Annotated in this window: 52 protein-coding genes, 1 tRNA gene and 2 pseudogenes (2 of these 55 cut by a window edge); 5 read left to right on the top strand and 50 right to left on the bottom strand. The window is 35.0% G+C overall.

Going from position 1 to position 57,671, the window contains the following annotated elements:
- The 11 genes from JHK64_RS04445 to JHK64_RS04395 form a co-directional block, all read right to left on the bottom strand.
- On the bottom strand, positions 1-119 hold the 5' end (the start) of the coding sequence (locus tag JHK64_RS04445; RefSeq protein WP_199567796.1) for a metal ABC transporter permease. The gene continues 718 nt to the left of window position 1, outside the view; 119 of the gene's 837 nt are visible here — the first part of the coding sequence; its start codon is at positions 117-119; the stop codon falls past the left edge of the window.
- On the bottom strand, positions 116-844 hold the full coding sequence (locus tag JHK64_RS04440) for a metal ABC transporter ATP-binding protein (RefSeq protein ID WP_199567795.1): 729 nt from the start codon (positions 842-844) through the stop codon (positions 116-118). The genes JHK64_RS04445 and JHK64_RS04440 overlap by 4 nt, the downstream gene beginning before the upstream one ends.
- A 216-nt stretch (positions 845-1,060) precedes the next feature.
- Entirely contained in the window at positions 1,061-2,332 is a 1,272-nt protein-coding gene (locus JHK64_RS04435) for a cell division protein FtsQ/DivIB (protein ID WP_199567794.1), read from the bottom strand.
- 11 nt (positions 2,333-2,343) lie between these two features.
- Positions 2,344-3,417: a UDP-N-acetylglucosamine--N-acetylmuramyl-(pentapeptide) pyrophosphoryl-undecaprenol N-acetylglucosamine transferase gene (locus JHK64_RS04430; RefSeq protein WP_199567793.1), complete on the bottom strand. Its 1,074-nt coding sequence runs from the start codon at positions 3,415-3,417 to the stop codon at positions 2,344-2,346.
- A gap of 1 nt (position 3,418) precedes the next feature.
- Positions 3,419-4,774: a UDP-N-acetylmuramoyl-L-alanine--D-glutamate ligase gene (murD, locus tag JHK64_RS04425; protein WP_199567792.1), complete on the bottom strand. Its 1,356-nt coding sequence runs from the start codon at positions 4,772-4,774 to the stop codon at positions 3,419-3,421.
- A 122-nt stretch (positions 4,775-4,896) separates the two neighbouring features.
- Complete coding sequence (locus JHK64_RS04420; RefSeq protein ID WP_199567791.1) at positions 4,897-5,157, bottom strand: DUF3165 family protein; 261 nt, start codon at positions 5,155-5,157, stop codon at positions 4,897-4,899.
- A gap of 22 nt (positions 5,158-5,179) precedes the next feature.
- Positions 5,180-7,030, bottom strand: a complete 1,851-nt coding sequence (gene typA / locus JHK64_RS04415) for a translational GTPase TypA (RefSeq protein WP_199567790.1) — start codon at positions 7,028-7,030, stop codon at positions 5,180-5,182.
- 186 nt (positions 7,031-7,216) lie between these two features.
- Positions 7,217-7,609 carry a rhodanese-like domain-containing protein gene (locus tag JHK64_RS04410; protein WP_199567789.1) on the bottom strand — a complete coding sequence of 131 codons (393 nt, stop codon included), beginning with the start codon at positions 7,607-7,609 and terminating at the stop codon, positions 7,217-7,219.
- Positions 7,610-7,618: 9 nt separating this feature from the next.
- A complete protein-coding gene (locus JHK64_RS04405; protein WP_199567788.1) occupies positions 7,619-8,590 on the bottom strand; it encodes an ROK family glucokinase in 972 nt (323 codons plus the stop codon).
- Positions 8,580-8,789: a YqgQ family protein gene (locus tag JHK64_RS04400; RefSeq protein WP_199567787.1), complete on the bottom strand. Its 210-nt coding sequence runs from the start codon at positions 8,787-8,789 to the stop codon at positions 8,580-8,582. Before JHK64_RS04400 ends, JHK64_RS04405 begins: the two co-directional genes overlap by 11 nt.
- Before the next feature lie 119 nt (positions 8,790-8,908).
- Positions 8,909-9,442, bottom strand: coding sequence for a Dps family protein (locus JHK64_RS04395; protein ID WP_199567786.1), 534 nt, complete (start codon positions 9,440-9,442; stop codon positions 8,909-8,911).
- A gap of 111 nt (positions 9,443-9,553) precedes the next feature.
- On the opposite strand from JHK64_RS04395, the gene JHK64_RS04390 reads away from it, so the two are divergent.
- Entirely contained in the window at positions 9,554-10,072 is a 519-nt protein-coding gene (locus JHK64_RS04390; RefSeq protein ID WP_199567785.1) for an A24 family peptidase, read from the top strand.
- 298 nt (positions 10,073-10,370) lie between these two features.
- Here JHK64_RS04390 and JHK64_RS04385 read toward each other — a convergent pair whose 3' ends face one another.
- From JHK64_RS04385 to JHK64_RS04310, 16 genes are all read right to left on the bottom strand, one after another.
- Positions 10,371-11,603 carry a dihydrolipoamide acetyltransferase family protein gene (locus tag JHK64_RS04385; protein WP_199567784.1) on the bottom strand — a complete coding sequence of 411 codons (1,233 nt, stop codon included), beginning with the start codon at positions 11,601-11,603 and terminating at the stop codon, positions 10,371-10,373.
- Between the two features lie 14 nt (positions 11,604-11,617).
- Complete coding sequence (locus JHK64_RS04380) at positions 11,618-12,649, bottom strand: alpha-ketoacid dehydrogenase subunit beta (RefSeq protein WP_199567783.1); 1,032 nt, start codon at positions 12,647-12,649, stop codon at positions 11,618-11,620.
- Positions 12,650-12,667: 18 nt separating this feature from the next.
- Positions 12,668-13,591: a thiamine pyrophosphate-dependent dehydrogenase E1 component subunit alpha gene (locus JHK64_RS04375; RefSeq protein ID WP_373880455.1), complete on the bottom strand. Its 924-nt coding sequence runs from the start codon at positions 13,589-13,591 to the stop codon at positions 12,668-12,670.
- A 180-nt stretch (positions 13,592-13,771) separates the two neighbouring features.
- Complete coding sequence (gene lpdA / locus JHK64_RS04370) at positions 13,772-15,112, bottom strand: dihydrolipoyl dehydrogenase (protein WP_199567782.1); 1,341 nt, start codon at positions 15,110-15,112, stop codon at positions 13,772-13,774.
- A gap of 296 nt (positions 15,113-15,408) precedes the next feature.
- Positions 15,409-15,876 (bottom strand): VanZ family protein, encoded by a 468-nt coding sequence (locus tag JHK64_RS04365; protein WP_246450900.1) that lies wholly within the window; start codon positions 15,874-15,876, stop codon positions 15,409-15,411.
- Positions 15,877-15,993: 117 nt separating this feature from the next.
- On the bottom strand, positions 15,994-17,058 hold the full coding sequence (rlmN, locus tag JHK64_RS04360; protein WP_199567780.1) for a dual-specificity RNA methyltransferase RlmN: 1,065 nt from the start codon (positions 17,056-17,058) through the stop codon (positions 15,994-15,996).
- Positions 17,055-17,645, bottom strand: a complete 591-nt coding sequence (locus tag JHK64_RS04355) for a YutD family protein (protein ID WP_199567779.1) — start codon at positions 17,643-17,645, stop codon at positions 17,055-17,057. The genes rlmN and JHK64_RS04355 overlap by 4 nt, the downstream gene beginning before the upstream one ends.
- A gap of 198 nt (positions 17,646-17,843) precedes the next feature.
- Entirely contained in the window at positions 17,844-18,884 is a 1,041-nt protein-coding gene (locus JHK64_RS04350) for a SepM family pheromone-processing serine protease (protein WP_199567778.1), read from the bottom strand.
- Entirely contained in the window at positions 18,862-19,362 is a 501-nt protein-coding gene (gene coaD, locus JHK64_RS04345) for a pantetheine-phosphate adenylyltransferase (protein ID WP_199567777.1), read from the bottom strand. Before coaD ends, JHK64_RS04350 begins: the two co-directional genes overlap by 23 nt.
- Entirely contained in the window at positions 19,352-19,891 is a 540-nt protein-coding gene (rsmD, locus tag JHK64_RS04340; protein ID WP_199567776.1) for a 16S rRNA (guanine(966)-N(2))-methyltransferase RsmD, read from the bottom strand. The genes coaD and rsmD overlap by 11 nt, the downstream gene beginning before the upstream one ends.
- A gap of 223 nt (positions 19,892-20,114) precedes the next feature.
- Positions 20,115-21,062 carry a carbamate kinase gene (arcC, locus tag JHK64_RS04335; protein WP_199567775.1) on the bottom strand — a complete coding sequence of 316 codons (948 nt, stop codon included), beginning with the start codon at positions 21,060-21,062 and terminating at the stop codon, positions 20,115-20,117.
- A gap of 14 nt (positions 21,063-21,076) precedes the next feature.
- Positions 21,077-22,411 carry a dipeptidase gene (locus tag JHK64_RS04330; RefSeq protein ID WP_199567774.1) on the bottom strand — a complete coding sequence of 445 codons (1,335 nt, stop codon included), beginning with the start codon at positions 22,409-22,411 and terminating at the stop codon, positions 21,077-21,079.
- Between the two features lie 20 nt (positions 22,412-22,431).
- The gene (locus JHK64_RS04325) at positions 22,432-23,925 is read right to left on the bottom strand and encodes a YfcC family protein (protein WP_199567773.1); all 1,494 of its coding nucleotides are present in this window, start codon (positions 23,923-23,925) and stop codon (positions 22,432-22,434) included.
- A 76-nt stretch (positions 23,926-24,001) separates the two neighbouring features.
- Positions 24,002-25,015: an ornithine carbamoyltransferase gene (gene argF / locus JHK64_RS04320; RefSeq protein WP_199567772.1), complete on the bottom strand. Its 1,014-nt coding sequence runs from the start codon at positions 25,013-25,015 to the stop codon at positions 24,002-24,004.
- Between the two features lie 17 nt (positions 25,016-25,032).
- Positions 25,033-26,262: an arginine deiminase gene (arcA, locus tag JHK64_RS04315; protein ID WP_199567771.1), complete on the bottom strand. Its 1,230-nt coding sequence runs from the start codon at positions 26,260-26,262 to the stop codon at positions 25,033-25,035.
- Between the two features lie 258 nt (positions 26,263-26,520).
- Complete coding sequence (locus JHK64_RS04310) at positions 26,521-27,201, bottom strand: Crp/Fnr family transcriptional regulator (protein WP_199567770.1); 681 nt, start codon at positions 27,199-27,201, stop codon at positions 26,521-26,523.
- A 202-nt stretch (positions 27,202-27,403) separates the two neighbouring features.
- Here JHK64_RS04310 and JHK64_RS04305 point away from each other — a divergent pair, with 202 nt between their 5' ends.
- Positions 27,404-27,880: an arginine repressor gene (locus JHK64_RS04305; RefSeq protein WP_199567769.1), complete on the top strand. Its 477-nt coding sequence runs from the start codon at positions 27,404-27,406 to the stop codon at positions 27,878-27,880.
- Positions 27,881-28,144: 264 nt separating this feature from the next.
- Here the strand turns inward: JHK64_RS04305 and JHK64_RS04300 are convergent, their stop codons facing one another.
- From JHK64_RS04300 to JHK64_RS04265, 8 genes are all read right to left on the bottom strand, one after another.
- Complete coding sequence (locus tag JHK64_RS04300; RefSeq protein ID WP_199567768.1) at positions 28,145-30,790, bottom strand: valine--tRNA ligase; 2,646 nt, start codon at positions 30,788-30,790, stop codon at positions 28,145-28,147.
- A gap of 376 nt (positions 30,791-31,166) precedes the next feature.
- Positions 31,167-31,421 (bottom strand): DUF1912 family protein, encoded by a 255-nt coding sequence (locus tag JHK64_RS04295; protein WP_199567840.1) that lies wholly within the window; start codon positions 31,419-31,421, stop codon positions 31,167-31,169.
- 111 nt (positions 31,422-31,532) lie between these two features.
- Positions 31,533-31,603 (bottom strand) — tRNA-Thr (locus tag JHK64_RS04290).
- Between the two features lie 117 nt (positions 31,604-31,720).
- A complete protein-coding gene (locus JHK64_RS04285) occupies positions 31,721-32,257 on the bottom strand; it encodes an Asp23/Gls24 family envelope stress response protein (RefSeq protein WP_199567767.1) in 537 nt (178 codons plus the stop codon).
- Between the two features lie 48 nt (positions 32,258-32,305).
- On the bottom strand, positions 32,306-32,851 hold the full coding sequence (locus JHK64_RS04280) for an Asp23/Gls24 family envelope stress response protein (RefSeq protein ID WP_199567766.1): 546 nt from the start codon (positions 32,849-32,851) through the stop codon (positions 32,306-32,308).
- A 12-nt stretch (positions 32,852-32,863) separates the two neighbouring features.
- Positions 32,864-33,055, bottom strand: a complete 192-nt coding sequence (locus JHK64_RS04275; RefSeq protein ID WP_199567765.1) for a DUF2273 domain-containing protein — start codon at positions 33,053-33,055, stop codon at positions 32,864-32,866.
- An 18-nt stretch (positions 33,056-33,073) separates the two neighbouring features.
- The gene (amaP, locus tag JHK64_RS04270) at positions 33,074-33,661 is read right to left on the bottom strand and encodes an alkaline shock response membrane anchor protein AmaP (RefSeq protein ID WP_199567764.1); all 588 of its coding nucleotides are present in this window, start codon (positions 33,659-33,661) and stop codon (positions 33,074-33,076) included.
- A gap of 17 nt (positions 33,662-33,678) precedes the next feature.
- On the bottom strand, positions 33,679-33,918 hold the full coding sequence (locus tag JHK64_RS04265; protein WP_199567763.1) for a GlsB/YeaQ/YmgE family stress response membrane protein: 240 nt from the start codon (positions 33,916-33,918) through the stop codon (positions 33,679-33,681).
- A gap of 363 nt (positions 33,919-34,281) precedes the next feature.
- Here JHK64_RS04265 and JHK64_RS04260 point away from each other — a divergent pair, with 363 nt between their 5' ends.
- Positions 34,282-36,891: a transglutaminase domain-containing protein gene (locus JHK64_RS04260; protein ID WP_199567762.1), complete on the top strand. Its 2,610-nt coding sequence runs from the start codon at positions 34,282-34,284 to the stop codon at positions 36,889-36,891.
- Positions 36,892-36,943: 52 nt separating this feature from the next.
- Here JHK64_RS04260 and JHK64_RS04255 read toward each other — a convergent pair whose 3' ends face one another.
- The 3 genes and pseudogenes from JHK64_RS04255 to JHK64_RS07490 all read right to left on the bottom strand — a co-directional run.
- Complete coding sequence (locus tag JHK64_RS04255) at positions 36,944-38,311, bottom strand: MATE family efflux transporter (RefSeq protein WP_258511718.1); 1,368 nt, start codon at positions 38,309-38,311, stop codon at positions 36,944-36,946.
- 1,531 nt (positions 38,312-39,842) lie between these two features.
- A pseudogene (locus JHK64_RS07580) lies at positions 39,843-41,807 on the bottom strand (family 20 glycosylhydrolase); the annotation flags it as partial.
- A 657-nt stretch (positions 41,808-42,464) separates the two neighbouring features.
- A pseudogene (locus JHK64_RS07490) lies at positions 42,465-45,923 on the bottom strand (glycoside hydrolase family 2 TIM barrel-domain containing protein); the annotation flags it as partial.
- A 326-nt stretch (positions 45,924-46,249) separates the two neighbouring features.
- Here JHK64_RS07490 and JHK64_RS04245 point away from each other — a divergent pair.
- Positions 46,250-46,798 (top strand): NADPH-dependent FMN reductase, encoded by a 549-nt coding sequence (locus tag JHK64_RS04245; RefSeq protein ID WP_199567760.1) that lies wholly within the window; start codon positions 46,250-46,252, stop codon positions 46,796-46,798.
- A 103-nt stretch (positions 46,799-46,901) separates the two neighbouring features.
- Here JHK64_RS04245 and JHK64_RS04240 read toward each other — a convergent pair whose 3' ends face one another.
- The 5 genes from JHK64_RS04240 to JHK64_RS04220 are packed head-to-tail and all read right to left on the bottom strand — an operon-like array spanning position 46,902 to position 51,329.
- Positions 46,902-47,306 (bottom strand): PTS sugar transporter subunit IIA, encoded by a 405-nt coding sequence (locus JHK64_RS04240; protein WP_199567759.1) that lies wholly within the window; start codon positions 47,304-47,306, stop codon positions 46,902-46,904.
- A 16-nt stretch (positions 47,307-47,322) separates the two neighbouring features.
- A complete protein-coding gene (locus JHK64_RS04235; RefSeq protein ID WP_199567758.1) occupies positions 47,323-48,150 on the bottom strand; it encodes a PTS system mannose/fructose/sorbose family transporter subunit IID in 828 nt (275 codons plus the stop codon).
- On the bottom strand, positions 48,137-49,027 hold the full coding sequence (locus tag JHK64_RS04230; RefSeq protein WP_199567757.1) for a PTS mannose/fructose/sorbose/N-acetylgalactosamine transporter subunit IIC: 891 nt from the start codon (positions 49,025-49,027) through the stop codon (positions 48,137-48,139). The genes JHK64_RS04235 and JHK64_RS04230 overlap by 14 nt, the downstream gene beginning before the upstream one ends.
- Before the next feature lie 29 nt (positions 49,028-49,056).
- Positions 49,057-49,539, bottom strand: coding sequence for a PTS sugar transporter subunit IIB (locus tag JHK64_RS04225; protein ID WP_199567756.1), 483 nt, complete (start codon positions 49,537-49,539; stop codon positions 49,057-49,059).
- Between the two features lie 23 nt (positions 49,540-49,562).
- Complete coding sequence (locus JHK64_RS04220) at positions 49,563-51,329, bottom strand: glycoside hydrolase family 35 protein (protein ID WP_199567755.1); 1,767 nt, start codon at positions 51,327-51,329, stop codon at positions 49,563-49,565.
- Between the two features lie 200 nt (positions 51,330-51,529).
- Between JHK64_RS04220 and JHK64_RS04215 the strand changes: the two genes are divergently transcribed.
- Positions 51,530-52,240, top strand: a complete 711-nt coding sequence (locus JHK64_RS04215) for a GntR family transcriptional regulator (RefSeq protein WP_199567754.1) — start codon at positions 51,530-51,532, stop codon at positions 52,238-52,240.
- Between the two features lie 30 nt (positions 52,241-52,270).
- On the opposite strand, the gene JHK64_RS04210 is transcribed toward JHK64_RS04215, so the two are convergent.
- The 7 genes from JHK64_RS04210 to JHK64_RS04180 form a co-directional block, all read right to left on the bottom strand.
- Positions 52,271-53,443, bottom strand: coding sequence for an SIS domain-containing protein (locus JHK64_RS04210; protein WP_199567753.1), 1,173 nt, complete (start codon positions 53,441-53,443; stop codon positions 52,271-52,273).
- Between the two features lie 35 nt (positions 53,444-53,478).
- On the bottom strand, positions 53,479-54,198 hold the full coding sequence (locus JHK64_RS04205) for a GntR family transcriptional regulator (protein WP_199567752.1): 720 nt from the start codon (positions 54,196-54,198) through the stop codon (positions 53,479-53,481).
- Between the two features lie 139 nt (positions 54,199-54,337).
- A complete protein-coding gene (locus tag JHK64_RS04200) occupies positions 54,338-54,745 on the bottom strand; it encodes an NUDIX domain-containing protein (protein ID WP_246450895.1) in 408 nt (135 codons plus the stop codon).
- A 207-nt stretch (positions 54,746-54,952) separates the two neighbouring features.
- Positions 54,953-55,726 (bottom strand): nucleoside phosphorylase, encoded by a 774-nt coding sequence (locus JHK64_RS04195; RefSeq protein ID WP_199567751.1) that lies wholly within the window; start codon positions 55,724-55,726, stop codon positions 54,953-54,955.
- Between the two features lie 83 nt (positions 55,727-55,809).
- A complete protein-coding gene (locus JHK64_RS04190) occupies positions 55,810-56,775 on the bottom strand; it encodes an FAD:protein FMN transferase (protein ID WP_199567750.1) in 966 nt (321 codons plus the stop codon).
- Between the two features lie 90 nt (positions 56,776-56,865).
- The gene (locus tag JHK64_RS04185; protein ID WP_199567749.1) at positions 56,866-57,234 is read right to left on the bottom strand and encodes a DUF3021 family protein; all 369 of its coding nucleotides are present in this window, start codon (positions 57,232-57,234) and stop codon (positions 56,866-56,868) included.
- A gap of 199 nt (positions 57,235-57,433) precedes the next feature.
- On the bottom strand, positions 57,434-57,671 hold the 3' end of the coding sequence (locus JHK64_RS04180) for a GDSL-type esterase/lipase family protein (protein WP_199567748.1). 344 nt of this gene lie beyond the right edge of the window; the window shows 238 of its 582 coding nt (coding positions 345-582); its start codon lies off the right edge, out of view; the stop codon is at positions 57,434-57,436.

Here is a 57,671-nt window from a genome sequence, read left to right as displayed (position 1 = left end):
GATCTTAAAATAATAAAACAACCAACCGCTCCTGACACGATACCAACAACAATAGCTGTCACTAAAGCATTCTGTAAAAAATGATAAGATTGTAATCCATTAATAAAATTTTCAATCATGACTTCACCTCACCTTCAACAATAATTGATTCGCCATAAGCGGCTTTTAGGTTAGACATAGTGTAAACATCATCAACGTCTCCATAAGCAATTAACTTTCTATCAAGAATAATTAATTGGTCGAAATATTGATTGACTTTACTTAAATCATGATGAACAACTAAAATGGTTTTTCCTTCATCTTTTAACATCTTGAGAATATCAACGATGATACTCTCACTGACAGAGTCGATACCAACAAATGGTTCATCTAAAAAGATATAATCTGCTTTTTGAATGAGACATCTTGCAATCAACATTCTTTGGAATTGACCCCCAGAAAGACTATTAATTGGTCTATCTGAAAATTCTTCTAATCCCACTTGTTGAAGAGCTATTGCAACGTCTTGCCAATCTGATTTAGAAAGGTATTTGAATAATCCTATTTTTTTATATAAGCCAAGCCCCACACATTCTTTAACAGTCATGGGGAAACTTAAATCAATTTGACTTTTTTGTTCTACATAAGCTATTTTCTTTAAAACTTGCGCGCTATCTTGTCCGTCTAGTTTGGTATGCCCTCCGTGTTCTACAAGATTTAACATCGCCTTCATCATTGTTGATTTGCCAGCCCCATTAGGACCAATAATCCCAATAATGCCTGTTTTATCAATCGTTAATGAAAGATGTTCTAAAGCAAGATCGTTTCCGTCATATGATACGGTCAAATCTTCCATAATTATCATTATTAATCTCCTTAATGAGCTAACAATAATTACAATCAATTCAATTATACCTATCTTTTTTTAAAACGTCAACTTGAAGTCAAAAAGTAGTACGAAGAGATAAATCACAAAAATAGAAAATTTGTTTCTTCATTTGCTACTAAGCAAATCATACATCTCATTTAAGTGCAAAAAGAAAAAGACAACTTGGTTGTCTTTTCATTATTCACTCATCGTTTAATTCGTTGGTTCTATAGCCTGATTCGGATCTTCAGTTTCAGATACTTCTTGACTTGTTTCATTATTAACTGCTTCTTCGGCTTCAGCAGCAGCTTTCTCTTCCTCTTTTTTAGCGATATTTTCAGCTTTAACTTGGTCTGAGAGTATTTCTAAGTTCTCATTTGTTGCATAAACACCTACTTCCATGTCTATGATGCTAGCAACTGGAACTTGTTGAGCAATATCATTATATAAAGGCATTTTAATATCTAATTGAGATAGAGGAACTCTTACTTTATTACCATCTCGCATTTTGACATCAAGTAAGTCTTTGGTGGTTTTTGAATTAGCTAATTGAATGGTCTCAATATTATCAACAAGCTCCCTATCTAATTTCGTTAACTCTTTGACAAGTAAGGAAACATCTTCTTTTTGAACTAGATTAACCAGCAAGAACTGCTCGGGCATTTGAGCTTTTGTGATTGTTGGCATTATCTCACCTGTCTCTATCACTGGTTGATAGCCTGACTCAACTTGCTGATAAGCAACGATACGATATTCTGAAACAGTAATAGTAAATCGATTTGGAAATTGGTAACTAATATTAGCACTTTTAACCCAAGGATTCCCCTCAATTACCGCTTTTTCATACTGTTTTTTATTGATAATTAAAGAAAATATATAATCACTATCTTTAATTCCAGAAGTTGCATAAACTGTTTCTTCATTGGTATAAGTCATACCAGCTACCGAAATCTGTTTTTGCTTGCTGTAAGGTGTGCTCATGAAAATTGAAAATAGTAATAAAAGAGAAAAACCGATTAAAATAGGTAGGGCTTTTTTAATTTTTTCATCTAAAACAAAAGCACGCTTAGAAAGAATTTTATCAGATTTGTCATCACTCTTATCTAGCTTGTCCTCTTTTTTTAGACTAGGAAATAAAATTGTCTTTTCTTCCTCGATAGTCTTATTCTCTATAGGAGCTATGTCTAAGGGAGTCTCATCATTTGCAACAGACACTTCTTTTTTATCAGATAATTCTTTTTTGAGAATTTCTTCAGAGGATTCTTTTTTCTCATCATCATCCGAGTGTTCTGTCTCTGCTTCTTTTTCTTGTTGTCGTTTTAGTTTGGCTTTTTCAATTTCTTCCTTCTTTTTTTGAAGTTCTCGTTCTTGTTTTTCTTTTTCCAATCGTTCTTTTTCTTGTTTACGTTTTTGAAACTCAAGATTTTTTTTCTGCCACTCTGTTAAAACATCCTCTTTTTTAGGGGTTTCTTTTTTATTTGACATCTATTTTTCCTTTAGTTTTTTTCTGACATGTCTTTCATTAAGATCTGATAAAAATCCTCTAATGAGGTAGTTTCTTTGCTATTTTCCATCGTTTTCACAAAATTTTCTTGATGGCTTAAGATAAATTCCACTTGTTCATAAAAAGTTTGTTCTGTCAGCTGATTTTCTGCTAATTGTAGGGCGTAGCCTTTATTTTCAAAATAAGCAGCATTTTCTAATTGGTCACCACGACTGGCCTCTTTCCCAAGAGGAATGATGAGGTGAGGCTTTTTCATAGCCAATAGCTCAAAAATAGTGTTGGAGCCACCTCTTGTCACAACAAGATCCGCCATTGCCATCAAACCTTCATAGGTGTCAGTCACATAGTCAACACGGTAAAGATTAGGACGCAATTGATTCAAAGACTTATCCCCTGATATATTAATGACATTATATCGTTTTGTTAGTTCCTTCTGATGAGTTGAGATGAAATCATTAAAAACCCTAGCTCCTGCAGAACCTCCGATAAATAAAATTGTTTTTAAGGTAGGACTAAATTTTTCTTTTACCTCTTTAAGAAGAGGAACCATCATAGGGGTTTTTTGAGAAATCTTCGTGATGGCACCAACATGTTTTAATTTTGCAGAATGATGTTCTTGTTCGAAAGTAGTATACATCAAAGTAGCCAATTTATAGGCAATTTTATTGGCAAGTCCCATTGATAAATCAGATTCATGGACATAGATAGGAACTCCGACAAGTTTCGAAGCAATTACTGGTGGCACTGAAACGAAGCCTCCCTTAGAAAATAATGCCTTGGGTTTTATTCTCAATAAAATAACCACCGATTGTAGAATGCCCCAGAAAACTTTGAAAAAATCTGCCAAATTCTGCCAAGAAAAATACCGGCGTAGTTTCCCCGTTGAAATACTATGAAAAGTCACTTGATTTTTAAATGGTTGCAATTGTTCAAATTCTACACCATTTCTATCACCAATATAGTGCACCTCAAAACCATCTTTAATCAGCTGTGGGATTAATAATAAATTTAAGGTCACATGGCCGACTGTTCCTCCACCAGTTAAGACTATTTTGGGTTTAGTCATTTCAAACTCCTTTTAATTCGTTAAAAGCTGCGATAAATTCATCACCACGCACCTCAAAGTTATCATACATATCCCAGCTAGCATTGGCTGGACTCAGTAAAATAGTATCTCCATTGCTTGCAATGTTAAAAGCTATTTTTGTCGCATCTTTGACGTCTTTTGCTTGAACATAAGGAATGTTTGCTAATTGTGCCGCCTTTATCATACGAGGGGCTGACTCCCCAATTAAAATCATGACTTTTAAGCCAGTGATATCTTCTACTAGTTCATCAAACTCATTACCACGGTCTAAACCACCAGCAATAAGAAGAACTTTTTCATTGTTAAAACCAGAAAGAGCCTTTTTTGTTGCTAAGATATTGGTTGATTTGCTGTCATTATAAAAAGAGATACCTTCAATGCTACCAACAGACTGTAAACGATGTTTGACACCACTAAAATGCGATAAGGCTGTGACAATCGTTTGAGTTGGCACTTCAAGTAATTTAGCAACAGCAATAGTTGCTAAAGCATTTTCAACGTTATGCAAGCCTGGAACGCCTAGTTGGTAAACTGACATGATTTTTTCTGTACGGAAATAAAGACTATCTTCTTTCAGATAAGCCCCATCAACTATTTCTTGCGTTGAAAAAGGAACCACCTTTGCTTTTGTGGTATCAGCCAATGTTTTTAGTAAGTCTTGATTAACATTTAAAACGAGAAAATCAGAAGCTGTCATCTCTTTTTGAATAGCCCATTTGGCTTTAACATAATCATCAAAAGAACCATGATAGTCCAAATGCGTTGGCATAATATTTGTCATCACAGCAATATGAGGTTTAAACTCTTTAATCCCCATCAACTGAAAACTCGATAATTCCATGACTAAAATATCATCTTTTGAAACTGATTGCGCCACTTCACTGGCTGGAAAACCAATATTTCCAGACAGATAAGGCGATTGCCCAGCTGCTTTTAAAACCTGTTCAATCATTGTTGTTGTGGTGGTCTTCCCGTTTGAACCTGTAATACCAACAATTGGAGCTTCTGAAATTAAATAAGCCAGTTCAACCTCAGTATAGATAGGAATTTCTTTACTCATGGCTAGTTGAACCATAGGATTAGCATAAGGAATCCCTGGATTTTTAACGATGAGACTGAAGTCCTCATCTAATAACGCTAAAGGATGATGACCAGTAATCACCCTAATACCTTCTTCTAAAAGAGATTTGGCGCTAGAGTTGTCCTCAAGAGGCTTAGCATCATTAACAGTGACAATGGCTCCTAATTTTGCTAATAAACGTGCTGCTGCTTCTCCAGAACGAGCCAAGCCCAAGACTAAAACTTTCTTATTCTTAAATTGCGATACTTGTTTCATTTTTCTTTCCATTCATTCTTGACGTTGTTTCTATTTTACCTTTAATCAGCTACTTTTTCAACACTTATCAGATAAGCATAACTGACTGTCTTGTTCTTATATTAGACAGATTAAAAAGATAGCTACTGGCTATCTTTTGTTTCTATTTTACTTGACAATTTGACCACATCTTTTACGATGTAAAAACCAGCAACCAGCATACCAAAAATCACATAGACTTCTGGTGGTGATTCCATCAGTTTAATCACACCCATTCCTATGACGAAAATAGCAAAAGAAATAATCGCAACTATCATAATCATATTCATGGTGTTTTTTATTGTCTTAGAAGCGACAAATAGGTAATACAAAACAATCAAAATAGCAATTATTAAGTAAAACATCTATTTCTCCTTCCAAATGATATTATTCTTCTGATTCTGAATTTTTCTTCTTTTTAGAAGCTTTGGCGCGAAGGTTTTTATCAAGAATTTGTTTACGAAGACGAATAGATTCTGGTGTGACTTCCATGTATTCATCATCATTTAAAAATTCTAATGACTCTTCAAGCGTTAAAATACGTGGTGTTTTAATAACAGATGTTTGATCTTTAGTGGCTGAACGAACATTTGTCATTTGTTTTGCTTTGGTAATGTTAACAGTTAGGTCATTATCACGAGAATTCTCTCCGATGATCATCCCTTCATAGACTTCTGTCCCTGGATTTACAAAGATAGTACCACGTTCTTCAATGGCCATGATAGAGTATGTTGTTGCTTTACCTGCATCAATAGACACAAGAGCACCACGATGACGACCACCAATTTCAGCACGAACAAATGGCATGTAACTGTCAAAGGTGTGGTTCATAATCCCATAACCACGTGTCATTGATAGAAATTCTGTTGTGTAACCAATCAATCCTCTAGCTGGTACCAAGAAAATCAAACGTGTTTGACCATTTCCTGTTGACTGCATATCAATCATTTCACCTTTACGTTCTGATAATGATTGAATGACTGATCCTTGGTATTCTTCTGGCGTGTCAATTTGCACGCGCTCAAACGGTTCCATCTTAACACCATCAACTTCTTTGATGATAACTTCTGGACGCGACACTTGTAGCTCATAACCTTCACGTCTCATAGTTTCAATTAAGATTGATAAATGCAATTCACCACGTCCTGAAACCGTCCATTTGTCTGGAGAATCAGTTGGGTCAACACGAAGAGAAACGTCAGTTTGTAATTCTGCTAGTAAACGCTCTTCTACTTTACGCGAAGTGACAAATTTTCCTTCACGTCCTGCAAAAGGAGAATTGTTTACCAAAAAGGTCATTTGTAGAGTTGGTTCATCGATATGAAGAACAGGTAACGGTTCGACAACATCAGTTGGTGTCACTGTTTCACCAACGAAAATATCTTCCATTCCTGAAACGGCAATCAAATCACCAGCTTTTGCTTCTTTGATTTCACGACGTTCTAAGCCAAAGAAACCAAATAGTTTTGTTACTCTGAAGTTTTTCGTGGTGCCATCTAATTTTGATAGGGTAACTTGATCACCGACTTTTACAGTACCTCTAAAGATACGACCAATCCCAATACGACCAACAAAATCATTATAATCTAGTAGGGATACTTGAAATTGTAATGGCTCATCAGAATTGTCAATAGGTGCTGGAATGTGTTCAATAATAGTATCAAACACTGGTGCCATCGTTTTTTCTTGATCATTAGGGTCGTCTGATAACGATGATGTTCCATTAATGGCTGAAGCATAAACAACAGGGAAATCAAGTTGCTCATTATCAGCACCAAGTTCGATAAACAACTCTAAAACTTCATCAACAACTTCTGCCGGACGAGCTGATGGTTTATCAATTTTGTTAACAACAACGATCGGAATTAGGTCTTGCTCCAACGCTTTTTTCAAAACAAAACGGGTTTGTGGCATCGTACCTTCATAGGCATCGACAACTAAAACAACACCATCAACCATTTTCATGATACGTTCCACTTCTCCACCAAAGTCAGCATGCCCTGGGGTATCCATGATGTTGATACGTGTGTCATTGTATAAAACAGCTGTGTTTTTGGCTAGGATAGTAATCCCACGCTCTTTTTCAATATCATTTGAATCCATTGCGCGTTCATCTAGAGTTGTTCTAGCATCTAGTGTTTTTGATTGTTTTAACAATTCGTCAACAAGTGTCGTTTTCCCATGGTCAACGTGGGCAATAATAGCAATGTTACGAATGTCTTCTCTTAATTTGGTCATATAATCCTCTGTATCTTTTAATTTCAACTCATGAATTATAACATAATTTCGCTCAAATAACAGTGATAAGGTCGTTGTAAATGTTTTCAGAAACCATAAAACTTCTTTTAAATCCTTTCTTAGGCTTAAAAAAATTAAAAAACAAGAGAGCACAACTCACTTGTTTTTAATGATTTCTTAATCATTTTAACCTTTTTTCTTTTTTCCATCCCAGTAATCATAACCAAATTTCAGGACATAAATCTCTTGATAACCTGCTTTTTTCAGTTCTACAACTGCTCGACCAACTCCTTTACTACGATTACTATCATATAACAAGACTGGTTTATCTTTTCTTAAAGCTGACAGGGATGTTTTAAACTGAGTGATTGGAAAATTTCTAGCTCCTAAAATGTGCTCGCGCTTAAAGACAGATGGTTCTCTAATATCAACCAATTGTCCTGTTCTCATCAAGATAGTAAATTCTTCATTTTCGATAAATTTAGAGGCTTTTCTAATTCTAAAGTAGTTCCAAATGGTCCAGCCAATAAAACCGATTACCCCAATCCAAAGTATAATCGTCACAATATTATTATCCATAATTCTCCTTTATTTTTCCATTAATTGACTGGCTAGGCTACCAGCACCAATAATGCCAGCATCATTACCAAGCTCAGCCATTTTAATCTTGGTTGATTGTCTGACTTGAGGGAAGGTAAATGTCTCAAAGTATTTTTCAATGCGAGCACGTAAAAATTCTCCAGCTGCAGAGACACCACCACCAATCACAATACTATCTGGGTTTAAAATATTACTAATATTAGCTGTTGCAAGGCCTAAATAAAAACTCACTTTTTCAACAATACTATTAGCAAAACCATCGCCAGCCTCAGCAGCAACAAAAACATCTTTACTTGTCACTTCCTCGCCATTATCAAGTGCAAGCTTAATCTTTGAGTCGCCCTCATATGCTTCAGCCAATTGGCGTGCCACGCGAACAACACCAGTCGCTGAGGCTACTGTCTCAAGGCAACCATGGCTACCACAAGTGCAAAGAAAACCATTGGTAGGCTCAACGATCATATGACCAATTTCGCCTCCTGCACCAGCAACACCATGAATGAGCTTCCCGTCAGTGATAATACCACCACCAACTCCTGTTCCAAGAGTCATAAAAACAACATCCGAATGGTTGTTTCCAGCTCCGACCCAACGTTCTCCAAGAGCTGCAACATTAGCATCATTATCAATTGCAAAAGGAATGCCAATTTCCTTTTCAATTACTGAGCCTACTTCTTGAGTCTTTGACCAGTTAAGATTATAGGCCCCAGTCACCGTTTTCAACTGACGATCAACAGCGCCAGGAGAACCCATTCCAATACCAACAAAATCTTCTTTGGTTAAGCCATATAGTTCCAAACGATGTTTAATGGAAGCAATAATATCAGGAACAATATGTTTACCCTCTTCCAAGATATTGGTTTCAATAGCCCATTTTTCTTGAACTTCACCTTCAAGTGTTAAAATACCAAATTTAATAGTGGTTCCACCTAAATCAATTCCTAGTAGCTTATTTGCCATGTTCCTTTTCCTCTTCTATCCTGTGCTCTCGCCTTAAAATCAATTCAGCAATCAGGTAATCTTCTTTTTCAATTAAGCCATTATCATAGAGTCTTTCCAACTCAATTTTCATCATCTCAATATCATAAAGTCTTTTCCCAAGATACACAAAAATCCCAAAATGCTTTAATAGCTGTTGCACATCATAAAGTGTTTTCATATACTGATTTTATCAAAAAGAACCTATTTTTTCAAGATGTAATGCAATCGGTTTCTATAACATAATTTTGTAAACAACAAAAAGCCTAGGATATTTATCCTAGACTTTTTTGATTGTAATTATCTAATTCCTGGCTTATTCCCAAGTTCTGCTTGAAGCATCCACAATGTTTTTTCAGCGTCTGTTTGAGCTGCAACATATAAATCATTTGAAGGATCATCACCTTCTTCATCAGTCACATCTAAACCTACTTGGTAAAGGTTAGCTAAGTAGCTATAAACTTCTACCAAACGATTCAAGTGATCTTCGATGGTTTTATCAAAAGAACCAGGCACTTCTTCTAATTTAGAATTTTCATCAAATTCTTTAAGAGTAGAATAAGGTGCTCCTCCGATAGTAATCAAGCGTTCACTAATTTCATCAAGATGTTCATTTAAACCATCCATTAATTCATCCATTTTTGGATGAAGGTGGAAGAAACCTCTTCCTCTCATATACCAGTGAATTTGGTGAACAATAGAAGCTGCTTTAGAAAGGTCTGCGACTGTTTGATTTAAAACAGCCTTTGTTTTAGCATTACTAACAGTTCCTTCTTTTTTTGTGACATTATGAACGACTGATGCATAAATTTTTTCAACACTAATTGTACTCATATTTCTCTCCTTATTTAGAATTATTATTATTTACATTTTTTATTGTAACGCTTTTCTGATTAAAAAGCAACTGTTTTGATTGTTTTAGAACTATTTTTCGAATAAAGAATTATGACCTATTTCACCAAGCAATTACACCACTGGCAAAAAGGATTAATCACTAAAAAAACTAAACCTTTAAAACTAAAAATGGACTTATTAATGCTATTCGCTGGATTAATAATTACCATCTTAGCCTATAAATGGACAAGCACAAGCTTCACTAACACTCATATCGCAATCATTGGCTTTAGTTTATTACTCAGTTTTTATGATATTTTTTATCAGGAATATCCTTTAATCATTTGGATGATATTAACTTTGAGTACACTCCTTTTTTATCCTATAACACTGACTGCTTTTATTTTATTTTTACTAGCTCTTTTAGCAGAATTTCGGGATATTAAAATAGGAAGTGGTGATTTGTTTTATCTCAGCACTATCAGTTTAACCATCACCATTTGGCAACTCTCTTGGCTCATTCAACTGGCAAGTTTAATGGGAATAGTAGTCATTTTCTTAAGTCATAACAACAAAAAAATCATCGCCTTTATTCCTTTTTTGACATTGGCTTATTGCCTTGTTCTTTAAATCATAAAAGTTATTATAAAACATCTTTCGCACTGCCAAAACAGTTGGATAAAAGAAAAATCTATTAAGACCAATCTCCTGATTTGAAAAAAGAGGTTGGTTTTTTGATGATATTAAAGATTAGTGTCGTGTTAAATGTCATGTCGTTTTTGACCATAGTAAAACACTCCTGATTTTATTAAAATTCATCAGAAGTGTTTTCTAGAGTCTCATTTTATGGATGCGATACCCTTAATCATTTACCCTACGTCAAGAACTAAATCTCATTGGAATTGTCATAAGCATTCATTCCTTTTGATTAAAATAGCAGTTGGTAAGGATCTTCTAAATAGTCAATAACACTTGCCAAAAACTCTGCAGCAGGTGCCCCATCAATAATTTGATGGTCAAATGTTAGACTGAGTGGGAGATAAGATTTTTTAATCACTTGATCATTTGAATCTAAATCCAGTTGTTTTTGGCTTTGTCCAACTCCTAAGATAGCAACTTCAGGTGAATTAAGAATTGGAGTGAAATATTCAATACCTGCTGATCCTAGGTTAGTAATTGAAAATGTTGAACCAGAATAAAGGTTTGAAGGAAGTGTGCCTTTACGAGCCTGATTTGACAAATCTTTAATGGACTGACCTAATTCTGATAATGTCATTTTATCAGCATTTTTAATGACTGGTACAACAAGTCCATCATCAAGTGAGGTAGCTATACCAATATGAATTTCCTCGTTGTTAATTAATTGACCATTAGCATACCAAACATTGATATTTGGATGATTTCTCAATGCTTTAGTAACTGCCTTAGTGAGTAATGTTGTTATGCCAAGTTCACCATTTTCTAATGGTGTTTTGACACGTTCTTTAATTTCTACACGAAAATCAAGTAATGAGGTAATGTCTGCTTTTCTGTGTATGGTGAGTTGAGCAGCATTTTGCAGACTAGACATCATTCTTGTTGCAATCGTCTTACGCATGCCCTCTAGACCAGAACCGTAAACGTAATCATTTCCGGTCTGAGCTTGTAAGATAGTGTCTGAACTTGTTTTTTCGCTTGGTTTAAAGTTCTCAACATCCCTTCTTGTGATACGACCATTTCCGCCAGTTCCAGGGATTTCTTCAATCCTATAGCCTTTTTCTTTAGCAATTTTCTTTGCTAAAGGGGTAATGAAAATACGATCTGAACCTGAACCTTTGCCTGCTACTTCTTTGGCTGTATTAGAGGTTGTTATATCTTTTTTAGTTGACTGTTTTTCAGTTTCTACTTGCGATTCTTGTTTCTCTTGTGCTGAAACTTCTTCCCCTTCTTGTCCAATGAAAGCTATTGGTTCTTTACATTTGACAGTGTCTCCTTCATGATAAAGAATCTTTAAGACCGTTCCAGATGCTGGACTTTCAACATCACTGGTTAATTTTTCTGAACTAATTTCTAAGATGGGTTGTCCAGTTGAAACAGTATCTCCTTCTTTAACTAACCAATTGTCAATGACACCTTCTGTCATGGTTAGTCCAAGTTTGGGCATTACTACTTCTTTAGCCATAATGTACCTCCCTTCTATGCTTTCAAATCTTCAATGAGTTCAGAAGCAATAGTTAATACTTTTTGAGCATCAGGGATATACATTTGTTCAAGATTTGAAGCAAATGGAACGGGTACATTTGGAGCACAAACACATTTAATTGGGCCATCCAAATAATCAAATGCTTCATCCGTAACAACAGAAGCAATATCAGTTGCAGTGTTGTTATGAGGATTAGCTTCATCAACCACAATTAATCGGCCAGTTTTCTTAACTGATTCAATGATAGTTTCTTTGTCCCATGGAGCAACTGTTCGAAGATCAATAACTTCAACTGAAATACCATCTTTTTCAAGCATATCAGCCACTTCAAAAGCAACATATAACATTTTACCAATGGTGACAATTGTTAAGTCCTTCCCTTCTCTTTTTACTTCAGCTTTTCCAATTGGAACAGTATAATAGTCCTCTGGCACATCACCTTTCATACCATATAAGGTTTTATCTTCTGAGAAAATAACGATATTATCGTCTTCAATAGCTGATAACAATAATCCCTTAGCATCATATGGTGTTGCTGGAACAACTACCTTGATTCCAGGTATTGAACCAAAAAGACCATAGTATGAGCCTGAGTGTTGAGCTGCTGCAGACGCCCCTGCACCATGCATAGTTCTGACAGTCATTGGAACTTTTGCCTTGCCACCAAACATATAGCGCATTTTTGATCCTTGCCCTAATAAAGCATCAAAACAAAAACCGATAAAGTCATTAAACATTAATTCAGGGACTGGTCGTAAACCTGTTAAGGCCATCCCTACAGAAGCAGACATGTAACCATGTTCTGATATTGGGGTATCAATGACACGATCACGACCATATTTAGGCATTAAGCCTTTAGTGACGCCCATAACACCTCCCCAAGCCTCTTGATTTTCATTTTCAAGATGATTTACCGTGATACCACCAGCTATATCCTCTCCAAGTAGAACCACAGTGTCATCTTTTGCCATTGCTTGATCAAGTGCTTCATTAATGGCCTTCATAAATAATATTTGTCTAGACATTGTAAATCCTCCTTCATATTATTCTGCAAAGACGTCTTCTAATAAGGCTTCTGGTTTAGGAATTGGACTTTCTTGGGCAAATGCAATAGCGGCTTCTATATCATCTTCAGATTCTTTCTCAATTTCTGAAAGCTCATCTTCTGTGAGTAAACCTTCTTTCAAAACATAATCCTTGAAAACATCTAAAGCATCTACATCAGCCCAGTCTTTTTCAAGCCCTTCTGGAGCCTTATATTTCTGTTCATCCCCTTCAAAGTGTCCATAATTACGGTAAGTTACCGCTTCAATTAAAGTTGGACCTTGACCACTGCGAGCGCGTTCAATAGCATCCTTAGCAACCTCATAAACAGCAAATAAATCTTTGCCATTGACACGAACGCCAGGCATATTATATGCTAAAGCTCTTTCAGCAATTGTTGGGGAACCAGATGAATACCATTGAGGTGTTGATTCTGCAAATATGTTGTTTTCGTTAACGAAGACAACAGGAAGTTTCCAAATAGAGGCCATATTCAAACATTCATGGAAGTTTCCTTCATTGGCTGCACCTTCTCCAAAGAAACATACCGCTACACTATCCGTTTTCAGATATTTATTTCGCATGGCAGCTCCGATAGCTAATCCAAAACCGCCACCAACCATTCCGTTAGCTCCTAGAATTCCCTTATCTAAATCAGCAATATGCATGGAGCCACCTTTACCCTTACCGAGACCAGTAGATTTACCAAAAATCTCTGCCATCATCCCTTTAAGGTCTCCACCTTTTGCCACGCAATGACCATGGCCTCTGTGTGTTGAAGTAATATAATCTTCATCTGTTAGACTGGCACAAACGCCGGTAGCAATAGCTTCCTCACCAGCATATAAATGAACAAATCCTGGAATGTCCCCAGCTGCAAAGAAGCGACGGGCACTCTCTTCAAAATTGCGGATATCCCACATTGTCTTATAGATGGATTTAATTTTTTCTTTTGGGATATCTCCTACTTGTAAATCATCAACAGTTTTAATGGTAACATCAAACGTTTCAAACGTATTCAGTTGACGTTTTGACGCCATCAACTCTTTTGGTAAGTCTTGATAATGTGACATCATAAATCCTCCTTCACAAATACTCTAGATTTATTGGGTAACGACATTTTTTGAGACTTCTTGAATAAGTTCTGAGACTGTAGGATGGGCAAAAATAGATTCAACGACCTGGTCATAAGTAGCTTCAGTATCTTTCAAAAGAATGAGACTCTGCAACAAATCCGTGCTATGAGGTCCAACAATAACAGCTCCTAAAATTTGATGGTATTTTTTCTCTGAAATCAGTTTGACAAATCCTTTCGTTTCATTTGAAGCAATAGCTCGACCATTGTAAGAAAAAGGAAGTTCCTTAACAATTGGATCATAGCCAGCTTCTTTGGCTTCTGCTTCTGATAAGCCAAAAGAGGCTACTTCAGGATTGGTATATAACGCTCTGGGAACTGATGTTTGATCAAGTACTTCCTCGGCATTTCTTAAAATGGCTTTAACAGCCTTGATGCCTTCTTTACTAGCAACATGAGCCAACATGTACGATTCAATGAGATCGCCAATAGCATAGACGCCTGGCTGAGAGGTTTCATAATAATCGTCCACTTTTACAAATTGTCGGCTGGTTAACTCTAGCCCCATTGCTTGCACTAAATCAAGGTTAGGTTTACGTCCAGTCGCAACTAGTAAATGACTATAAGCAATTTCTTTAGACTCTAAAAGTACTTTATCCTTTGTAATCATTTGAATTTTGGCACGCTCAAAAATCTTAACACCCAAATGAGATGTTAATTCTTTTTTGATGATTTTACGAGCAGCGTCATCCTCTGTTAATAAAATTTCTGGAGCCACTTCAACAACTGTTACATCAACACCTAATGGTGCCATGGCAAAGGCTAATTCAATAGCAATAACACCACCGCCAATAATAACCAATTTTTGAGGCAATTTTTTGACATCAAAAAAAGTATCAGTTGTTAGATAGGAAACCTTATCAATACCATTGATTGGTGGAACATAGGGATGACTACCCGTTGCTAAGATAATGTTTTTCCCTGAAAACAGTTGGTTATTGACTTTAAACTGTTTCTCTTTGACAAATTCAGCTTCTCCTTCAATAAAATCGATGCCTAAGCCTTTGAAGGTTGAATGAATTCCTGCTTGTAAAGTTGATACAACCTGATTTTTACGATCAACTAACTTTGAAAAATCAATCCTCCTTATTTCTGAATGAATACCAAATTGCTCGGCTTCCTTAAATGTTTGAAGCCAGTGACTGTGTTGTAAATAGGTTTTGGACGGGATACAACCTACGTTTAAACAGGTACCGCCTATTTTAGAGCGCTCAATAACGGCTACCTTTTTCCCATTTTTAGCTGCTTCTTCCGCTGCTACATAACCACCTGGTCCTGCACCTATAATTAAAATGTCATATTGTTTCACTTTTTCACTCCTTTCTTAAAGTAGCAAAAAATAGAAAACGTTTTCTTCAATTTAATTATAGCACTCTAAAATATAAATTCAAAAAAATAGCCCAAATTATTGAGTCAAGGACAAGAAATTGTTTATCTTATATAATCACTCTATTTTTTGTGTTTAAGCAGCTGAAATAGTTGTTTAGTAGATTGAGAACTGTGTATTTCCATTTACTCTCCTAATCCGTTTCATTTAAATCTTGATATTCTTTGATAAAACAATTAATCTTCTTTAAAAAAACATGTCATCATAAAAAACCTCTGTTAAGACAGAGGTTTTTTATGACGTTGATGCTGATGTTTCATCCAATTATAAGTAAGCAGAGCTAATAAACCACCAAGGGTATTGGTCCATAAGTCATCAATTTCAAAAACACGATTAGCTTCAATTAAAATATCTAAAAGGATTTGAGTCAATTCAATTCCTAAACTGAGTAGAAAACTAAGTAGAGCAATTTTTTTAACTGATCCTAATTTGGGGAACAAAAATAAGAGTCCTAAAATAAGTGGATAGAGCAAGAAAACATTGGTGACATTTTGAAAAATAATCCAAAGAAATTCCCAAACATTATTTGCTTGGCCAGCATTAATTAAGGAGTTAAAAGGTGTTAAAAGAACTACAACACGACCATAATGCTCTATTCCGGGTGTTTCAAAGCCTGAAATGTTGATTTGAGGGGTAAAACAAAGTAGACCAATGAATAGAGCGTAAAGACCCACCAAAAAGAACATCAAAAGACGATAGTTTGGTTTTAGAGTAAAATTCTGATCAAATGCCTTTTTCAAAATTTCTTTCCTCCTTTGTGACTGACACGACATCAACTATCATTTTTTTATATCAGGTTGCCATTATACAGCCATCTCTTTTTTCATTGTTTTTGATCTTAATTGACCACAGGCTGCATCAATATCTGTACCATGTTCTTGTCTCACCACACAATTAATGCCATGTTTTTTTAGAACATCATAAAAAGCCGATACTCGATTTTTGGGACTTCTACTGTATTGATCATGCTCTGACACTGGATTATACGGGATTAAGTTGACATAGGACAATTTTTTAATGTCTTTTAATAACTGACTCAACTCAGTTGCTTCTTTAACACTATCGTTGACTTCATTTAACATGATGTATTCAAATGTCACTCGACGATTGGTTGTTTGAATATAGTAATGAATGGCATCAAATAATTTCTCAAGCGGAAAAGCGCGATTAATCTTCATAATGCTAGTTCTTAAGTCATTATTAGGGGCATGAAGAGAAACAGCTAAGTTCACTTGAATCCCTTCATTAGCAAACTCTTTTATTTTGTGTGCTAAACCAGAGGTTGAAACAGTGATGTGACGAGCACCAATAGCAAGCCCATTGTCATCATTAATCGTTTTTAAAAAGGAGAGGACATTTTTGTAGTTGTCAAATGGTTCGCCAATCCCCATCACCACGACATGGCTCACGCGCTCACCTAGATTTCTGTCATCAAAGTATTTTTGAACCAGCATGATTTGAGCAGTTATTTCTCCACTTGTTAAATCTCTTTGTTTTTTAATGAGACCACTCGCACAAAACGTACAACCAATATTACAACCAACTTGTGTTGTCACACAAACTGATAAGCCATAATGTTGTCTCATCAATACTGTTTCAATCAACATGCCATCCGGTAATTCAAACAAGTACTTGACAGTACCGTCAGAAGATTCTTGAACAATTTTTTGAGTTAGTGGGTTAAGACAAAACTGCTCCTTTAATTTATCAATGGTAACCTTAGAAACATTTGTCATTTCGTCAAATTGTTGAATACGTTTACGATACAACCAATCCCATATTTGTTTGGCACGAAACTTTTTTTCACCGTTATCTAATGCCCACTTAATCACTTCTTCACGGGTGAGCCCATATATAGAAGGTTTCATTTGTTATTTCCTTTTTTCCTGATAATAAATTCATTGTCTCCATTTTTTTGAGACTTCTCTTTTTGTTGATTTTTAACCTGTTTTTTGCGTTTTGTTTTCTTTAGCTGAAAATTTTGATTTTTGGATGATTCTTTTTGATTTTTATTTGTTTGAGAAGCCTTGGAATTTTGATTTGATGATTTTTTACGTCTTGGTCTACGTTTTCTAGGACGTCCTTTGAATTCTTCTTTAGGCATCTCTTTTGGTTCTTTATTTTCTAAAACAAAATAAGCACAACCAAAACTACAATACTCTTTTAAATAGTCTTCTAAACGACTAATTTTCAAAGAATTGGTCGTCTTCTTATCATCTTTATAAAAGCCTTTTAGACGAAGTTGGTCGCTCGCCCAATCCCCAACAATGTAATCATATTTCAGCATTAATTCTGAAAAACGTTGGCTAAAACTGGTTGTGTCAAAAGCATTTTTGAAATTTTCAAGCATGGTAAACTGAATCTCATCTGATTTCACGATATTATCAAATGACACAAATTGAGGACCGGGAAATTTATTGTAATTAAATAATTCAGGGTCTACTTCTTTTCTCATAATCTTCCTTTCGTTTTAATTTTTGTAGGTCATTTTTAACGTTATTATTTAAGGATAATTTATTTTTCTTAACCTAATCATTATACACTATTTTTCTTTTTTTGTAAGTGAAGACAAAAGATTAACAACATATTTGATGATATAACTACCTAACAAAAACGAAACACAGAATAATTTATTTCTGCATTTCGTTCACTTTTAATGTTCTCTTAAATATGCAATCGCTTCTTCCACTGTCTTAACAGGAACAATTGTCATGTCTGTTTTTAATGCCTTAGCAGCTTCTAAAGCTTCTTCATAATTGGTTTTGGCGTCAGGGTTTATTTTTTTGAGTTCATCAGGCACTGGATTGTTAGGAGCAAAGAAAATGCTAGCACCAATCTCATCAGCAGAGACAACTTTTTTATCAATGCCACCAATATCACCGACAGAACCATCTTGTTCAATGGTTCCTGTTCCAGCAATAATACGTCCCTTTCTTAAATCCTCATCAATGAGTTGGTCATAAATATCAAGAGTAAACATCAAGCCAGCACTAGGTCCACCAACACCTTCAGTGTTAAAGGTTACTGGAATTTCAGTATTAACTTCAGTATGATCAACTAAACCAATACCGATACCATTTTTACCATTTTCTAGTTTTATAATTTTACCAGTAGCACTTTCCTCATTGCCATTTGACGTGTATTGAACGGTAACATCATCACCAATGCTTAATCCACCCACATAGTTAATCAAATCTTGTGAAGACTCAAAGCTTTTACCATTAACACCTGTTACAGTATCAGCAAGATTGAGGACATTTTTAAAGGTTGAATCCTCAGAAACACTAAGAACATAAACCCCTTGATAGTCTAATTTAGCTTCTTTCCCAGCCAACTTTAAGGCTTGGTAAATGGCACTATTTTGTGAAGTCTCCATGTAAAACTGATTGATACGCCAGTAGTCTTCTTGACTATAGCCACCGGTTGTCTCTTCAATACTTGTAATATCTGCAAAAGGTGTGAGCCAAGAATAGATAATTTGTGCAAGGCTAGCACGACTCACAGTTACCGCAACAAAGTTATAAGAACCTTCATCATTATCATCTGTTTCATTAACGGTTAAAACACTTCTAATATCATAAGCACCACCTGGGGTTTCCATGTAATAAGGAAGAGGAATCGCAACCGCACCAATCATAAATAATACTGTAAAAAGAGTAACGAACCACCATTTAAATTGTTTTATTGTTTTCACTAATTCTCTCCAATTCTTCTACGACACTATTTGGGACAAACTGAGAAATATCTTGCTTAAAGTGCAATAATTCTCTCACACGACTTGAACTAATCGATTGCAAACTAGGTTTTGATAACAGATAAACCGTTTCAATAGTTGAAGACAGATGATGATTAAAAAACTCAAGCCCCATCTCATAATTCAAATCTTCAGAATTTCTTATCCCTCTAATCAACACACTGGCACCAATTTTTTTGGCAACATCAACAGTTAAGGTATTACTAGACGTTATCACTATGATATTATCAAATTCTGCCAAAGCATTGACAAGCATCTTTTCTCTTAGCTCTTTAGAAAACAAGGTGGTTTTTTCCTTATTGTAAAACAAACCAACATAGAGTTTATCAACTAGCTTTGCTGCTCTTTTAATGACATCAATATGACCCGTTGTGACTGGGTCAAATGTGCCTGTATATAATCCTATTTTATCTGACATAAACGGTTACCTTACTAATTCCATAAGTTTTTTGTTTCCAAATTCCAAAATCACTAACTTCTTTTGGTAGTGATACAGTTTTATCTGTTTCACAAACAATCATCACATCTTTTGAAAGAAGACCTAGCTCTTCTAGTTGAGAAATCGTCTTGACAATCTCTTCTTTAGCATATGGTGGGTCTAATAAAACTAAGTCAAATTGACCATCTAATTGGGCTAATGCTTTTTTAGCATCCATCTTTAAGAGTTTCAATTGGTTTTTAGTCTTAGTCATTTTAATGTTTTCTGCAATGACTTTTTGAGCACGATAATCTTTTTCTACCAAAACTGCTTCTGACATGCCTCTTGAAACAGCTTCAATGCCTAAACTCCCACTGCCAGAAAAAAGATCCAAGGCCCTACCACCGTCAAAAAAGGGACCAATCATACTAAAAATAGCACCTTTGACTTTATCTGAGGTTGGTCGCGTGGTTTTGCCATCTAGGGTAATAAGTGGTCTACCACGAAATTGACCAGCAATCACTTTCAAAATATTACCTCCTGATACTATTTTTTCTTTGATAAGACGATTGATTAGTCTTTGTTGTTTATTATTTTACCATATTGGATTAAATTCAGCTTAAAAATGTTTTTGTTCTCCAAATTATTTCTTTCAAACTCTCAAATTTTCATTTAAAAGAGAAATGAAAGTTTTTTATTTCATCAAAAAAGCCCTTCCTAGAAAAGAAGGACTTTTATGGTAATTAAAGTTTTCAATCTTTAACAACTTGTGTACCACCATCTCCTGTTAAAACATTTTCAATATTTTCAAGAGAGGTGATAATCGCTTTACCTTCAGGATAGTTTTCAACAAAAGCAATGGCTGCTTCTACTTTAGGTAACATACTACCTGGAGCAAATTGATTTTCAGAAATGTATTGTTTCATCTCTGAAACTGTTACAGTTTCTAATTTTCTTTGATCAGGTTTATTGTAGTTAACATAAACATTATCAACACCTGTCAAGATGACAAACAAATCGGCTTGAACCAATTCAGAGAGTGTTTGACTAGCAAAATCTTTATCAATAACTGCCTCAACACCTGTGAGTTTATGAGTGTCAGTATCTTCAACAACTGGGATACCACCACCACCTGCACTAATAACAACAATACCAGAGTCAACTAAAGACTTAATGACATTAGCTTCTTTAATACCAACTGGTTTTGGTGATGGCACCACCTTACGCCAGCCACGTCCAGCATCTTCTTTAAAACTAGCTTTAGTTTCAGCTTCTTGTTTTTTAGCTTCTTCTTCGGTTAAGAAAGGTCCAATTGGTTTAGTTGGATTTTTGAAGGCAGGATCATCTTCAGAAACAATCACTTGAGTGACAATGGTTGCCACTTCTTTTTTAATGCCTTTTTCTTGTAATTCATTGACAAGAGCATTATCCAACCAAAAACCAATACTACCTTCAGTCATTGCCACACAGGTATCTAATGGCATAGCAGGATTTTTTTCAGAATCAGCTGCAGCTTGTTGTAGTAATAAATTACCAACTTGTGGACCATTGCCATGAGTAATAATTAAATCATCACCATTTTCAATAAATTTAACTAATGATTTTGATGTTTGGATAAGAGCTTCTTGTTGCGCTTTTGCAGAAGCATCTGTTGAAAGAATAGCATTTCCCCCTAGGGCAACAACTATTTTTTTTCCCATATAAAATTCCTCCATTATAACATTAATAAACGATAAATAGCTTCAGCATAAATTGACATGGCTTTGTATAAATCATTCAATGGAATTCTTTCGTTTTCCTGATGTTCTGTTAATAACGTATGAGGGAAGGCTGCTCCAAAAGCAACACAATTTTTCATTGTTCTAGCAAAAGTAGCGCCCCCTGATGACATAGCAGGAGACATATCCCCAGTCATATCTCTATATACAGACAACAATGTTTGAACCAATTGACTATCTAGTGGGACGTAAAGAGGTCTAACATAGTCAAATTCTTCATAAACTAAACCGTATTGGGCCACCGTTTCTGATAATTGTTTCACTAATGCATCTTTATCAGCTAAAACAGGAATTCTCATATCTATTCGAATTTCTGAATGATTTTCATCAATCGTTAAGCCAGCTACATTAAATGATAATTGTCCTGAAGGTTCATCTTCAATTTTACCAAACAATTGACTACCTGTTCCATCATGTCCTATATGAGTTAGTAAAAAATCAATGGTAGAATGTGTTTGTATTGGAGACAATCCCTCAATCAATCGAATGATAGCATTAATTCCATCACCAGCATCTTTGGAGTGTTTTGACTCTCCTATCACCACAACAGTATCATCTGTTGTCTCATAAGCATAGCCTAAACGAGTTAGGTTTTCGATTAATTCTTTTTGATTTTCACCACTATAGCTAGCTTTCCCTGGAACGACATTGAAAGCTTCACCCAACTCTAATGAAAGATCTGAGCTGCCTTTTCCAGTAATTTTGACTTGTAACAAGCCTTTTTCAGCGTAAGTTAGTGGGAAACTTGAATCGGGTGCAAAGCCCATATCAGCAACTTCTTCAATCTCATTGTAGCGAGCCATACAACGCCATAGTGTTTCTTCATCAGTTCCATAAATGAAACGAATCCGTTTATTAAAAGGTACCCCTGCATCCAACAAGGCTTTTACAGCATACATAGAAGCTACTGTTGGACCTTTATCATCTTGTGACCCACGTCCAAATAATTGATTGTTTTCAATAACTGCTTCAAATGGATTAGTCTTCCACTTACTTAAATCTCCTGCAGGAACAACATCAAGATGACAGAGAATAGCTATTAATGTTTCTCCTTCACCTATTTCTGCATAACCATAATACCCTTTGGGATCAATATAAGTTTTAAATCCAAGATTGTTAGCAATACCTAATGTGGTTTCTAGGGCTCTTTGAATATCTTTTCCAAAAGGTGTTCCATCTTCTCCTTCATTTAGAACTGAAGGAATTGCAATTAATTCTTTTAGAGTCTCCACACATAATTCTCTGTGAGTATCGGTAATAAAATCAGCCATAACATCACCTATTTTCTAAATTAGAAGAATGTAGCAACAACTAAGATAAGCATACTTAGTACGACAATTGCTGCAATAAGTTTTCCAATATATTTCCACCAAGTAGTGATGTCCACACGACCCAAAGCAAGACCACCCATAACAATACCTGAAGTTGGTGTGATAAGGTTTAAGACACCAGATGCTGCTTGGAAGGCAGTAATGATTAAGTGAGTTGGTACTTTAGCAAATTCACCCAATGGACCAAGGATACCCATAGTTGCTCCAGCAAGACCTGAAGTTGATGGAATTAAGAATGACATAGGTAAGTAGAAAATATAAGTCAATACAATAAAGACTTGAGATGATAGGCCTTTAAGTCCTTCTTCACCCCAATGAAGAATAGTAGCTGTGATTTGACCATCATTCATAACCACTTGGATACCACGAGCCACCGCACAGATAAGGGCAACGCCTAATAAATCTGCAGCACCGTTTAAGAAAGCTTTGAAGAATTTATCTTCACCCATTTTTGAAACAATACCAACAAAAACAGCCATGAAAATAAAGAGCATGGTAATTTCTTGGAAGTACCAATCTCCTAAAGGAAGAGAATGACCAAAGAACTGACCAAACACAGGTAAGCCTGTTAAGAAGTCGTTAATGGCTTCAAAGATATGAATACCAAAACCAGACCATGGAATCAAACTAAGAATCATGATAAGGAAAGTGATAACAAAAATCCAGAGTGTTTTTCTTTGACTCTTTGTTAACTCTGATTGTACATCAGCTGGTTTGAAATGTTTTAAGTTTTCTTCACGTTGTGCATATACGTATGATTTGCTTGGATCTTTTTCGATCTTACTTGCATAATTATAAACATAGAAAATAGAAACTGCAAGAATAACAACGAAAAATACCACACGCCAAATAGCACCATCAGCAATGCTAACTCCAGCAGCATCAGACGCAACACCTGTTGCAAATGGGTTAACTGTAGACGCCAAACATCCTACCTGTGAACCAATCAAAATGATGGAAACAGCAGTAATTGTATCAAATCCTACTGCCAACATCACAGGAATCAGTAAAGGATAAAAGGCCATTGTTTCTTCACCCATTCCGTAGGTAGAACCCCCAAGAGCAAAGAGAATCATCAAAACAGGGATGAGCATTTTTTCTTTGCCTTTGAAGTTTTTAACTAAAGAAGCAATCCCTACGTCAAGAGCACCTGTTTCAGTAACAACACCTAAAAAGGCACCAACCATAAGGATAAAGAAAGAAACTTCAATTGCTCCACTAGTGATGCTATTACCAATCATCCCAACAACTGGAGCCATAAGAACTTCATAAAATCCTTGAGGATTTTGTTCTACAGTTTCGTAAGTACCAGCTATTAAGTTTCCAGTTTCCTCACTAACTTGATACTGACCAGCAGGAATAATCCAAGTTAAAATCGCCATGAAAGCAATTATAAGGATAAGGACCGTATAAGATGATGGCATTTTAAATGCTTTTTTAACTTTTTCAGTCATAAATTTCTCCTATCTATAGAAAAACTGCTCTGGTCCTGATTTCAAGAATCAAAACCAGAACAGCTTAATCTGTAAGTTATACTTTTGGAATAAAGAGATCTCCTAAAGTAACTGCCATAACGGCTTTAATAGTATGCATACGATTTTCTGCTTGATCAAATTGACGAGCGTGTTTACTTCTAAAAGCACCATCTGTAATTTCCATACTATCAATACCATGTTCTTCTTTGATTTGTTTACCATATTCTGTTTCTGTGTCATGGAATGCCGGTAAACAATGTAAGATGATGAAGTCTTTATTATCAACAAGTTCTAATAACTCTTCATTAATTTGGTAAGGTTGTAGCAAAGCAATACGTTCTGCAAATTTATCTTCTTCACCCATTGACACCCAAACATCTGTATAAAGCACATCTGCATCTTTTACTGCAGCTTTAACATCAGATGTGATTTTAACAGTTGCACCAGATTCTTTGGCATATTTTTCAGCCATTTCAACTAATTCTGGTTCTGGGAAAAGAGATTCAGGAGCAGCAATAGTGACATTAACACCAAGGATAGCACCAGTGACTAATAAGCTATTTGCAACATTATTACGACCATCACCACAATAAACTAAGGTTAATCCTTCTAGCTTACCAAAGTTTTCTTTAACAGTGAGATAGTCAGCTAACATTTGTGTTGGATGCCATTTATCAGTTAATCCGTTCCAAACTGGTACACCTGAGAATTTAGCCAAATCTTCAACAACTTTTTGACTAAAACCACGGAATTCAATACCATCAAACATGCTACCAAGAACAATGGCAGTATCTTCAACAGATTCTTTTTTACCTAATTGAATATCATTTTTACCAAGATATTCTGGATGAGCACCTAAATCAATAGCTGCAGTTGTAAAAGCAGCGCGTGTTCTTGTTGAAGTTTTTTCAAACAAGAGAGCAATGTTTTTGCCTTCTAAGTAACGATGCCAAACATTACGTTTTTTCAAATCTTTCAAATGTGCTGAAAAATCGATAAGATACTCTAATTCTTCACGGGTATAATCAATTTCCGCTAAAAAACTTCTTCCTTTAAATACTGATGTCATTAGTTACTCCTTTATTATTAAATATCTTCACGAATAATTGGCATTGACATACAACGTGGTCCACCACGCCCTCTAACCAATTCACTTCCTTGGATTTTATGTAATTTTAATCCCGCTTCTTCAAGTTTTTTGTTTGTCACAACGTTACGATCATAGACCACAACTTCACCTGGTGCAATAGTTAGTGTATTTGAACCATCATTCCATTGCTCGCGAGCAGCTGCAACTAAGTTTGAGCCACCACAACGAATAAGAGTGACTTTTTCTAAGCCAAGATTCTTAGCTAGGATATTTTCTAAAGTATCCTTTTCTTCAGTGATACGAACGCTTTCTCCTTCAGGCACTACTGAGAAGACACGCAAGCCCCCTTCGATTTCTGGGTGAATAGTGAATTTATCATAATCAACCATGGTAAAGACGGTATCCAAATGCATAAATTTACGATTATTTGAAATTTCAAAAGCTAGAATTTTCTTAAATCCTATATTAGATGAAAAGATATTTGCCATTAATTTCTCAATAGACTCTGCATCTGTTCTTTGAGAAATACCAACTGCTAAAATATCTTTTGAAAGAACTAACTCATCTCCACCTTCAATACGAGTGGTTTCTTTACGATCATAAACAAATGGAATATCAGCGTCTTTAAAGCGTGGGTGATATTTGAAAATGTATTTAGCATACAAGGTTTCACGGTTTCTTGTTTCAGAATACATGTGATTCAATGAAACACTATTACCAATTGTAGCAAATGGATCTCTAGTGAAATAGAGGTTTGGCATTGGATCAATCGCAAATGGATAATCAGATTCTACTAAATCTGCTAATCCCTTATCAGTAATTTCTGGTAATTCTACTTTTTGAATACCAGCCATTGTTTTATTAATCAACTCTTGATTATCAGTGATATCAAGCAATAACTTACGAATACCTTTTTTGGTTTGTTTTCCTCTAACATTAGCTTCTGAGATGTATTCATCAATAAATTCTTCTTTGATTTCTTGACTTGTTAACGACTCAGCCGCTAATTGCTCTAGATACAATACTTCTACACCACAGTCTCTTAACACTTGTGCGAAATTATCGTGTTCTTTTTGTGCTTGTTCTAAAAATGGAATATCATCAAACAATAGTCTTTCAAGATAGTCAGGAACTAAATTTTCTAATTCTTGCCCTGGTCTATGAAGAAGAACTGTTTTTAATTTTCCAATTTCAGAATATACATGAATTGGTCCTCGTTCAGTCATTGATAGACTCCTTTCTTTTTTTGCAGTGAATTCAGCTACATAAGAACAGTGTTCTTACTTATTTACACTCTTATTGTAATCGTTTTCAAAGTTAAAAACGTGGTCTTTTTAACATAGTAAACGTGATATTTTTAACACAATTCGAAGATTAAATGGAAGTTTATCAAAATTAGAAACTCTTTACTAGAATAATTCCCGTTTTTATCAAAAAAAATAATAATTATTATTAATTGAAAAAGTGATATTTTTTAAAAATTCTTATTTAATATACTTCAAAAAGTAGTCTTTATCCAAATAAGACAACTTTTTATGCTCAAAATGGATAATATTGTTTTCCTTGAGTGGTTTGAGAACATGACTAACTGTCTCTCTAGTTGTACCGCTCATATTTGCAATATCAATAGTTGTGATTGAAAACGGTAAATCCATTTCTTCTGTGCATTTATCAACCAGTAAAAAGGCAAGAGTTTGAATGACTCGATCTTTGGCACTTGATGTCACCATATTCCTTATTCTAAATTCTTGAAGGTGAATCAATTTAGACAATTTTTGACACAACATTTTCATTTGATATTTATTACCCCAAGAAAAGGACTCATAGACTTCTCTTGGAAAACAAATATATTCAATAGATGTAATAGCAACAGCCGAAAAATGATAAGTTTTATCTAAAAAAATACCACCATAAGGAAATATAGTATCTGTGTTGACATAATCAATATAGATAAAAGACCCTGATGAGTCACTTTGCTCTAACTTGACATGCCCTTTTAACAGAATATACATCTTTTCCAACGGATCTCCATCAAAAAATAAGATTTGATCCTTGGGAACCTTATGGTAGGCCATTGTTGCTATGAGTTGATCGAATTGAGAAATGGATAGGTATTTAAAATCATCCAATTTCCTCAAATGTTGGTAGAGTTCTTTTCCAACCATTTCTGACTCCTTTTCATTTTTGTGCAATCTATTATCATCTATTCTTATCATTATTATAACATAACAATTTGTATTCGTCTTTGGAAATCAGTATAATTAAAAATTTATAAACTCATACTATTGTCATAAATAAGAGTTTTCTGTTATAATTAAGTTAGTAGTAACTTGTAAACATTTTCATTTATTTAGAAAGGATATTATTATGAATAAAAAGGAAATACGACACCAACTTATTTTATCCCTCATTTCTGAAAATAAAATAAATACGCAGCACCAATTACAACAAGAACTCAAAAATAAAGGTATCTCTGTCACACAGGCAACCTTATCTCGAGACATGAAAGATTTACATTTGGTGAAAATTTCAGATGAGGATTCATACTATACTGTTCACAGTATCGCGCCGGGACGTTGGGAACACCGCCTTCGCTTTTATATGGAAGATGCGCTTGTGATGTTAAGACCTGTCCAACATCAAGTCATTCTTAAAAGTTTACCCGGTCTTGCGCAATCATTTGGATCAATTCTTGATGCTATGCAACTTCCAGACATGGTTGGTACTGTTTGTGGTGATGATACTTGCTTAATTGTTTGTGAAGATGTTGAAGGAGCAAAACGTTGCTTTGAAAAACTAAGTGAATTTGCACCACCTTTCTTCTTCAGTAATCAAATTAATTAAACACTAAAAGCTATCAACAAATTGGTTGGTGGCTTCTTTATTTATTTAAAATTAATACTTGTAATCATTAAATCGTTTTAATACAACATTCATATCTCTACAAAAAAGATATAAAAACATATTTTAAAAGTCACCTTTTAAGTAAAACAATATAAAAATATCTTATAAATGATGGCGAAATTTTCTCAATAAAAAAGGATAAAAATAATGATTTTTATCCTTTTTCTTAATCTTATTTACTCATTAACTTTTAAAAGAAAGGTGTTATTGTAATTTTTTCATTTCTTCAATACGAGTCAGAGTGGCATCGTATTTTTGTTGATAGTCAGCTTGTTTTTGACGTTCTTTTTCAACAATCTCAGGTTTGGCATTAGCCACAAATTTTTCATTGGATAATTTTTTGCCAACCATAGCGAGTTCTTTTTGCCATTTTGCCAGTTCTTTATCTAAACGCTCTAATTCTTCATTAATGTTTAATAAATCAGCTAACGGTAGGAAAATTTCAGCACCGCTAATCACACTAGACATAGCAAGTTCTGGCGTTTCTAAACTAGCACTAATTTCCAAATGATCTGGGTTGGTAAATCGTTTGATATAATTTTGATTGGCATTAAAAAAGTGTTCTAGATTAGCATCTGTTGTTTTAATCAGAATCGTAATTGGTTTACTTGGTGCCACATTAACCTCACTACGAGCATTACGAACAGAGCGAATGAGGTCTTTAAGACTTTCCACACCTTTATGAGCAGACTCGTTTTCAAAGATTGAATCAACAATTGGGTAGCCTGCTGTCACGATAGAGCTCGTTGAAATGTGTTCAAAGAGAGTCTCTGTAACAAACGGCATGATTGGATGAAGAAGACGTAAAATCTGATCAAGTGTGTAAAGTAAGACTGAACGTGTCACCGTTTTTTCTGCTTCATTATCACTATAAAGCACTTCTTTGGTTAGCTCAACATACCAGTCTGCAAATTCATCCCAGATAAAGTTGTAAAGGATATGCCCAGCAACACCAAATTCAAATTTATCAAAGTTTTCAGTGATCTTACCTATTGTTTCGTTGAGATTATGAAGAATCCAACGATCAGTCACATTACCAGCCTCTTCTTTGGCGACTTTTTTAACAGTTATTTTGGCTTCCTCTAGGGTTAAACCTTCATTATTCATTAAGATATAACGTGAGATATTCCAAATTTTATTAATGAAGTTCCATGAAGCATCCATTTTCTCGTAGCTAAAGCGAACATCTTGTCCAGGTGCAGAACCGTTTGACAAGAACCAACGTAAAGCATCTGCCCCGTACTTGTCAATAACATCCATTGGGTCAATCCCATTACCTAGAGATTTAGACATTTTTCGTCCTTGTTCATCTCTAATTAAGCCATGAATTAAGACATTTTTAAATGGTGCTTCTTTGGTGAATTCTAAACTTTGGAAAATCATTCGAGATACCCAAAAGAAAATGATATCATAGCCTGTTACAAGTGTTGAGGTAGGGAAGTAGCGTTTAAAATCATCGTTTTCTTCATTAGGCCAACCCATGGTTGAAAATGGCCAGAGAGCCGAACTAAACCAAGTATCAAGAACATCCTCATCTTGAACCCAACCTTCTTCTTTTGGTGCTTCTTCACCAACGTAAATCTCTCCAGCTTCATTATACCAAGCAGGAATTTGATGCCCCCACCAGAGTTGGCGTGAAATAACCCAGTCATGAACATTTTCCATCCATTGTAGGAAGGTATCATTAAATCTTGGTGGGTAAAAAGTGACTTGATTATCAGTAGACTGATTTTGAATGGCTTGTTTGGCTAGTTCATCCATCTTGACAAACCACTGAGTGGATAGACGTGGCTCAACCATGACGCCTGTTCTTTCAGAGTGCCCAACACTATGAACACGTTGTTCAACAGCAACTAGATTGCCTAATGCTTTTAATTTTTCGACAACTGCTTTTCTTGCCTCAAAACGATCCATACCAACAAATTCACCAGCTAGTTCATTCATTGTCCCATCATCATTCATCACATTGACTTGAGGAAGATTGTGACGTTGACCAACCAGAAAGTCATTCGGGTCATGTGCTGGTGTAATCTTAACAACACCTGTTCCAAATTCAGGATCAGCATGTTCATCAGCAACAATCGGAATTTTCTTATTAACTATCGGTAAAATAACATGTTTACCGATTAATTCCTTGTAGCGTTCATCAAAAGGATTAACAGCAACCGCCACATCACCAAACATGGTTTCAGGACGAGTCGTTGCCACTTCAAGGGCACGAGAACCATCTTCAAGCATATAGTTCATGTGGTAAAAAGCACCTTCAACATCTTTGTGGATAACCTCAATGTCAGATAAAGCTGTACGCGCTTTAGGGTCCCAGTTGATGATAAATTCACCACGATAAATCCATCCTTTTTGATAAAGGGTGACAAATACTTTTCTAACTGCTTCTGAAAGTCCATCATCTAAAGTGAAACGCTCTCTAGAATAATCTAAGGATAGACCTAGTTTACCCCATTGTTCTTTAATCGTTGTGGCATATTCATCTTTCCACTCCCAGACCTTATCCAAGAATTTTTCACGCCCTAAATCATAACGTGAGATACCATCTTCTGCAAGACGTGCCTCTACTTTAGCTTGCGTAGCAATCCCAGCATGGTCCATTCCTGGTAACCATAGGGCATCATAGCCTTGCATACGTTTTTGACGGATAATAATATCTTGTAAAGTCGTATCCCAAGCATGGCCTAAATGCAGTTTACCAGTAACATTTGGCGGTGGAATAACAATAGAATAGGGTTTACTTTCTTTCTTTCCAGAAGGCTTAAACACAGACTCTTCTAACCATTTCTGATAACGTCCAGCTTCAACATCGTTTGGTTGATATTTCGATGATAATTCTTTCACTCTCAACTCTCCTTTATTTTTTTAGAATTTAAGGTTTATTTAAGCTAGGATGATTATACTATAGTCATCCTAAAACTTTTCTTTTTCATAAATCTCCCTGAAACAACACATGACTCATGTGTTGTTTCTTTTTGTTTAGAAAAATAAATAAAAAGTCCCTATCTTAACGATAGGGACGAATAGTTATCCGCGGTACCACCCATATTCGGGCATGGCCCGCTACTTTTAGTTATTTCATTCATCACTCAGCAACTAGCTCTGGTTTTTCTGTGCGGGGTTCTCAGCAAGACCGCTCTCTGTAACAGATGATAGCAAAGCACCTCTGATGTCCTTATTCTAACAAACAGGAAAGAAAATAGCAAGTCCTTTATCTGTTTTAATAATGCCTTTTAGAAGAAGAATGGTCTGGTAAATCATGAAAATCTTTTCTTTGATGATAATTGGCAAATTTACCTTGTAAAAATCGATAAGCATCTAAGCGACTCTCATAACGGATAATAGCTTCTTTAGCTTTGTCATCACCGTAAGTATCATAAACATTTTCACTTTCAGTTTTTGCCATATCATTAACCATAACTTGAGTATTTAACCATTCTTCAAATGCTTTTAAGAATTCTTGTTCGTATGTCATCACTTTTTGCCTCACTCATTTTTATTTCTTTCATTATATCAAAAATAATCATCAAAATAACACTTCATCTCATAAATGAAAAACAGCCAGAACTTCTGACTGTTTTCTTTCTGCCACCACCGAGAATCGAACTCGGAACGGAGCATTACCATTGCTCTATTATACCATTTAACTATAGCGGCTACCTCAATATAATACTATATTATCTCACTAAAAGCAAGCCCATAAAAGATTATTTATTCTTATTTTACAACACAAAAAAAAGAAGATGATAAGTCACCTTCTTTTTATTATTGCTATTATTCAACACGTGATTTAGCTAAGGTTTCTTTGACATTTTCTGTTCCATCAACAACTGCATCTTTAGCTTTATTAGCTGTATCAGATGCTAATTCACCAGTTGATTGTGCTACGTTAGAAAGACGATCTTGAAGAGAAACTTTATTCTTTTCAAATTCTTCTTTTGTTTGAATATCAACAACATTGATATTAACTTCAACAACTTCAAGGTGAGTCATTTTTTCAACGTTCTTAGAAATAACTGCTTTCATTTCATCAGCAATTTTAGGAATATCTTTATCATATTCTACAACAATGTTCAAATCTACCGCTACTTGCTTTTTACCAACTTCAACATTTACACCATCTGTGATTGACTCAGAGTTAACTAATTTTTCTTTTAGATTTGAAAAGAATCCACCATCTACTGATAGTAAACCAGCAACTGTTTTAAGGGCATGACCAATAATTTTTTTGATGACTTGATCTTCATAAGATACTTCACCTTTTAATACTGGTGCTACTGTTTGTTTAGTTTTATTTGTTTCGTTTGCCATATATTATCTTCTCACTTTTCTTTTTTATAGTTTTGTTAATTAGTTTTATTATAAAACACGTGGTTCAGCAGATTCAGTTGCCTTTTCTAAACTACCACTAACTCCTGATTTTATTTTATCAAATTGTTCTGAAGTTACTTCACCTGTAGCACTTGCTACACCAGAAACACGGTCTTGTAAACTAACGGAATCAGCTTCATGCTGTTCTTTAGTCTTAATATCAACAACTTTAACATTGACTTCAACAACATCCAAATCAGTCATTTCTTTAATTTCTTTTTCGATAATTGATTTAATATTTCGATAAACTGTTGGCACATGTTTTTGGTATTCAACAATAATGTTCAAATCTACCGCTACTTGTTTAGTACCAACCTCAACATGAACACCATCTGTTACTGATCCGGTATTAACTAATTTATCCTTGAGATTTGAAAAGAACCCACCATCTACTGCTAAAAGACCATCAATAGAAGCTATTGCAATACCAATAATCTTCTCGATAACTTTCTCTTCAAATGTCAATGTTCCTCTAACATCACTAGCTTTTTCAGGGGTTTCAGAAAGAGCTGTTGTTTTTACTTCATTCGCCATCTTTTTCTCCTTTTAACGATTTTTGTTAATAAACTTGTCTAAAATACCTGTTGTTTTTAGATAAAAACCTACAAAAACTCCTACACCAATACAAATCAATAACAGTAAAGTTTTAAAAAAACCAACTGATATAATAAAAATTGCTATAAGAAGACCAATAATGCCTCCTAAAATTGGATATTTATATTTTTCAAAAAGTTCCATTTTCTCTCCTAATTTCTACTAAATAACACGCGGTGCAACAGGTTCTTTTTTAGGTGGTCTAATCTTTTTAACAGATATTTCAAACTTAACAGATTGATTTAAACCAAAAAATTCTTTTAAACCTTTTTCAATATCAGCCTTAATTTGACTCACCTCTGGAATCACATTAACTCTTGATTCAAGAGTTCCTGAAACAACCACCTTAAATTTACGTTTATATAATTTAACAGAAACATTAGGAGTTTCCATTATTTCTTTATTGTTAATCAAGGAACGAACAAAACCTTCGATAGCAGATTTGTTTAGTAACAATGTTCCTTGTTTTTCTTTTAAATCTATCTCAGTTTTAGTCCTTGGATAAAAGAGTACCACTAAAATTACTATAATGACGGCAAAAAACAGTACCAATGACATCCAAAATAAGTATTGAGATAGAAAATCACCATTAAACATAGTCAGATAAGAAGGAAGTTCTATCTTATATTGTAGCCAACTCATGTAATCAGGTAAAATAACACGATGAGCATTTATGTTAATAACTGCTCCAAGGAAAATTAAAACTAATATTCCTATCAAAAAACTAATAATTTTAGTTAATTTAGACATTCGTTTCAAATTTCCTCCTATTTTGATTTTAGTTTAGAAATCACTAATACTAAAATAACTGCTCCGACGATAGATGGAATAATTGCCATACCTGCTAGCGTTGGTCCCCAACTACCTAATAATAATTGACCAATAAATGAGCCCACGAGTCCCGCAACAACATTTGCTACTAAACCCATTGAATCACCTTTTTTAGTAATTGCTCCTGCAATAGCTCCAATAATACCACCTACGATTAGTGACCAAATAAGACCCATAATATTTCTCCTTTTGATATAAATAATTTCTAAATTATATAAATTTATATAATTTAGATTAACTAGTTAAATACCATACATTAAGTTTAGTATTTTTTTAAATAATAGTCAATTAATACGCTTATAAAATGAGTTTGTTTTCAGTTTTCATTTTCTTACTTTGTCTATATTGATACAAATAGTTAATATTATTGATTTTTCTAAGACTAAAAAATAATATATTGTCATCAGAGTGTAACGATATAATCCAATTATATATTTACTTTTTCTCATTCTCATAAGAGTATTTAAATAGAACCATATTGAGTAATCATCTCTTTTATTGTAAAATATAAGTAATATATACACAAAAAAGGAGATAACATGAACGTCAAAAAATCATTATCGAAAGCGATGATTTTATCACTAACTTCAGGGGCTATTTTAGTGGCTCAAGATTGTTTAATCCCTCTAAATAACCCCTTTGTCATTACTGCTTTTGCAGATAGCCCAGTAGATAATCAACAAATCAATACGGATGCTTTAGAATTTATTAAAGCATATGCTGAGCCATCAGCATATACACGTTGGGATGAAACTCTTCCAGGGTTAACCATGACAAAAGCACAGGAAGAAGAACTAAATGATTTTGTCAGAAATGAAATTATTAAAAATCCTAATGATAGCGATATTAATAAAGCCGAGCAAATTTTTAATTGGATTACCAGTAATGTCAAATACGCTACTGGCAATCAAAACCCAAGAGCTAATCCTTATGAGGTTATGAAAGAAAAAATTGCCGTCTGTGGTGGTTACTCTAATCTTTATAAAGCCATGTTAAATGCTGCTGGCATCCCTTCTGTTGTTGTCTATGGAACTATTCCATCAGGAAGTACCGTTAATAATTTACTGCTAGACCCAGCTCATCAATGGAACGCTATGTATATTGATGGTGAATGGTATTATTCTGATAGCACTTGGGGAAATGGTTATTTTAAAAAATCAACGGCTGATTTCTCAAAAGATCATAAAACGACTAACATTCATAGAGTCACATATAAAGACAATCAATTAACACTTGGCTTTGAAAATAGCGGTTTGTCTGTTGTCAATATTAGTGGTAATAATGAAGAAATAACAATTCCAGATACTTCCTCTAATTCTCCTATTATTGCTTTATCAGCTCAATTATCAGCCAATAATAAATCGCTTAAAAAAATTATTCTTGGGAAAAATATTAAACACTTTGAATCTGCTGCTCTTGATTTTGAAAACCTAGATTCAATTGAAGTGTCACCAGAAAACCGTTGGTATAGTGCTAGAGAGGGTGTTCTTTTTTCAAAAGATTTATCAACAATTGTTTATTATCCTAAAAATAAAAAGGAAACCACTTTTACTATTCCAAAAGAAACAAGAAGCTATGATGAAAAACAAACCTTCCAAAATCCTCATCTCACTAGCTTCATCGTTGAAGAAGGAAATCCTAATTTTTCAGCTTATCAAGGGGTATTACTTAATAAAGATCAAACAAAATTACTGACCGTTGCTGAAGGAGCAACTGAAGCAACTATTCCAGGTTCCGTTTTACTAGATAACATTGCACTATCTTTCAAACCAAATCTAAAAACAGTTACTTTAGAAGAAGGTATCACTACTATTCCTGATTATGTGTTTAATGGTTCTGAGCATTTAACAACTGTTAATATCCCCGATTCAGTCACTACTATTAATGGCAATGCCTTTTTTGGCATACCAACTAATCAACTAACACTTGTTGGTAGTGAGCAATCAACAGCAAAAGAATTTGCACAACAACATAAGATTGCCTTTCGTTCTAACCAAGCAAACGACCAAGTGGATGAAGATGAGGATATCAAAAGAAAGGTTCAAAAACTAATTGACGATGTTGGTCATGTCAGAGAAATTGATTACACTCCTGAAAGCTTTGCACCGTTCCAAAATAAAATTTCTGAATTAGGTTCTTTACTAGCTAGAGATTCTTTTACTATGAGCGAATTGAACAGTTTAATTGAAAGTATTTACCAGGCTTATGGTAATCTAATACCAAAAGAGAGCATTGATAAACAGCTATTAAATGAATTCTTAGCAGCTAAAGAAGCTTATGATACTATTAAAAATAGCATTGATCCAAATGTTCCACTTTCTCGACAAACCTTAGACAGACTAAATGAAGCAATCATTACCTATAATAACGCTCTTGAAGCTGCTAAAAAGGCTATTCAAGATGTTGCTATTTTGGAACAATTAAATGCTTATAGTACTATTGAAGAACGACATTTTGAATGGAATGTGCCAAAATCAGCACCTAAATCTGAGGATGCACCAGAATTCAGTGGTAAATTAGAAGAAAAAGTCCCTGAAAATGCGCCAACAGTTAAAGATGTACCGGAATTCAATGGCAAGCTTGAAAACAAAACACCTGACAATGCACCTAGTGTTGAACTCCCTCTAGCTGAATCAAGTATCCCTCAAAATGCACCTACCGTTGAAGACAAACCTAGCATCGAATGGGATATTCCTCAAAATGCACCTAGTGTTGAACAACCAATTGCTGAGTCAAGTGTCCCTAAAAATGCGCCAACAGTCGAAAATTTACCTGAATTTAGTGGTCTACTAGAGGAGAAAGTTGCCGAAGTAGCGCCAACAGCTGAAGATTTGCCAGAATTTAATGGTCCTTTAGTTGAAAAAGTTCCTGAAGTGGCACCAACAGCTGAAGATAAACCTAGCATCATTTGGGAAATTCCAAATAGCGCTCCGACAGCTGAGGATAAACCTGAATTTAAAGGAACACTAGATGACAATAATGCTACAGATAAAAAAGAAACTTTAGAAAATAAACTTTCTAAACAAGAACAAGCTAAAGAAGTCCTTCCTAAAACTGGAGATTCAAATAGTTCACCTCTTTTAGCAATCTTAGCATTTATAAGTAGTATCACATTAGCACTCTTTAATCGTAAAAAACAGCATCATTAATCTGTTTCTAAAAACCCCTATGTCATGAAAGACACAGGGGTTTCTTGTTTTATTATAAGGTATTAATAATACCTTTTTTAATTTTATTATAGAAAAATAGTGAGATAAACATGGAGACAACCTCAGCAACAAAAAAGGCCCACCATACATTATTAACATTTCCCGTCAAAGACAGTAACCAAGCCGTTGGGCTTAAGATAACTAATTGACGATATAAAGATGTCATTAAAGAGTAAATGCTTTTTGAAAAAGCTGCAAAGACTCCACTAATGGTTATCCCTACGGCAGCCATTGGAAATGATAAAGCAATAATCCGTAAGGCTGCAATACCAATTGTTTCCATTTTTGGTGTTGCGTTAAACAGGGATAGTAGTTCTTTTGGAAATAGCTCTAAAATGATTAAACCAATCACCATAATAGTAATTGCTAAAAGCATGGCAAATTTAATGGCTTGATTTATTCTATCTTTTTGACGTGCCCCATAATTATAAGCTAAAACTGGCACTAAACCACCATTTAAACCGAAAATAGGCATAAAGAAGAAACTTTGCAGTTTAAAGTAAACACCAAAAACAGCTACTGCTGTGGTTGAAAAGCCAAGTAATATCTGATTCATGATAAGTAGCATCAAAGAACCAATTGAAACCATCAAGGTTGAAGGGATACTAACAGAATATATTTTAACTATAGTAGATTTAATTGGATGTAAAATACCTTTTAATGATAATTGGATGTCCTTATTAAATTTAATATTAAGATACAGAGCTAGCATAGATGCCATTGCTTGTGCCATAATTGTTGCAATTGCCGCACCAGTAACACCCATAGCAGGAAAGCCAAAGTAACCAAAAATGAGGATTGGGTCTAAAATAATATTTAGCACAGCTCCAAATATTTGAGAATACATACTAAGGACAGATCTGCCAGTCGATTGTAACAAGCGTTCAAACGTGATTTGAGCAAAAGCACAAAAACTGAAGACACAAATAATAGTTAAGTAAGATTGACCATATTCAGCAATAACCTCATTTGATGTTTGAAGCATCATCAAAGGTCTGACAGCAAAAAGACCAATTGCCAAGAAAATTAACGAATGACAGGCATTTAAAAAAATTCCTGTATTGGCAGCATCGCTAGCACCGACGGAGTCCTTTTCACCTAATTTTTTAGACAAGAGGGCATTTATCCCGACACCTGTTCCAGCTGCAACAGCAATTCTGAAATTTTGTACTGGAAAGGCAAGAGAAATGGCTGTTAATGCATTTTCATTAATTTGCGCAACAAACATGCTATCAATAATATTATAAAGCGCTTGGACCAACATTGAAAACATAATAGGTAATGAAATATTAAAGATTAATTTTTTGATGGACATCGTGCCCATTTTATTTGTTTCTGATGTTTTAGTAATATGAAACACCTACCATTCTTATCATGATCGTTTTATCTTATTATGGATAGAAATAACATGAAAATATCTCTTCTATCTCAAAAAAGACACTAGATAAATATATCATATTTCATTTAAAAAATCATTGATTTGAACTGATAGCCATCATTAGTACATTTAATAAGTTAAATTTGTTCTCTTATTATCTATTCCTTCAAAACCATCATAAAAAAGCTTAAGTTTACCTTAAGCTTTTTTACTTAGTCTCTGGCACTCAGATAAATAGAAATTATTCTTCTTTTTTTCTGCCGTAGCCGAACATACCAATAGCTGAAATAAATCCAACTACTCCTAATGCTTCATAATTAAAGGTATCTCCCGTTCTTGGTAACTCTTTTTGATTAGTTGCTGAAGCATTCTGACTAATTATTGAAGATGAAGCAGATGACTCTGTTGTTTCAGAAATATTTGACTGATTACCCTTTTCTGATTTATAAACAATACCATAGACACTAAAGTGTTTTGCAACAAATATAACTGCATTATGAGTAATGTTATTTAAATCTTTAAAAGTAGTCATTGTAAAATCAAGTGACTGTTCATTAGCTGAATTTGGAAGATAAATAACACGTTCTACTTCTTTACCATCATCCATTGGAAGGATAACTAAAACATTTTTAAGTGGTTGAAGTGGATTGCCATTTTTATCTAATAATTCAATATCAAACAAATCATAATCAGTTGCTTTTAGATTTCCAGCACCGTTACTGTCTTTATGTCCAACTTTTATACCTTTTATTGCTGAACGTTCACCTTTTTCTAGAATAACACGTACACCTGTTTTAGAATCAATTAGTTCAATGCTTCTATCTAGAATATCTTCACCTGGTTGGTCTGGACTTGGAGTATCTTCTCCTGGTTGGTCTGGACTTGGGGTATCGTCGCCTGGTTGTTCTGGAGTTGGGGTCTCATCTCCTGGTTGATCTGGACTTGGAGTATCCTCACCCGGTTGATCTGGACTTGGAGTATCTTCTCCTGGTTGATCTGGACTTGGAGTATCACCACCTGGTTGATCTGGACCTGGTGTGTCCTCACCTGGTTGGTCTGGACTTGGGGTCTCACCACCCGGTTGATCCGGACTTGGAGTTTCCTCGCCTGGTTGATCTGGACTTGGAGTGTCCTCACCCGGTTGATCTGGACTTGGAGTATCTTCTCCTGGTTGATCTGGACTTGGAGTATCACCACCTGGTTGATCTGGATTTGGAGTATCACCACCTGGTTGATCTGGATTTGGAGTATCACCACCTGGTTGATCTGGATTTGGAGTATCACCACCTGGTTGATCTGGATTTGGAGTATCACCACCTGGTTGATCTGGATTTGGTATTTCTTCCTTACCATCTAAGGCAATGGCTGCACGTTCAAGAACTGCTTTTATAACATCCAATTGCGATTGGCTAATTTTCTCTTCTTTCAATAAGGCTGTAGCTGCTTCATAGGCTTGGTCGTAATTGTCTTTCTTCTCTTGACTAGCCTTTTGATAACGGACATCTTTAACTAGTTCTGCTTGCTTAGCGACTTCCTCTTGTAATGGTAACTTGTCTAAAAGAACTAGATTGTTAATCGCTTCGCTTAGTGGTGCCACATAAGCATCTACTGTTTCTTGTTGAGTAACATCAAGTTTGTAATTGATTTCTTTCACTAAGGCTTCAAGAACAGTCACACCATCGTAAGAATAGTCATTGAGATTTTCTGGGATTTTTTTCAATTCTGCTAAAACATTAGAATAATCTGCCGAGAAGTAAGTTGGGTTTTTCGCCACAAATTTATCCATTAATCTAAAGACATTTTGGCTCTTATATTGTGCTCTAGGATTATCTGCCCAAACAGCTACCATACTGCCTATGATTGGAATATCGTATCCTTGTGATTTTGGAACAGCAGTAATATCACTCTTATCCATACCATCTAGTCCTTGGTCAAGGTTATACCAACCAGAACCTTGATAGTCACGGCCTAGAACATAGTACCATGCATCATTGGTGTTTAAAATAGGATGACCTTTTTCAGATAAGAAGTGAGCTGAGGCAACATCATAACCTCCCCAACCACCGGTCCACATAGAGACAATGATATTCTTGTCAAACTCGCCAGATGTAGTATCTTCATTGTAGTAAACACCATCATTAAAGGCCATTGGTTTAAGATTGTTATCTGTCACAATTTTCGCCAAATCGTTGGCATAAGCTACAAACTTGCTGTATTTGCCGGTTCTTTGTAACACTGTCCATCCCTTAGCGTCTGTGGCATCATTGGCATATTCATCAAGACCGATATTGAAGATTTCAACTTTACCATTGAAATAGCTAGCGTATTTACTAATCAAAGCTTTGGTGAAGTCAACAGCTACAGTATTATCTAAATCAACTGTTCTGTCAGATGTTCTGCCACCATATCTAAATTTAGGATTTTGAATGCCAAGTGTTTCCATTCCGGTCAAGATGGCATCCATGTGGCCTGGGCTATTAATCGTAGGAATTAAAGCGATACCTTTATCCTTGGCGTAAGCAATCAACTCATCCATTTCTGTTTGTGTTAAATGATTACCATTTGGATCATTGTAATAAGCATTGGTACCACTAATCATTGCTTCTTTAACGTCTTGACTAGTATAAGTGGTATCCCCAACTTGAATTGTCATATCATCCAACAAGAAGCGAAGACCATCGTTTCCTAACAAGAGGTGTAGGTCTGTGAAGCCTTTCTTGCTGGCATGATCAACAATTTCTTTGATTTGAGCTGGGCTGAAGTATTTACGACCAGCATCAATAGAGATGATTTTCTTAAGCGCTAATTTATCAATTTGATTTGGTGTGTCTTGGTTTTGATCACCCTCTCCTGGAGGTGTCACATTTGGTTGAGTCGTATCGCCTTCACGATATTCAATAAGACGTACTTCAGCCGCTGACATGAATTTATTGTTTCCAGTGTCGTCAAGTGTGCTAAGCGCTACAAGTTTAAAGTATTGTGCCTCTACAGGGTTTTCAAAGCGTGCTTCTTGCCAACCTTGTTTGTAAACAAATGAACCAGTACCTATTTCTTGCCAATCAGTATTATTATTGGATGATAAAATTTTATAATTTTTAACAGTTCCATTGAGCACATCACGTCTAGCCATATAAGCTAAGCCACTGATTTTCTTAGGAGCTCCTGCATCTAAAGTCAACCATAGTTGATCTTTAGACGCTAGTGGTCTCCATGAACTGTGCCAAATGGTGTTAGGATCTCCATCAAGGGCATATTTTGCTTCATTTCTAAAGCCAATTTGCTCAGATCCCACTTCAATTTGGGTATCTTCTTTTGGAAGATATGCATTACCTGTAATCGTATAAACTTTAGTTTGCGTTTTATCTTCAGATTCTGTAAATATTTTAATCACATTATTATTTTCTGGCAAAATAGTGACAGCGACATTTTTTTCTTTATTTGAGGCAACAAGATTTTTAAGACCACCCTCAATAGTCATTTTTTCTGAAATTTGACGGCCACTAAAGATTTTATTACCAACACGTAGTTCTGATAATGAAGCGTCTGAATATTTTTCAAATTCCTCAGTTGCTTTTTTTAGTTCCACTTCAACGATACCAGTTGTTGGTTTACCAGATCCAGGACTCTCATCTCCATTGACAACTGTTATAGAGAACACTACAGCTGGTACTGGTTTTTCAAGCCTATAAGTTACTTTATGAACACTTCCATTTACAACTGGTTCTGATGCAACGGCATTGACAGTTATTGATTCAGAACCTTTACCTAAGGCATAACTAAATGTTGTTGATTTAGGAAGGGTCATCGCATGCTTATCTGTTGCAAAATGGATGACAACTTCAGAAATATTATTTGCAGTATCGTAAACGAAACTTAGAGTTGAATCTTTATCTCCTGTTTTAGCAGACTCATAATTTGACCACAGTGTTTCGTTTGGTCCTCCGTCATTATTAGGGGATTGGATAATCTGTCCGTCATTAATAGCACTAAGAGTATCTGATTTTGCTCCTGTAGTATCTTCTATAACTTCCACTGCTGACGGTGCAACATTTTCACCAATTTTGACATTCTTATTTGCGACACGAATGGAAGCCACTACACTATGTTTTTCGCCTAGAACATCTGCTTCTCCTGTCAATTCAAATAAACCTTCCGTATTCAATTGTTGGTCATCTTCGTTTTGCCATACAACAGGGAATTGCGCAGAAACTAGTGTACCATCAGCTAGATAAGCTTGTACAGTACTTGGAAGATTTAAAGGACCACCAACTTCAATAGCCTGACTAATATTTTTGATGCTAGCAATCTTATCGATAACTGAGACATTGACTTCAACTTTTAAGTCAGTTCCTGAAATTGTTCCGACTGCTGTAAATGCTTCTCCTTTTGCTAAGTGACTATTAATAGTGTTTTCATCAAAGCTTAAAGTTCTTTCCTCAACACGTCCATCTTCAAACTTAATTTGAGTGGTTTTAGGAAGATTTAATGTTGTGTTCTTTCTAATATAAATGGTTTTAGGAATAAGATAACTGTCAATCTTATCAGCATCAATCGTTTTAATACCTTGAACAGCGAAAGTAGAAGTTGCTGGTGTCAAACCATCTGCTGTTGATGTGATGGTAACATTTCCTGAATGACCCTTCATGCGAAGAATAGCAACGACTTTTCCTCCAAATGCTTTACGATTTGAATCGTTGTATTTTTGTAAATCAGTAGCATCACCATTATCAAGAGCAATTAGTTCTGCTTCCCCTGAAACAGCTATTTGAATTGGTTTTTTATGGTTAACAACTAAATTACCATTGGTATCTAATACACTAACTTCTACATAAGCAATGGAATGATCTGTCACCTCAGTATCAGTTGTGATTAATGAATGCTTCAATTGTGTTGCTTTACCAAATGTACTTAAGCTATTGGTACCAAAAGTGTCATTAATTTCTTGACCTGAAGCATCGTAAGCTTTCAACTTAATGGTTCCTTTGGCATAAGGAACTTTCCAAGTCAAGTAAAGGTTTTGATGTCTATCTTCAGGTTCTCCAGAAACATTAGCATCTTTATAAAGTTTATATTTGTGGCCAGCTTCAGTTGTTTTTTCAACCGCTACTTTTTCTCCAATGAGTCTTTCTTGTCCAGTTTCATCAACGAAAAATAGCTTGACACGATCAGCATTAGAGTAGGCAACTACTTCAACGTTATTGTTAGAATCTTTTTCGACAACACTTTCTTCCCATGCAGGTAACAAGTGAAGTGTTGTTTTATCTTTTGCCCATTGACTAGCATAGAAGTAATAGCTATCTTTTGGAATACCTGCCGTGTCGACAATACCAAAGTAAGAACTCTTTGGAGCAGGTAGCGATGTTCCAGATGTCGTAGGATTCCACGGGGTAGGTTCTCCTAGATAGTCAAATCCGGTCCATACAAATTCACCAGCGACAAAATCACGTTTTATAGTGTCAAACCAAGCTTCACTAGCGACATGACCCCAGTGAACAGCACTTTTATCATAAGATGTTCTTTGCTTGTCTTCTATACTATTTTGGAGACCTTCTCTAGCTCCTCGATAACCTAATATCTTATAAAAAGCTCTGCTATTTACCGCTGAGGCCGTTTCTGATCCATAAATAATCCAGTCGGGATGGCTGTTATGACCGTCATCATATTGTTGACCATTAGCATAGTTATAACCAACAATACCTTTGACTTTACCATTAGTAAGGGCATTTGCCATTCCAATCGCTTCGGCCCATTTTGCTTTTAATTTATTGTCACCAAGTGTTGGAGGACGTGTTGGATCTTCTTCATAAATCCAGTCCATTAATTGCGCTATAATTTGAGGGTAAGTTGAATTATTACCACCATGTCCTTCCATGACTTCATTACCGGTTGACCACATAATGACGGATGGATCATTTTTAGCTGCTCGAACCATTTGTTTGATGTGATATTCTGACCATTTTTGGTTAGGTGAAGCATTCAATAATCCTGTGACAGAGTCACCAATTTGTTTGTCAAAGAAACGAGAGTAATCATTGTAATTACTATTTTTTGCGTATAACCACGTATCAAAAGCCTCATCTATAATAAGCATCCCTTTACGGTTAGCAACATCTCTTAAAGCTTTAGCAGATGGATTATGAGTAACACGAATAGCATTGACACCCATTCCTTTTAAAATATCCACTTGACGTTCTATAGAGTCATAGTATGCTGCAGACCCTAAAGCACCTTGGTCATGATGCATAGAAACGCCTTGAAGTTTCACGTTTTTACCATTGAGGTAAAACCCTTTATCTTTATCGAACTTAATAAATCTAAAGCCAATTTCTTGTTCATTGGTTTGGATTTTTTTACCATCTTTGAAAATTTCTGTTCTCACAATATAAAGATTTGGATTTTCAACCGACCAGAGTTTTGGAGAGGTCACTGTTAATTGACTAGCAACTTTAGTTTGACTGCCTTTTCCAATATTATGTTCTTCAGTCATCATCGATTCTGCTACTTTTTGACCAAGACTACCGTCTTTTTCGCGTTCAAAAATACTTGTTTTGACTGTGACTTTAGCATCTATTTCATCACTATTAATGATTTCAGCTACAACATCAACTCTGCTACCAGTTGTTTGATTATGTGTTGTCTCAATGTCAGGGGTTTGAATAGTAACCCCAAATTCTGCTAGATGAACGCTTGGAGCAAGATTTAATTTTACTGAACGGTAAATCCCACTACCAGAATACCAGCGTGAACTTGGGGTATTATTGACCACTTTAACTGCCAAGAGATTTTCTTCATTAGGCTTAATGTATTTGGTCAAATCAAAACTAAAAGCATTGTAACCGTAAGGATGAACCCCTAGTGATGTCCCATTGATAAAGACTTCTGTCTCCATATATGAACCATCAAATTGAATGCTTACAGAACCTTTTGCGACTTCTTCAGAGACAGTAAAGTTTTTTCTATACCAGCCTGTACCACCTAGTTTAAAACCACTTTCACCTTCTCCAGATGACGTATAATCTTGATTAATACTAAAATCATGAGGTAAGTTTAATGTTTTCCAACTAGAGTCATCAAAGTTCTTCTCAGCTGCTCCAGTATTATCCCCCATGCTAAATTTCCAGTCATTATCAAAATTAATTGACTGATCTGTTTTTTCGTAATAATTAAGCTTTTGCCAGTCGGCAGGAGTGCCTGTTGATGACTGATTATCATCGTTAGATACCTCATCGTTAACTATTGAATCATCTGCTTGTTTTTCTTCTCCTACACTCAATTCATTTGATTGATCATCAGAAGTTGTTGTTTTTTCTTCTTTTGAATCAGTTATTGGTTGATCAGTTGTTTCAGCAGCATCAACTGCATCGTCCGTTTGATTATCACTAATCAACTCTACATCTTGTGGTTCAGATTCTGTAATGACATTCTCTTTGAGTTCTGTATGTATTTGGCTGTCATCTGCCACATCAGCAGAGGCTATTATAGGATTTGTTCCAAATAAAAAAACTCCTACTACTACAGAGCCTACTCCTAAAGTTGTCTTGCGAATAGAATGTCGAAAAATCTTATTCCAATTCGATTTGCGATTATCTTTCATAAAACTCTCCTTTTTTTATTTCAAAATTTTTATTTTGAAAGCGCTTTATAAACATATTTTATCATTTTTAAAAATTAATTCAACAGATTAACGACAATTATTGAACATAATTACAACAATTCAAATTTTACTAGATGAACAATGATAATAATTTCTTATTAATAAAATATCTATATACTCTCATTTAATTGTTAATTAAGAAGAAATAAACTTCATTTATATATCCAAAATATATATTTCAAAAAAAATAGACAAAATACTTTACAAATGATGAAATTCTAGATATAATTATTTCATATTCTAAATAATTTTTAAGGAGAAATTTTATGTCTAAAAAAATTCTTTTCATCGTAGGATCATTACGTAAAGAATCATTTAACCACCAACTTGCTAAAGAGGCTGAAGCTCTACTTTCTGGGAAAGCTGAAGTGTCTTACCTAGACTTCTCTGAAGTACCTGTCTTTAACCAAGACCTTGAATCACCAGTACTTCCAGCAGTTGCAAAAGTACGTGAAGAAATCCAAGCTGCTGACGCTATCTGGATTTTCTCACCAATTTACAACTTTGCTGTTCCAGGCGCAGTTAAAAACCTTTTAGACTGGGTATCACGTGCGCTAGATCTTTCAGATCCAACTGGACCATCTGCAATCAACCAAAAAGTTGTGACTGTTTCTTCAGTTGGTAATGGGGGACATGAGCCATTGTTTGCTGAATACAGCAAAATGCTTTCATTCATCCGTACAACTGTTGTTGGTGACTTTACAGCATCTAAAGTTAATCCTGAAGCTTGGCAAACAGGTAAACTTGAAGTTGCTGAAGACGTAAAAGAAAATCTTAAAAAACAAGCTGACGTTCTTCTTGAAGCAATCAACTAGAACGAAAAAGAACACCGCTTCGGCGGTGTTTTTTTGTTGATTTTTTTAACAAAAAAACAGACCTACATTTGTAGGTCTGTTTGGATACTTAAAGACTTATTGATTATTCATCTTCGTCATCGTCATCACTAAATAGAACGTCATTAACATGTTGAATATTGGTTGTACCAAATTCTACAATATCAACATCTTGGTCAAGTAAAACACCATTCAAGAAACCGATAACCATTGGCATATTCATACCTACATAGAAATCAAATTTCTTACCTTCAAGCATCATTCTTGAAACGACGTTTGCTGGTGTTCCACCAAGGAGGTCTGCAAAAACAACAACATTTTCAAGACCTTCAACGACTGCTTCTAATTTTTGACGAAAATCATCTGGGCCTTCTTCTGGTAAAAGACTAACCGCATGAATGTTTTCTTGAGGGCCCATAATCATCTCTGTACTTTTTTTCAATTCTTCACAGAATAAACCGTGACTAACTAAAACTAAGTGTTTACTCATTCGATTTGCCTCCTAATTAGACTGTAAAGATGTCAAATCCTGCATATTTCGCAATTAATTTTGAACCGATAGCAATAGCGATAACAATAAAGATTGCTTTTGTTGAAGTCATACCTTTACGGCCAAGTAACCAATAGATAAATCCTGCAAACATTGCTGGTACAAGTCTTGGGAAGATTTTATCAACCGTAGCTTGTAAATCAAATGTAACACCACCAAAGTCTTGAGTGAATCCAAATCTGAAGTTAATCATTGTTGCGATAAGCGCACCAACCATGAATGTTCCTAAAACTGTAGCAGCATCAGTAAGTGCTGACAATCGATGTTGCATTGTTGTAACAAGGTTAACCCCTTCTTTATAGGCGAACTCTAATTGTTTCCAACGGAAAACGTTGATAGCCATAGCTACCGCAACCCATAGGAAGATCCCAACTGGATTACCATCAATAGCAAGACCAGCAGCCAAACCACCCATGATAGCTGGTACAGTCGCACCAAATAAGGCATCACCAATAGCTGCAAATGGTCCCATTAAACCAGTTTTAATACCTGTAACAGTATCTTTTGAAGCTGTTCCTTCATTTTCTTCCAAGGCAAGGTCAATACCAGTAACAATTGTATGGAAGAAGTTAGAAGTGTTGAAGAATTGCGTATGAGTACGCATCATTTCAAGCAATTCAGGAGAATTATCTCCGTACATTTTACGAAGTTGTGGCAAGATCATGTAAAGGTAACCTGATGCTTGCATACGCTCATAGTTCCATCCTAATTGGAAAGTAAATAAACTACGACGATTAATTTGATTAAAATCAGCTTTTGTTAATTTATAATTAGATTTCGTCATCTTCAATTTCCCCACTTTCTGATTGAGTAGAAGCTGCTGCTACTGGAGCGTTAACGGCATTTTTGTAGCTAATTCCTGCTAATGCAAATCCGATAACAGCAATACCGATCATTGGAAGACCGTTAAATTGTGCGCCACCTAATGCTTCAGCAATTTCTGATACGACACCGACACCACCTGCAAGTGTTCCGATGTATCCATAAAGAGTTGTAAGCATAGCAGTAATAGCAAATCCTAAACCAAGGTAAGTAAGGTTTTTCTTAACTGGAAGGTAACGAAGTAAGATAGCAAAACCGACACCAGGAAGCATTCTACCAGCAAGAATAAGACCATCAGCCATCCATTGAGCATTGTTTTGAATCCAATCGGCAGCAGATTGTACCGCATTTCCACCGAAAGAAAGGGCTAAGAAGACTGGAAGTGCACGTGATAGTGCCCAAGGAATTGCACCTAGTAAGTAGTTGATTTCGATTCCTTTATAATTAAAGTTTTCAACGTGTTTGTCAATACGGTGTGCGAAGTAAGTAGTTGAGAAACGACCTAAAACGTCTGTGTAAACCAGTAATGCTGCCACTGGTACCGCAATCGCTGAAATTGCAAGTTCTTGATCAATTCCTGTACCAACTGAGAATGCTGTTGCTAGAACCGCACCTGATGTTGCGTCGATACGAGAAGCACCACCAAAGGTACCTACACCAAGAACAACGAGTTGTAAGCTACCGCCGATGAAAAGACCTGTAGTTACATCCCCCATAACAAGACCTGTGATAAAACCTGCAAAAACAGGTGAACCAGCAGATGAAACAATTGTTAACTCATCACAGATTTGATATGCTGAGTAAAGAGTTAAAAGTAAAATTTGCCACCATTGAATCATGGTTGTTTCCTCCTTTTTTGGATAAAAAATTATAACTTATTAAGTAAAGGCATAAAGTCGTTAGCTGGGTCACTTGGAACCATTTGAGCAGTCAAGTGAACACCTTTAGCATCAAGTGCTTTGAATGCTTCAATATCGCTATCTACGACATTAATGCTACGTGTAACAGAACGTGTTTCTTCTGTTTGAGACATGTTTCCTACATTTAATTCAGTCAATGGTACTCCGTACTCAACTAAACGTAAGAAACGATCTGGTCTTCTAGCAACAATAAGTAGACGTTGTGCATCATACTTACCAGCCATAATATTGTTAGCTGCTTTTTCAACAGGTAAAATACTTAATTTTACTCCTGGTGGCACAGCTAATTTAAGACCAGCTTTTTCAATAGCATTTTCAGCAACTTCATCATCGATTACCATGATTCTGGTAATTCCTAGAGAAGTAGACCAAAGATTAGCTACTTGACCATGGATAAGACGGCCATCAATTCTTGAACCAATAATTGCCATGATTTTCCTCACTTTTCTTTTTTTTATAATATTACAGGTTGTTCTGAAAAAGTTATACTTTCCATGAATTGTCCCTCGGTTTCAAAGACGACAATCTCATTATCTCCCTGCTTTAAGTATCCATGTGGTAAATAAAGAGAAAGTATAGGTCCCTTATTCCAGAAACGACCGATATTAACATTGTTTACAAAGACAACACCTTTCCCAAATCCAGACATGTCAAGATAAGTATCTTTAACATCATCCAAGGTGATATGGTATTTATAGAAACTTGGAGTTCCTTCTTGCCACTCTTGATTAAAATCAACTTTAGAGAGATTATCAAGTGGTAATGGATAAATTTTCCAGTTACCAATGTAGTGCAAGTCAGCTATGACACCTCTACCCAGACCTTTTTTCTGTGTCGGTGCTGTTAATTTGTGTCCATAATTAACACGCCCCATATTTTCTACCAATATCTTAAGATGAGTTTCGTTACTTTCTGGAGTGAATAAAATATCCTCACCAATCTCTTCTTGATATTGTGTTGTCACTAACTTATCATCAGCATAAAGTTTTATTCTATCTCTAGCATCAATAACACGAAGTTTTTCTTCCTCTTCTTTATCCTTTTCAATAACAGTGTGATAAAGAGTATAACCGGTATTTTGACCAATTTCTTCCATATTTAATGGATAGAAAGAAGAGACGTAATCGCTTTCATTTTCGATTAATGAAAATAGACTTACTTTATCCTTCAACTCTGCTTTATCATAAGCTTTTGCCTCTTTAATGAGGGGTTCGCTATATGATAACTCTGGAAATCTTTTCTTCATGAGATTTTGAAGAGCGTAAAATTTCTTACTAGGATTTCCCGCTTCATCTAAAATAGCATCGTAATCATAAGATGTTACTTGTGGTAAGTCTTTTTGACCTCTTGCTGAACATCCGTTCATGAAGCCAAAGTTAGTTCCTCCGTGAAACATATATAGATTGACACTACCAATTTCTAGAGCATCCATGACAGATTGGGCTAATTCATTTGGGTCACGTCTAATGACGTCTTCACCCCAACGATTAAACCATCCATCCCAAAATTCCATACACATGAGTGGCCATTTTTTACCATACTCATCAAAGAAATCTTGCATCATTTTAAAGTTTTCTTGTGCTTTAGAACCGAAGTTACCTGTCGGCAGAATATCATCTTCTATCAGGCTTCCTGCTCTTAAAGTAGCTCGCCATGGACCATCTGATGTGAAAAATGGTGCATCAATACCTCTTTTTTCCATCATCTTTTTGATTGCTCTAAGATACTCTTTTTCTTCCCCATATGAGCCGTATTCATTTTCGATTTGGAACATCAGAATATTTCCACCTCGATTTAATTGACGCTTAGCTAATTTAGGGATGAGAAACTCATAGTAATCATCAACATGTTGCAAGTAAGTAGGATCCGAAGTACGAACACGCATGTTTTCTTTAAGAAGCCATGCAGGTAGACCACCAAATTCCCACTCTGCACAAATAAATGGTGAAGGGCGAACAATAGCATAGAGACCAAGTTCTTGTGATAAGTCTAAGAATCTTTCAACATCAAGAATGCCCTCAGATGTAAACTGTCCTTTTTGAGGTTCATGCATATTCCAAGGAATATAAGTTTCAACAGTATTAAATCCTAAAGCTTTTAGATTATATAGAGATTGATACCAATCATCTGGGTGCACTCGGAAATAGTGAATACTTCCAGACATAATTTTAACGGGCTCATCATCTATATAAAATTGATCAGAAATCTTAAACTGAGGCAAACGCTTCACCTCCTATTTCTTTTTATTTTTTACATTATTATATTAACATATCTGAGTGGTTATATCAAGTTATTTTTAAAAAAAATATTTTTATCTTACTTTTTTTAAAAATATTTAGTATAATAAATATTGTAACAGATATTGTTAAAAAATTATCAAATTAATAAAGTTTATTTTTTTACGTTAGGAAGTGATGTTAAATGAAAATACCCAAATACCAAATGATTCAAGATGAACTTCGCCAACAGATTATCAATGGTAAATTTGAAAATGGCGATAGATTCTACACAGAATTAGAATTAAGAGAAATTTATAAGGTTAGTTCTATTACTGTCATAAGAGCAATGAATGAGTTAGTAAAAGATGGTTATCTTGTGCGCCAACAAGGAAAAGGGACTTTTGTCTCTCGTTCAAGAAAGGGAAAATTGGTTGGCTTTTCAGATATTGAACTGTTTCCATTAAAAAATGATTCTGTCACTGTTCTTTCTATTGAAAAGGGAAATGACCCTGATTATATTAAAAAATTAGAATTAGGTAAAAATGATTACTACTATAAGATTGTAAGGCTAAGAAAAGATGACAAACAGCCTTACATATACCAACAGTCTTATATTCCAGCACGCTATATTTTAAACCCTAATAAACCCCTATCCCATTATAATTCTATTTATAAACGCTTCAGAGAAGATTTCAATATCCATATGTCTGAGGAACCTTTTGTTGAAACTAACGAGGTAAGTTTACCTACACCTAAACATATTGCTAGTGCTTTAAAACTAAAACCTAGTGAGCCAAGTATTAAACAAATCAAGTTAACTAATCGTAGTAACAGTGCAGAAATTTTAGAGTATATTGAAAGCTATAAACATTGGAAATACTTTAAATTTGAAATTACTGCTAACGAGCAATAAAAAAACTGGTTTAACCAGTTTTTTTATTTTTTATTTGTATTCGTGAATGATAACACCTTTAACGACACGGTTCACGGTTCCTGTTTTAGAAGGTGTATCAGGTGTGTTTTTCACTTTTACCGCAGTCATAAGTGAAATCATTTGAGCAACAAATACGTCTGCTAAACTAAGGTAAGCATCTGGAAGAATCACATCAGATTTTAACTCGAACGTATCACCTGAGAAAGTTAAATCTCCTTTTTGTCCTACAGCAAGTGTTTTAAGAGCAATTTGATCGTCATAAACTTCCTCAATTAAATCAATATCATATTGTCTTGTGTAAGGATTGTTGTGGATAAAGTCAATAAGAAGCGTTTTCTCATTAACAAATGATTTTGGACCATGTCTAAAGCCCATTGAAGAATCAAACATAGTAGCAATTTTACCAGCTGTTAATTCAAGAATTTTGAGTTGTGCTTCTCTTGTTAAACCAGATAAAGAACCAGACCCTAGATAAACGATACGGTCAAAGTCTAAATCAACAATAGCTTTGATGATATCTTCTCTATCAAGAACATCGTGAGTAATCTCTGCTAAATAATTAACAAAAGTTTCTTTTTCTGCTAGTGAATGTTTAGTGTCAAAGGTTAATAAAGTTGTTAATAACATAGATGAGAAACTACCAGTCATTGCAAAACCAGCATCATTAGATAATTCTGGCATCAATAATAGCAGATTTTTATCATCGCCTTCAGCATTTTTAGCTAATTGACCTTCTTTTGCACAAGTAATTGTTAAATGGAAAACAGATGGTACGAGTTGATTAGCTAATTGAACTGCTGCAACACTTTCTGGGCTATTACCACTACGTGCAAATGACACTAATAAAAGGGTTTCATCTTCAAATAAGTGCTCATAAGGAACAGATACCAAATCTGTTGTTCCGACACTTTCAAAAATAAAGCGACTACGATCACCGTGATGTTTTAAGAAAGGTAGAGCTGTATCACCAACATATTGAGAGGTTCCAGCACCTGTAAAGATTACCTTAACACGCTTATTTGGACTAGCTGCTTTCACCTTATCTAAGAAAGTAGTAATTTTTTCTTGACGTTCTTTAAATAAACCAAATGCCTCTTGCCAAAGTTCAGGTTGTTGCTTGATTTCCTTAGTTGTAATCTTAGCACCTATTTTTTCTAGTTGGTCTTCATCATATTGAAACATTATTTTCTCCTTTTTCTTTTTATTTCTGATAGTTATCAGTTAGGTTTATGATGTGTAATTTTGTACCTAAATTGATCAGCACGCGCAATACTAAACGTAAATTCAATGATATGATTCTTAGTATTATAAGTCTTACGAATAATGTGTAAAACAGGACTACCCGTTTTAATTTTTAAAAATTTAGACTCTCGATCAAGTGCAATACTTGCAAAGAATTCTTCTTCTGCCGTTCTAATGGTCTGACTATAATCATCAGAAAAAATCTCATAGAGAGGTTTTTCATAGAGACGTTCACACCGTAGACCTTTAAAAATATCTTTTGGGATATAAGAACGTTCAATCATCATCGGCACATCATCAGCAATCCGTAACCGCTCAATTTCATAGACCATATCATTTTGGGAGAGATTTAACTGGTTAGCAACGTATTCTGAAGCCCTAATCTCACTAAAGGAAAGAATCTTTGTTTTTGGATTTTTTCCTAAATTTCTCATATGGTCGGTAAAACTATAAGTTGCTGATAAGTCAACCGTGCTATCACTAGTTTCAGCGACAAAGGTTCCTTTACCATGCTTTTTATAGATTAAGCCTCTGGTTTCTAATTCCTGTAAAGCCAATCTCACAGTCATTCGACTGACACCATATTGATTGGTTAACTCACGTTCAGACAATAATTTATCATTGGGAGAAAACAATTCTTTTATCTTTTGCGCTAGTGTATCAGCTAGTTGTAAATACAATGGTTTATCACTCATCGTCTTCTCTCCTTTCATCGTCTGGTTATAACCACATATCCAGTATAATATATTAATATAGAGGAGTCAAGGAGAAAATGAGATTTCTAAAAAAATTTTTAATCTTTTAAACTCTTATTTCATCAATAAGATAGCGTTTTCAGTCACTGTAACAATCTCTCTTGTTTTCTACAATATCACAAAGTATTTCTAATTGTTTTTCAGAGGTACGCTTAATTGATAAAACTGGCAAATTAGTAATATCAAAGTAAGACATCTTAGAAACTTCATGATTTGGGATAAAATGCCCATCTTCTAGGTGGCATAAATAAACAAGTTTAAGATATTGTTTGGCTTGTAGTTGGTGTTTATTAGCATCAAAAACTGCTAACAAGCGCTCAACCCTTTCTTTATAGCCTGTTTCTTCTAACACTTCTTTGAGGATGTTTTCTTTTAGGATTAAACCAATTTCTAAAAAGCCTCCCGGTAGAGACCACTCACCACTAACAACATCCCTTGCAAGGAGAATCTTTTGTCCATCAGTAATAAAAACTCTTGTATCAATCAAAGGTGTCGCATAAGAATTATTAACATGCAATAAGGTCGTTAATTCGTTTTTCTTTAAAGAGGCATCTCTTTTAATAAAATAGTTGCTTCTTTTCTGATATCCTGAAAACGTTCCTTATCAAAATACTTTGACTATAATATAGAGCTGTTTCTGATATCGCTAATAGTTACTGCAATGCTTCGGCAATTTTTTCTTGTGAGATTAGTTTCACTCTTTCTCAAATAGTGTCAGTGCCAACTTTATCGCTAGTTGACCAATCTTATCCTTTCTTTCTAAATCAGTATGATTGCTGAGACTTCTTTCATCCCAAACTTCAGTATCTAGATTATCAGCCGAATAAAAGAGTTGTACATGGTTAATCCCTCTAAATTGGCTCATGGCAGCAATCGCTGAACATTCCATATCGACACAAATAGCTCCTTCTGTCTTTCTTTGTTTCATTTTAGTAGCTGTTTCTCGGTAAATACCATCTGTTGTCCAAACTTTTCCTAGTTGATAGGAGATTTTTTCCTTATCCAAAAAAGTTGTCATTTCCGAGAGAAATGCTTGGTTGACAGCTACTTCACGGCTGGCTTTTAGGTAGTGATAACTAGTGCCTTCATCTCTAATGGCAGATCTTGGTATGATAATAGAAGTTTCTTCTATAGTAGCGTCTAATACGCCACATGTGCCAAACACCAACAAATTCTTCATTCCCATAGCAATCAAATCTTCTAACACAGCAACACAACCCGCAGCACCCACATAGGAATTGAAAAAGCCAATACGAGTGCCTTTCATTGTTAAGACATAGATTGGTATTTCCATATTAGCCATTGTTGTTGTCGTTAGGACTTGGTTAGAAAACTGCTGCAACAGTCTCTTAAAGGTCTCACGCGCAAAACAGGTGATGACTGTTTGAGGGAAATCCTCAATGGGTTCAATAACGTCTTCTGGATTAATAATCGCTTTTTTTGTAGTATCAAATTCTGTTAAAATCATTGACAAATCTCCCATACTTATTTGTTATATCATATCAAAAAGAAAATAAAAAAAGAAGTCGCTTTTAACAAGTAACTTCTTTTTTAACTATTTTTTTGTTTCAATTCTGGGTGTTGATAAATCAGTTTCTTTTTTAAGGAACGTGATAGATAAAGTTCTTTATTAGTTGTTAAGATGAGTACTTCCATTTCCTCTAAAGCATCTACTATCGCCAAGATTTCTTTGGGTGTCTTACCATATAAACGGCTGGTCCAAATTTCTCCATCTAAAGAGCTTTTTGAAACAATCGTCAAACTAACAACATCTGTTTTTAGAGGATGGCCTGTTTGGCGGTCAATCAGATGATGATACCTTTTGCCATCAATCATTGATTGTCTTTCATAGGTCCCAGAAGTGACAACTGACTGGTTTTTTAAGCGTAAAACAACACTATCTACTCCTTTTTTATGGTAAGGATTTCTGATACCAACGCACCAATAACCATCAGCACTATTTGGATTGTCACCATATAAAAGAACATTTCCTCCAAGGTTGATGACTGCTGAAGTGACCTCGTTTTTTTGATAAAAAGCCTTTAGCTTATCAGCACTATAGCCTTTAGCAAGGGCACCGAAATCTAGAACCATTCCTTTTTGGGCTAGAAAAACGGTTTTTTTAGTCTCATCTAATCTAATCTGGTAAGGATTAGTCAGAGTCAAAGCTTTTTTAATAGCATCTGGTGAAGGTTTCTTGGCATCATGAAAACCAATACGCCATAAACGGATAACTCCGCCTAAAGCTATGTTTAATCCACTATCTTTTGCTAAACTATGGGTTTTACCAATTCTTATCAATTCAAACAAGTCGGGATGAACTTGTTGTGGCTGGTGTCCAGCATTAGTATTGATGGCTGTTAGTTCAGAAGTTGAGCTGTGGGCATTAAAACGCTGTTCATACTCTTTTAAAAGTTTTTCTGATTGCTTCATCACATCATATGGATTGGTGGCAGTAATCGACAAATCAATCACCGTTCCCATCAGTTTAAATCGTTTAGATAGCTGTTTTGTCATGTTAGTCCTTAATCTTTTTAGAAGCAGTTCTACGCTGATGGAAGGTGTTACTTCCTTAGTTACTATATGCATTCACTAATTAATAACATTTTACTTAGCTAGTAGCTTTCCTAAAATAAGATAGGCTATACTCCACAAAATAATGCCTACGATTAGAAATATTCCAAACACCTTCAAGTAGTCAAAACTATTTTTCAACTCAAACCAGCCACTGATAAGTAAACAAGGGAAAACGGTTACTAACATGACCACAAAATGGACAAGTGATTGCTTAAGTAGTGACCAGTTTTCGATATCGTAGATAACAGAAGCACCTACTACTGTAGTAACAATAATGCCAACTAAAAATGTACTTTTAACTTGAAAAGAATCAATGCCTTGATATTTCATTATGATTGATATTGTTGTCATGATGATGAAAGGAATTATTCCTCTGATGATTGCATTTGTTATTAACATTTTTCTCCTCCAATGCCATCTTTTGACGACTTTTCTATGATTCTTTACGATTTTCTATCTTTATGATAATACTTGACAGTTATCCTTAATGTTATGACAGTCACTATCTCTACCCTTTGCAATGAGTGTGAAAATAAACTTTTATGATTTAGTCTATTACATTTATTCAAGTGATAAATACTCAAGGTAGAAAATCTTTTTATAGTTGTTCTAAAATCATATCAGCTAAAAGCGAATAGCCTGATGAACCAAAATGAAGACCATCATCAAGACTTCCTTCCAATAACTGAGAAAGACTTGTTTGATTGGCTGCCTCTAAAAACAATTGATAAAGATTGACAAAGTGACATTCTTCTTTTTGAGAAACAGTCATAATGATTTTTGCGTAGTTTTCTATTAATCGATTGTTACGGTAATGTTGTTTTTCTTCGTCAACA

It is taken from the genome of Streptococcus zalophi, assembly GCF_016481285.1.
GTDB lineage: Bacteria > Bacillota > Bacilli > Lactobacillales > Streptococcaceae > Streptococcus > Streptococcus zalophi.
Note: the sequence above shows the minus strand (reverse complement) of the source record. Positions and strands in the feature narration are given on the sequence as shown.

Bases quoted from the DNA above. Each gene is read 5' to 3' on its own strand.
- JHK64_RS04440 (WP_199567795.1), bottom strand. From the start codon at position 844: ATGATAATTATGGAAGATTTGACCGTATCATATGACGGAAACGATCTT.
- JHK64_RS04435 (WP_199567794.1), bottom strand. From the start codon at position 2,332: ATGTCAAATAAAAAAGAAACCCCTAAAAAAGAGGATGTTTTAACAGAG.
- JHK64_RS04430 (WP_199567793.1), bottom strand. From the start codon at position 3,417: ATGACTAAACCCAAAATAGTCTTAACTGGTGGAGGAACAGTCGGCCAT.
- murD (WP_199567792.1), bottom strand. From the start codon at position 4,774: ATGAAACAAGTATCGCAATTTAAGAATAAGAAAGTTTTAGTCTTGGGC.
- JHK64_RS04420 (WP_199567791.1), bottom strand. From the start codon at position 5,157: ATGTTTTACTTAATAATTGCTATTTTGATTGTTTTGTATTACCTATTT.
- typA (WP_199567790.1), bottom strand. From the start codon at position 7,030: ATGACCAAATTAAGAGAAGACATTCGTAACATTGCTATTATTGCCCAC.
- JHK64_RS04410 (WP_199567789.1), bottom strand. From the start codon at position 7,609: ATGGATAATAATATTGTGACGATTATACTTTGGATTGGGGTAATCGGT.
- JHK64_RS04405 (WP_199567788.1), bottom strand. From the start codon at position 8,590: ATGGCAAATAAGCTACTAGGAATTGATTTAGGTGGAACCACTATTAAA.
- JHK64_RS04400 (WP_199567787.1), bottom strand. From the start codon at position 8,789: ATGAAAACACTTTATGATGTGCAACAGCTATTAAAGCATTTTGGGATT.
- JHK64_RS04395 (WP_199567786.1), bottom strand. From the start codon at position 9,442: ATGAGTACAATTAGTGTTGAAAAAATTTATGCATCAGTCGTTCATAAT.
- JHK64_RS04390 (WP_199567785.1), top strand. From the start codon at position 9,554: ATGACCTATTTCACCAAGCAATTACACCACTGGCAAAAAGGATTAATC.
- JHK64_RS04385 (WP_199567784.1), bottom strand. From the start codon at position 11,603: ATGGCTAAAGAAGTAGTAATGCCCAAACTTGGACTAACCATGACAGAA.
- JHK64_RS04380 (WP_199567783.1), bottom strand. From the start codon at position 12,649: ATGTCTAGACAAATATTATTTATGAAGGCCATTAATGAAGCACTTGAT.
- JHK64_RS04375 (WP_373880455.1), bottom strand. From the start codon at position 13,591: ATGTGGGATATCCGCAATTTTGAAGAGAGTGCCCGTCGCTTCTTTGCA.
- JHK64_RS04365 (WP_246450900.1), bottom strand. From the start codon at position 15,876: ATGTTCTTTTTGGTGGGTCTTTACGCTCTATTCATTGGTCTACTTTGT.
- rlmN (WP_199567780.1), bottom strand. From the start codon at position 17,058: ATGAAACCTTCTATATATGGGCTCACCCGTGAAGAAGTGATTAAGTGG.
- JHK64_RS04355 (WP_199567779.1), bottom strand. From the start codon at position 17,645: ATGAGAAAAGAAGTAGACCCTGAATTATTTAATTACAATAAATTTCCC.
- coaD (WP_199567777.1), bottom strand. From the start codon at position 19,362: ATGTCAGATAAAATAGGATTATATACAGGCACATTTGACCCAGTCACA.
- arcC (WP_199567775.1), bottom strand. From the start codon at position 21,062: ATGGGAAAAAAAATAGTTGTTGCCCTAGGGGGAAATGCTATTCTTTCA.
- JHK64_RS04330 (WP_199567774.1), bottom strand. From the start codon at position 22,411: ATGGCTGATTTTATTACCGATACTCACAGAGAATTATGTGTGGAGACT.
- JHK64_RS04325 (WP_199567773.1), bottom strand. From the start codon at position 23,925: ATGACTGAAAAAGTTAAAAAAGCATTTAAAATGCCATCATCTTATACG.
- argF (WP_199567772.1), bottom strand. From the start codon at position 25,015: ATGACATCAGTATTTAAAGGAAGAAGTTTTTTAGCGGAAATTGATTAT.
- arcA (WP_199567771.1), bottom strand. From the start codon at position 26,262: ATGACTGAACGAGGACCAATTCATGTATATTCTGAAATTGGAAAATTA.
- JHK64_RS04310 (WP_199567770.1), bottom strand. From the start codon at position 27,201: ATGGTTGGAAAAGAACTCTACCAACATTTGAGGAAATTGGATGATTTT.
- JHK64_RS04305 (WP_199567769.1), top strand. From the start codon at position 27,404: ATGAATAAAAAGGAAATACGACACCAACTTATTTTATCCCTCATTTCT.
- JHK64_RS04295 (WP_199567840.1), bottom strand. From the start codon at position 31,421: ATGACATACGAACAAGAATTCTTAAAAGCATTTGAAGAATGGTTAAAT.
- JHK64_RS04285 (WP_199567767.1), bottom strand. From the start codon at position 32,257: ATGGCAAACGAAACAAATAAAACTAAACAAACAGTAGCACCAGTATTA.
- JHK64_RS04280 (WP_199567766.1), bottom strand. From the start codon at position 32,851: ATGGCGAATGAAGTAAAAACAACAGCTCTTTCTGAAACCCCTGAAAAA.
- JHK64_RS04275 (WP_199567765.1), bottom strand. From the start codon at position 33,055: ATGGAACTTTTTGAAAAATATAAATATCCAATTTTAGGAGGCATTATT.
- amaP (WP_199567764.1), bottom strand. From the start codon at position 33,661: ATGTCTAAATTAACTAAAATTATTAGTTTTTTGATAGGAATATTAGTT.
- JHK64_RS04265 (WP_199567763.1), bottom strand. From the start codon at position 33,918: ATGGGTCTTATTTGGTCACTAATCGTAGGTGGTATTATTGGAGCTATT.
- JHK64_RS04260 (WP_199567762.1), top strand. From the start codon at position 34,282: ATGAACGTCAAAAAATCATTATCGAAAGCGATGATTTTATCACTAACT.
- JHK64_RS04245 (WP_199567760.1), top strand. From the start codon at position 46,250: ATGTCTAAAAAAATTCTTTTCATCGTAGGATCATTACGTAAAGAATCA.
- JHK64_RS04240 (WP_199567759.1), bottom strand. From the start codon at position 47,306: ATGAGTAAACACTTAGTTTTAGTTAGTCACGGTTTATTCTGTGAAGAA.
- JHK64_RS04235 (WP_199567758.1), bottom strand. From the start codon at position 48,150: ATGACGAAATCTAATTATAAATTAACAAAAGCTGATTTTAATCAAATT.
- JHK64_RS04230 (WP_199567757.1), bottom strand. From the start codon at position 49,027: ATGATTCAATGGTGGCAAATTTTACTTTTAACTCTTTACTCAGCATAT.
- JHK64_RS04225 (WP_199567756.1), bottom strand. From the start codon at position 49,539: ATGGCAATTATTGGTTCAAGAATTGATGGCCGTCTTATCCATGGTCAA.
- JHK64_RS04215 (WP_199567754.1), top strand. From the start codon at position 51,530: ATGAAAATACCCAAATACCAAATGATTCAAGATGAACTTCGCCAACAG.
- JHK64_RS04210 (WP_199567753.1), bottom strand. From the start codon at position 53,443: ATGTTTCAATATGATGAAGACCAACTAGAAAAAATAGGTGCTAAGATT.
- JHK64_RS04205 (WP_199567752.1), bottom strand. From the start codon at position 54,198: ATGAGTGATAAACCATTGTATTTACAACTAGCTGATACACTAGCGCAA.
- JHK64_RS04195 (WP_199567751.1), bottom strand. From the start codon at position 55,726: ATGATTTTAACAGAATTTGATACTACAAAAAAAGCGATTATTAATCCA.
- JHK64_RS04190 (WP_199567750.1), bottom strand. From the start codon at position 56,775: ATGACAAAACAGCTATCTAAACGATTTAAACTGATGGGAACGGTGATT.
- JHK64_RS04185 (WP_199567749.1), bottom strand. From the start codon at position 57,234: ATGTTAATAACAAATGCAATCATCAGAGGAATAATTCCTTTCATCATC.